General features: G+C 56.0%; 42 protein-coding genes and 2 pseudogenes. 20 read left to right on the top strand and 24 right to left on the bottom strand.

The genetic code is table 11. From position 1 onward, the window contains the following. The 3 genes and pseudogenes from rpsD to rplQ all read left to right on the top strand — a co-directional run. Positions 1 to 102: pseudogene (rpsD, locus tag B3Y70_RS14325) on the top strand (30S ribosomal protein S4); the annotation flags it as partial. 35 nt (positions 103 to 137) lie between these two features. Further along, positions 138 to 1,142 carry a DNA-directed RNA polymerase subunit alpha gene (locus B3Y70_RS14320; protein ID WP_008174911.1) on the top strand — a complete coding sequence of 335 codons (1,005 nt, stop codon included), beginning with the start codon at positions 138 to 140 and terminating at the stop codon, positions 1,140 to 1,142. A gap of 33 nt (positions 1,143 to 1,175) precedes the next feature. Then, entirely contained in the window at positions 1,176 to 1,574 is a 399-nt protein-coding gene (gene rplQ, locus B3Y70_RS14315; protein WP_011784264.1) for a 50S ribosomal protein L17, read from the top strand. Between the two features lie 72 nt (positions 1,575 to 1,646). Here rplQ and uvrA read toward each other — a convergent pair whose 3' ends face one another. Further along, positions 1,647 to 4,469, bottom strand: coding sequence for an excinuclease ABC subunit UvrA (uvrA, locus tag B3Y70_RS14310; protein WP_288589977.1), 2,823 nt, complete (start codon positions 4,467 to 4,469; stop codon positions 1,647 to 1,649). Between the two features lie 164 nt (positions 4,470 to 4,633). On the opposite strand from uvrA, the gene B3Y70_RS14305 reads away from it, so the two are divergent. The 3 genes and pseudogenes from B3Y70_RS14305 to B3Y70_RS17615 form a co-directional block, all read left to right on the top strand. Beyond that, positions 4,634 to 6,004 (top strand): MFS transporter, encoded by a 1,371-nt coding sequence (locus B3Y70_RS14305; protein ID WP_023007572.1) that lies wholly within the window; start codon positions 4,634 to 4,636, stop codon positions 6,002 to 6,004. Between the two features lie 57 nt (positions 6,005 to 6,061). Next, on the top strand, positions 6,062 to 6,586 hold the full coding sequence (gene ssb / locus B3Y70_RS14300) for a single-stranded DNA-binding protein (protein ID WP_273030136.1): 525 nt from the start codon (positions 6,062 to 6,064) through the stop codon (positions 6,584 to 6,586). Positions 6,587 to 6,631: 45 nt separating this feature from the next. Next, positions 6,632 to 6,703: pseudogene (locus B3Y70_RS17615) on the top strand (DUF6701 domain-containing protein); the annotation flags it as partial. Positions 6,704 to 6,718: 15 nt separating this feature from the next. On the opposite strand, the gene ntrC reads toward B3Y70_RS17615, so the two are convergent. The 4 genes from ntrC to glnA form a co-directional block, all read right to left on the bottom strand. Continuing rightward, a complete protein-coding gene (ntrC, locus tag B3Y70_RS14295; RefSeq protein ID WP_273030134.1) occupies positions 6,719 to 8,152 on the bottom strand; it encodes a nitrogen regulation protein NR(I) in 1,434 nt (477 codons plus the stop codon). After that, a complete protein-coding gene (glnL, locus tag B3Y70_RS14290; protein WP_286895090.1) occupies positions 8,149 to 9,249 on the bottom strand; it encodes a nitrogen regulation protein NR(II) in 1,101 nt (366 codons plus the stop codon). Before glnL ends, ntrC begins: the two co-directional genes overlap by 4 nt. Positions 9,250 to 9,492: 243 nt before the next feature. Then, the gene (locus B3Y70_RS14285; RefSeq protein WP_273030132.1) at positions 9,493 to 10,017 is read right to left on the bottom strand and encodes a DUF4124 domain-containing protein; all 525 of its coding nucleotides are present in this window, start codon (positions 10,015 to 10,017) and stop codon (positions 9,493 to 9,495) included. 196 nt (positions 10,018 to 10,213) lie between these two features. Next, a complete protein-coding gene (gene glnA / locus B3Y70_RS14280; RefSeq protein ID WP_011784288.1) occupies positions 10,214 to 11,617 on the bottom strand; it encodes a glutamate--ammonia ligase in 1,404 nt (467 codons plus the stop codon). Positions 11,618 to 12,010: 393 nt separating this feature from the next. On the opposite strand from glnA, the gene typA reads away from it, so the two are divergent. The 5 genes from typA (at position 12,011) to B3Y70_RS14255 (ending at position 17,912) form a co-directional block, all read left to right on the top strand. After that, complete coding sequence (gene typA / locus B3Y70_RS14275) at positions 12,011 to 13,822, top strand: translational GTPase TypA (protein ID WP_273030130.1); 1,812 nt, start codon at positions 12,011 to 12,013, stop codon at positions 13,820 to 13,822. 119 nt (positions 13,823 to 13,941) lie between these two features. Next, positions 13,942 to 14,904 (top strand): prolyl aminopeptidase, encoded by a 963-nt coding sequence (pip, locus tag B3Y70_RS14270; RefSeq protein ID WP_153741284.1) that lies wholly within the window; start codon positions 13,942 to 13,944, stop codon positions 14,902 to 14,904. A 107-nt stretch (positions 14,905 to 15,011) separates the two neighbouring features. Beyond that, on the top strand, positions 15,012 to 15,467 hold the full coding sequence (dtd, locus tag B3Y70_RS14265; RefSeq protein ID WP_153741285.1) for a D-aminoacyl-tRNA deacylase: 456 nt from the start codon (positions 15,012 to 15,014) through the stop codon (positions 15,465 to 15,467). A 490-nt stretch (positions 15,468 to 15,957) separates the two neighbouring features. After that, a complete protein-coding gene (locus B3Y70_RS14260; RefSeq protein ID WP_264766303.1) occupies positions 15,958 to 16,956 on the top strand; it encodes a porin in 999 nt (332 codons plus the stop codon). 95 nt (positions 16,957 to 17,051) lie between these two features. Next, complete coding sequence (locus B3Y70_RS14255; RefSeq protein ID WP_273030127.1) at positions 17,052 to 17,912, top strand: CYTH domain-containing protein; 861 nt, start codon at positions 17,052 to 17,054, stop codon at positions 17,910 to 17,912. On the opposite strand, the gene B3Y70_RS14250 is transcribed toward B3Y70_RS14255, so the two are convergent. Next, a complete protein-coding gene (locus tag B3Y70_RS14250; RefSeq protein ID WP_273030126.1) occupies positions 17,889 to 19,082 on the bottom strand; it encodes a potassium channel protein in 1,194 nt (397 codons plus the stop codon). The two genes, B3Y70_RS14255 and B3Y70_RS14250, sit on opposite strands and share 24 nt — an antisense overlap. Before the next feature lie 80 nt (positions 19,083 to 19,162). Here B3Y70_RS14250 and glnE point away from each other — a divergent pair, with 80 nt between their 5' ends. From glnE to B3Y70_RS14235, 3 genes are all read left to right on the top strand, one after another. Next, the gene (gene glnE / locus B3Y70_RS14245; RefSeq protein ID WP_286895099.1) at positions 19,163 to 22,063 is read left to right on the top strand and encodes a bifunctional [glutamate--ammonia ligase]-adenylyl-L-tyrosine phosphorylase/[glutamate--ammonia-ligase] adenylyltransferase; all 2,901 of its coding nucleotides are present in this window, start codon (positions 19,163 to 19,165) and stop codon (positions 22,061 to 22,063) included. Positions 22,064 to 22,142: 79 nt separating this feature from the next. Next, positions 22,143 to 23,066 (top strand): branched-chain amino acid transaminase, encoded by a 924-nt coding sequence (locus B3Y70_RS14240; RefSeq protein WP_273030124.1) that lies wholly within the window; start codon positions 22,143 to 22,145, stop codon positions 23,064 to 23,066. Between the two features lie 120 nt (positions 23,067 to 23,186). Further along, positions 23,187 to 23,885, top strand: a complete 699-nt coding sequence (locus B3Y70_RS14235) for a 3-deoxy-D-manno-octulosonic acid kinase (protein WP_113880424.1) — start codon at positions 23,187 to 23,189, stop codon at positions 23,883 to 23,885. Here the strand turns inward: B3Y70_RS14235 and B3Y70_RS14230 are convergent. Genes B3Y70_RS14230 through B3Y70_RS14190 form a run of 9 tightly spaced genes read right to left on the bottom strand, consistent with a single transcriptional unit; the run spans position 23,875 to position 32,856 of the window. Continuing rightward, a complete protein-coding gene (locus B3Y70_RS14230) occupies positions 23,875 to 24,981 on the bottom strand; it encodes a glycosyltransferase family 4 protein (RefSeq protein WP_153741289.1) in 1,107 nt (368 codons plus the stop codon). The genes B3Y70_RS14235 and B3Y70_RS14230 overlap by 11 nt on opposite strands. Next, the gene (locus tag B3Y70_RS14225) at positions 24,978 to 26,225 is read right to left on the bottom strand and encodes an O-antigen ligase family protein (protein WP_153741290.1); all 1,248 of its coding nucleotides are present in this window, start codon (positions 26,223 to 26,225) and stop codon (positions 24,978 to 24,980) included. The genes B3Y70_RS14230 and B3Y70_RS14225 overlap by 4 nt, the downstream gene beginning before the upstream one ends. Further along, positions 26,222 to 27,229 carry a WavE lipopolysaccharide synthesis family protein gene (locus tag B3Y70_RS14220; protein ID WP_194841924.1) on the bottom strand — a complete coding sequence of 336 codons (1,008 nt, stop codon included), beginning with the start codon at positions 27,227 to 27,229 and terminating at the stop codon, positions 26,222 to 26,224. The genes B3Y70_RS14225 and B3Y70_RS14220 overlap by 4 nt, the downstream gene beginning before the upstream one ends. 20 nt (positions 27,230 to 27,249) lie before the next feature. Then, entirely contained in the window at positions 27,250 to 28,278 is a 1,029-nt protein-coding gene (locus B3Y70_RS14215; RefSeq protein WP_228285539.1) for a hypothetical protein, read from the bottom strand. A 48-nt stretch (positions 28,279 to 28,326) separates the two neighbouring features. Continuing rightward, positions 28,327 to 29,190 (bottom strand): aminoglycoside phosphotransferase family protein, encoded by an 864-nt coding sequence (locus tag B3Y70_RS14210; protein ID WP_199452546.1) that lies wholly within the window; start codon positions 29,188 to 29,190, stop codon positions 28,327 to 28,329. Positions 29,191 to 29,230: 40 nt separating this feature from the next. After that, on the bottom strand, positions 29,231 to 29,785 hold the full coding sequence (gene gmhB / locus B3Y70_RS14205; RefSeq protein ID WP_199452545.1) for a D-glycero-beta-D-manno-heptose 1,7-bisphosphate 7-phosphatase: 555 nt from the start codon (positions 29,783 to 29,785) through the stop codon (positions 29,231 to 29,233). Next, positions 29,782 to 30,825 (bottom strand): glycosyltransferase family 9 protein, encoded by a 1,044-nt coding sequence (locus tag B3Y70_RS14200; RefSeq protein ID WP_199452544.1) that lies wholly within the window; start codon positions 30,823 to 30,825, stop codon positions 29,782 to 29,784. The genes gmhB and B3Y70_RS14200 overlap by 4 nt, the downstream gene beginning before the upstream one ends. A 1-nt stretch (position 30,826) precedes the next feature. Beyond that, the gene (hldE, locus tag B3Y70_RS14195) at positions 30,827 to 32,275 is read right to left on the bottom strand and encodes a bifunctional D-glycero-beta-D-manno-heptose-7-phosphate kinase/D-glycero-beta-D-manno-heptose 1-phosphate adenylyltransferase HldE (protein WP_379945200.1); all 1,449 of its coding nucleotides are present in this window, start codon (positions 32,273 to 32,275) and stop codon (positions 30,827 to 30,829) included. Continuing rightward, positions 32,272 to 32,856, bottom strand: a complete 585-nt coding sequence (locus tag B3Y70_RS14190; protein ID WP_153741297.1) for a D-sedoheptulose-7-phosphate isomerase — start codon at positions 32,854 to 32,856, stop codon at positions 32,272 to 32,274. Before B3Y70_RS14190 ends, hldE begins: the two co-directional genes overlap by 4 nt. Before the next feature lie 262 nt (positions 32,857 to 33,118). On the opposite strand from B3Y70_RS14190, the gene rfaD reads away from it, so the two are divergent. From rfaD to B3Y70_RS14175, 3 genes are read left to right on the top strand one after another with little or no spacing between them, the layout of a single operon-like run. Next, a complete protein-coding gene (rfaD, locus tag B3Y70_RS14185) occupies positions 33,119 to 34,060 on the top strand; it encodes an ADP-glyceromanno-heptose 6-epimerase (RefSeq protein WP_153741298.1) in 942 nt (313 codons plus the stop codon). Beyond that, entirely contained in the window at positions 34,057 to 35,064 is a 1,008-nt protein-coding gene (gene waaF / locus B3Y70_RS14180) for a lipopolysaccharide heptosyltransferase II (protein WP_273030114.1), read from the top strand. Before rfaD ends, waaF begins: the two co-directional genes overlap by 4 nt. Beyond that, positions 35,061 to 35,810, top strand: a complete 750-nt coding sequence (locus B3Y70_RS14175) for a glycosyltransferase family 2 protein (protein WP_273030112.1) — start codon at positions 35,061 to 35,063, stop codon at positions 35,808 to 35,810. Before waaF ends, B3Y70_RS14175 begins: the two co-directional genes overlap by 4 nt. On the opposite strand, the gene B3Y70_RS14170 is transcribed toward B3Y70_RS14175, so the two are convergent. Continuing rightward, positions 35,794 to 36,888 carry a glycosyltransferase family 4 protein gene (locus tag B3Y70_RS14170; RefSeq protein ID WP_273030111.1) on the bottom strand — a complete coding sequence of 365 codons (1,095 nt, stop codon included), beginning with the start codon at positions 36,886 to 36,888 and terminating at the stop codon, positions 35,794 to 35,796. The two genes, B3Y70_RS14175 and B3Y70_RS14170, sit on opposite strands and share 17 nt — an antisense overlap. Positions 36,889 to 36,958: 70 nt before the next feature. Here B3Y70_RS14170 and B3Y70_RS14165 point away from each other — a divergent pair, with 70 nt between their 5' ends. Beyond that, positions 36,959 to 37,987, top strand: coding sequence for a glycosyltransferase family 4 protein (locus B3Y70_RS14165; protein WP_273030110.1), 1,029 nt, complete (start codon positions 36,959 to 36,961; stop codon positions 37,985 to 37,987). A 23-nt stretch (positions 37,988 to 38,010) separates the two neighbouring features. Here the strand turns inward: B3Y70_RS14165 and B3Y70_RS14160 are convergent, their stop codons facing one another. The 3 genes from B3Y70_RS14160 to B3Y70_RS14150 form a co-directional block, all read right to left on the bottom strand. After that, positions 38,011 to 38,919, bottom strand: coding sequence for a lysophospholipid acyltransferase family protein (locus B3Y70_RS14160; protein WP_011784312.1), 909 nt, complete (start codon positions 38,917 to 38,919; stop codon positions 38,011 to 38,013). Continuing rightward, complete coding sequence (locus B3Y70_RS14155) at positions 38,916 to 40,334, bottom strand: mannose-1-phosphate guanylyltransferase/mannose-6-phosphate isomerase (protein ID WP_011784313.1); 1,419 nt, start codon at positions 40,332 to 40,334, stop codon at positions 38,916 to 38,918. The genes B3Y70_RS14160 and B3Y70_RS14155 overlap by 4 nt, the downstream gene beginning before the upstream one ends. 83 nt (positions 40,335 to 40,417) lie before the next feature. Continuing rightward, a complete protein-coding gene (locus B3Y70_RS14150) occupies positions 40,418 to 41,089 on the bottom strand; it encodes a YrbL family protein (RefSeq protein ID WP_011784314.1) in 672 nt (223 codons plus the stop codon). 24 nt (positions 41,090 to 41,113) lie between these two features. On the opposite strand from B3Y70_RS14150, the gene B3Y70_RS14145 reads away from it, so the two are divergent. Beyond that, positions 41,114 to 41,770 carry an SGNH/GDSL hydrolase family protein gene (locus B3Y70_RS14145; RefSeq protein ID WP_011784315.1) on the top strand — a complete coding sequence of 219 codons (657 nt, stop codon included), beginning with the start codon at positions 41,114 to 41,116 and terminating at the stop codon, positions 41,768 to 41,770. Here B3Y70_RS14145 and B3Y70_RS14140 read toward each other — a convergent pair. From B3Y70_RS14140 to lpxL, 4 genes are read right to left on the bottom strand one after another with little or no spacing between them, the layout of a single operon-like run. After that, entirely contained in the window at positions 41,748 to 42,761 is a 1,014-nt protein-coding gene (locus B3Y70_RS14140; protein ID WP_011784316.1) for a glycosyltransferase, read from the bottom strand. The two genes, B3Y70_RS14145 and B3Y70_RS14140, sit on opposite strands and share 23 nt — an antisense overlap. Next, positions 42,758 to 43,876 (bottom strand): glycosyltransferase family 4 protein, encoded by a 1,119-nt coding sequence (locus B3Y70_RS14135; protein ID WP_153741302.1) that lies wholly within the window; start codon positions 43,874 to 43,876, stop codon positions 42,758 to 42,760. The genes B3Y70_RS14140 and B3Y70_RS14135 overlap by 4 nt, the downstream gene beginning before the upstream one ends. Beyond that, positions 43,873 to 44,835: a mitochondrial fission ELM1 family protein gene (locus B3Y70_RS14130; protein ID WP_153741303.1), complete on the bottom strand. Its 963-nt coding sequence runs from the start codon at positions 44,833 to 44,835 to the stop codon at positions 43,873 to 43,875. Before B3Y70_RS14130 ends, B3Y70_RS14135 begins: the two co-directional genes overlap by 4 nt. 3 nt (positions 44,836 to 44,838) lie before the next feature. Continuing rightward, complete coding sequence (lpxL, locus tag B3Y70_RS14125) at positions 44,839 to 45,795, bottom strand: LpxL/LpxP family Kdo(2)-lipid IV(A) lauroyl/palmitoleoyl acyltransferase (protein ID WP_011784319.1); 957 nt, start codon at positions 45,793 to 45,795, stop codon at positions 44,839 to 44,841. A 102-nt stretch (positions 45,796 to 45,897) separates the two neighbouring features. Here lpxL and waaA point away from each other — a divergent pair, with 102 nt between their 5' ends. Beyond that, complete coding sequence (gene waaA / locus B3Y70_RS14120; protein ID WP_153741304.1) at positions 45,898 to 47,151, top strand: lipid IV(A) 3-deoxy-D-manno-octulosonic acid transferase; 1,254 nt, start codon at positions 45,898 to 45,900, stop codon at positions 47,149 to 47,151. Between the two features lie 47 nt (positions 47,152 to 47,198). On the opposite strand, the gene B3Y70_RS14115 is transcribed toward waaA, so the two are convergent. Next, positions 47,199 to 48,476: TolC family outer membrane protein (locus B3Y70_RS14115; protein ID WP_288589975.1), on the bottom strand; the 1,278-nt coding region annotated here is incomplete at its 5' end.

The following is a 48,476-nucleotide window of genomic DNA, read 5'->3' as shown; positions in this document are numbered from 1 at the left end:
GACGCCAACAAGATGTCCGGCGTTTACAAGTCAGTACCTGAGCGTACTGAACTGCCGGCCGACATCAACGAGAACCTCATCGTCGAGCTTTACTCCAAGTAAAGCCCAGTTAGCAACGATAGCAGATAGGGGCGTCTATGCAGCGTTCAGTACATGAGTTATTGACACCTCGTACCATTGACGTGAAAGAGTCCAGCGCTACGCGCGCCAAGGTGACCCTGGAACCGCTCGAACGCGGTTTCGGGCACACCCTGGGCAGCGCGCTGCGCCGTATTCTTCTGTCTTCGATGCCGGGCTGCGCCGTGACTGAAGCACAGATCGACGGTGTCCTGCACGAGTACAGTGCCATTGAAGGTGTCCAGGAAGACGTCATCGAGATTCTGCTGAATCTCAAGGGCGTTGCCGTAAAGATGAACGGCCGTGACGATGCTGAGCTGACCCTCAGCAAGAAAGGTCCGGGCGTGGTGACTGCCGGCGATATCAAGCTGGACCACGATGTGGAAATCGCTAACCCGGAGCACGTGATCTGTCACTTGAGCGAAAACGGCGAAGTGAACATGCGCTTGCGCGTGGCACGGGGCCGTGGCTACGAGCCGGCTGATCAGCGTGGTCTGGACGAGGACGAAACTCGTGCCATCGGACGCTTGCAGCTGGATGCAACGTTCAGCCCGGTTCGTCGTGTGGCCTATGCCGTCGAGAGCGCTCGGGTTGAGCAGCGTACAGACCTGGACAAGCTGGTTATTGATCTGGAGACCAACGGTACCATCGATCCGGAAGAAGCAATTCGCCGGGCCGCTACCATTCTCCAGCAGCAGCTGGCTGTGTTCGTCGATTTCGATCATGAGAAAGAGCCTGAGCGTGTAGAGGAAGAGGAAGAAATCGATCCGATTCTGCTGCGCCCGGTTGATGATCTGGAGTTGACTGTGCGTTCAGCTAACTGCTTGAAGGCTGAAAACATTTACTATATCGGCGATCTGATCCAGCGCACGGAAGTGGAGCTGCTGAAGACGCCTAATCTAGGCAAAAAGTCGCTGACCGAGATCAAGGACGTTCTTGCGTCCCGTGGTCTGTCTTTGGGTATGCGTCTTGATAACTGGCCGCCGGCAAGCCTTCGTGGTGATGACCGGGTTCTGGGCGGTTGATCGCCGATTAGTTTAAGGTAAGGAATCAGAGCAATGCGTCATCGTAAGAGTGGTCGTAAGTTCAACAGGACCAGTGCGCATCGCAAGGCCATGTTCCGTAACATGACTGCGTCACTGGTTGAGCACGAGCTGATCAAAACGACGCTCCCGAAAGCCAAAGAGCTGCGTCGGGTAGCTGAGCCGTTGATCACGCTCGCAAAGAATGATTCGGTAGCAAATCGTCGTCTGGCGTTCTCTCGCCTGCGTAGCGATGCTGCGGTAGCCAAGCTGTTTGATGAGCTGGGCCCCCGTTACAGCGAGCGTCCGGGTGGTTATCTTCGTATTCTGAAGTGCGGTTTCCGTGCTGGCGACAATGCCCCGATGGCATTCGTTGAGCTGGTCGGCCGTCCTCTGGACATCGAAGCTGAAGAGATGGACGACGACGAAGAGTAAGTTCTTCTGAGTCCATAAAAAAACCGGGTTCCGCAAGGTTCCCGGTTTTTTTGTGCCCGTCGTTCGGGCGGGCTATTTGGTAAGCATCGGTTTGAGGTACCGTCCGGTGTGCGACGCCGGATTGGCGGCGACTTCCTCGGGCGTTCCTTCGGCAATAATCTGTCCCCCACCGGACCCACCTTCCGGACCGAGGTCGACAATCCAGTCTGCGGTCTTGATGACGTCCAGGTTGTGCTCGATGACGACGATGGTGTTGCCGTGATCGCGCAAACGCTCCAGTACGTTCAAAAGTTGCTGGATATCGTAGAAGTGCAGGCCGGTCGTGGGCTCGTCCAGGATGTACAGGGTTTTGCCTGTGTCCCGTTTGGACAGCTCCTTGGCCAGCTTGACCCGCTGTGCTTCGCCCCCCGACAGGGTCACTGCGCTCTGGCCCAGACGAATGTAGGACAGGCCCACGTCGATTAGCGTTTGCAGTTTTCTGGCGATGAAGGGGACTGCGTCGAAAAACTCCCGGCCCTCCTCAACGGTCATTTCCAGAACCTCGTGAATGTTTTTGCCTTTATACCGGACCTCGAGGGTCTCCCGGTTGTAGCGTTTGCCCTTACAGATGTCGCAGGGCACATAGACGTCTGGCAGGAAGTGCATTTCGACTTTGATGACACCATCGCCCTGGCAGGCCTCGCACCGGCCGCCCTTCACGTTGAAGGAGAAACGGCCAGGTTTGTAGCCGCGTGAGCGTGCCTCCTGAGTGCCGGCGAAGAGTTCCCTGATGGGGGTAAACAGGCCGGTGTAAGTGGCGGGGTTAGACCTGGGTGTCCGTCCGATAGGGCTCTGGTCAATGTCGATCACCTTGTCGAGCTGATCAAGTCCTTTCAGGCTCTTGTAGGGCGCATGATTGAGGCTGGTCGCTTTGTTCAGTTTGGCGGCCGCGACCGGATAGAGGGTGCTGTTAATCAGAGTGGATTTGCCTGAGCCCGATACCCCGGTAACGCAGGTCATCACGCCTAGCGGCAGCGTGAGCGTTACGTCCCGGAGATTGTTGCCGGAGGCGCCGGTCAGTACCAGCTTCTTGCCATTGCCCTTGTTTCGCTCAGAAGGTACCGAGATCTCCTTCTCGCCACTGAGATACTGACCTGTCATTGAAGCCGGGTTGGCAATAATCTCTTTCGGGGTTCCCCGCGCGACAATCTCTCCGCCGTGGACGCCAGCGCCGGGGCCAATGTCAATAACGTAGTCGGCAGCCCGGATAGCATCTTCGTCGTGTTCCACCACAATCACCGTATTGCCAAGGTCCCGGAGGTGGGTGAGGGTGGCAAGCAGTCGGTCGTTGTCCCGCTGGTGCAGGCCAATGGACGGCTCGTCCAGAATGTACATCACGCCCACCAGGCCTGCCCCTATCTGGCTGGCCAGCCTGATGCGCTGGGCTTCGCCGCCCGAGAGGGTGTCTGCGCTGCGTTCCAGGGTGAGGTACTCGAGGCCCACGTTGACCAGAAATTGCAGGCGCTCCCGCACCTCTTTCAGGATTTTTTCTGCGATTTCACCTTTGCGCCCGGGCAATGCCAGAGTGCTGAAGTAGCGATGAGCATCACCCACGGGGAGGTGGGTAATTTCCGGGAGGTTTCGTTCTTCGATAAAGACGTGACGGGCACTGCGACGCAGGCGCGAACCGCCGCAGTCTTTACAGGGTTGTGTGCTCAGGTTGCGAGCCAGTTCCTCGCGCATGCCCTGCGATTCCGTCTCGCGGTAACGGCGTTCCAGATTCGGCAGTATGCCCTCGAACGGGTGGGCCTTTTCCATGATATGACCGCGAGAGTTCACATAACGAAAGGGAATGTCCTCGTCGCCGGAGCCATACAGGAGCACCTCCTGGAAGTTTTCAGGCAGCTCTTCCCAGGGTGTTTCCAGGTCAATGCCGTAGTGTTCGGCAACACTGGTCAGCATCTGGAAGTAGTAAACGGCGCGACGGTCCCAGCCTTTGATGGCTCCTGATGCGAGGGTCGCTTCCGGGCTCTGGATCACCTTTTCGGCATCAAAGAACTGGCGCACCCCCAGGCCGTCGCAGGTGGGGCAGGCGCCGGCCGGGTTGTTGAACGAAAACAGGCGAGGTTCCAGTTCGCTCAGGGAGTAGCCGCATTGGGTGCAGGCATAGCGCGCCGAGAAGGTGTGTTCCTCGCCTTCTCCACTCATGGGCGCCACCAGAGCAATGCCGTCGGCCAGCTCCAGGGCGGTTTCGAAGCTCTCGGCCAGTCGTTGCTCCAGCCCCTCCTTGACTTTGAATCGATCGACCACAACGTCAATCTGGTGCTTGCGCTTCTTGTCCAGGGCAGGAACGTCGTCTATGTCGCATACGGCTCCGTCCACTCTCAGGCGGATGAAGCCCTGGCTGCGCATGGTGTCGATCACCTGCAGATGCTCACCTTTGCGATCCCGGATCACCGGCGCCAATATCATCAGCTTGCTGCCTTCCGGCATGGCGAGAACCTGGTCAACCATCTGGCTCACGGTCTGGGCTTCCAGCGGCTGGCCGTGATCAGGACAGCGGGGTTCACCAGCGCGAGCGAAAAGCAGTCTCAGATAGTCATAGATCTCGGTGATGGTCCCCACGGTAGAGCGGGGGTTGTGAGACGTGGATTTCTGCTCGATGGAGATGGCTGGCGACAAGCCTTCAATGTGATCCACATCGGGCTTTTCCATCATCGAGAGGAATTGCCGTGCGTAGGTGGACAGCGACTCGACATACCGGCGCTGGCCCTCGGCATAGAGCGTATCGAACGCCAATGAGGACTTGCCGGAGCCGGACAGACCGGTAATGACGATCAGTTTGTCCCTTGGCATATCCAGGTCGATGTTTTTCAGGTTGTGGGTGCGCGCGCCCTTGATCTGGATATGGTCCATAACACCTCGCTTGGTAAAAACTGCCAGTATATCGGTTTCGGGTCGTTCCGGCTAAGTGCGGAACGACCCGCTCTGCGGGTGTCCCGTCGCCGGGGTGGTTCTGGTACAATGCGCCGCCTGCGGTTACCGGCCGCTCACCATTCATTCAAACCGCACGGGTAGGCATGAACGCGCTCGAAAAACGCTCAGTTGTGGCTCTGGCTTCGGTATACGCCATGCGTATGCTGGGCCTGTTTATGGTCATGCCCGTGTTTGTGCTGCTGGGTACGGACCTGCAGGGTGCGACGCCGGCGCTATTGGGCCTGGCGATTGGTGCTTACGGCCTGAGTCAGGCGCTGCTTCAGATCCCCTTCGGCCTGTTGTCGGATCGGGTTGGCCGCAAGAAGATGATCTACCTGGGGCTTATTCTGTTTGCCAGCGGGAGCCTGCTGGCCGCGTCGACCGACTCAATATACGTTGTGATCGCCGGTCGGATTCTTCAAGGTGCCGGTGCCATCGCCAGTGTATTGATGGCACTGCTGTCAGACCTCACCCGAGAGGAAGAGCGCACCAAGGCCATGGCCACGGTGGGCATTTCCATTGGCCTGTCGTTTTCCGTGTCGCTGGTGCTGGGCCCGTTGCTGGGCGCGGCCTGGGGCTTGTCTGGCATCTTCTACGTGACGGCAGTGATGGCCCTGTTGGCCCTTGTTGTGGTCGCCAGGGTGGTGCCTACGCCACATACCCATAAAGTCAGCGCCGATACCCATCCTGCCCGCGAAATGGTCGGGCGCGTTCTGGCCGATGGCCGCCTGCTGCGGCTCGACTTCGGAATCTTTGTGCTGCACCTGGTTCTGACGGCCCTGTTCCTGGTCTTTCCGACCATGCTTCAGGATCAGTTGGGATTGGCCAGCAGCTCCCACTGGTGGTTCTATTTGAGTGTGATGGTGCTTTCTTTCTTTGCCATGGTGCCCTTTATCATCATTGGCGAAAAGAAACGCAAAATGAAGCCGATACTGTGCATGGCCATTGCCTTGCTGACAGCGGCAACAGCAACGCTGACTCAGGTGAATGCCAGCCTCTGGGCAGCCTGGGGTGTGCTATTTTTCTTCTTTATGGCGTTCAATCTTCTGGAAGCCAGTCTGCCTTCGTTAATCAGTAAAGAGGCTCCGGCTGCCAGTAAGGGAACGGCCATGGGGGTTTATTCCACCTCCCAGTTTTTTGGTGCTTTTCTGGGTGGAGCTCTGGGAGGTTATCTGCTGCAGAGCGCTGGCGTGGAGGGAGTGCTCTGGTTGATGGCCGGGTGCCTCCTGGTGTGGCTGCTGGCAGCCTTGACCATGCCGGCCCCGAGCTACACGACCAGCCTGGTTCTGGAGCTGAGGGATGCGCTGGAAAATACCTTTGACGACGTGGACCGTCAGCTACGAAGGCTGCCGGGCGTGAAGGACGTTGTGATTGTTGAAAATGCATCGACAGCCTACCTGAAGGTGGACCGTCAGCATTTTCGGGAAGATCAGCTTGCGGACTTTGACTTTGTCCGGCAGGGTAAGAGTACTTAAACACAGGATGCTGGCATGGATGGCTGGCACTCCGCAAAACATGATCAGGAGCATACGATGGCACGAGGCGTAAACAAGGTAATTCTCATTGGTAACCTGGGGCAGGACCCGGACACTCGCTATACCCCCAACGGCAACGCTGTGGTTAACCTGAACCTCGCCACAGACGAGAGTTACAAGGATCGCCAGACCGGACAGATGGTGCCGAAGACCGAGTGGCATCGGGTTGTGCTGTTCGGCAAGGTGGCTGAAGTGGCTGGGCAATACCTGCGCAAAGGCTCCAAGGTCTACATTGAAGGCAAGCTGCAGACCCGGAAATGGCAGAACAAGGAAGGGCAAGATGTCTACACCACCGAAGTGGTTGTGGATATCAATGGCCAGATGCAGATGCTGGACAGCCGGGGCTCTGAGGGCGGTATGAATCCGGGGGCTCCCCAGGGACGGCCGCAGCAGCAGCCGCAATACAATGCGCCGCCCCAGCAGGGTGGGCAGGCTGGTGGCTACAACAACCCGTCACCCCAGCAGCAGGGTGGTGGCATGCCTGAGCCGATTGATGATTTTGATGATGATATTCCGTTCTAGGATATACCTGATATATAAAGTGTAAAGTATCAGTATTAAAGCCCTGAAGGCATCGCTACCTTCGGCGTATACCGAGGCAGTGACCGTATCATTTATTGGTGGGAAGCCACTGACTAAGGTGAAGGAGGAGTTTTAATCCTCCTCCCCCTCCGGCTGATCCATCCCCAACTCATTGATTTTCCGGGTCAGCGTATTCCGCCCCCAACCCAGCAGAATGGAGGCATCCCGGCGGCGGCCGCCGGTGTGCTTCAGCGCAGTTTCAATCATGATTTTCTCAAACTCGGGCACCGCGGTATCCAGTATGCCTTTCTTGCCGCGCTTCAGTTCCTGTTCTGCCCAGTTCCTCAGGCCTTCCTGCCAGGTCAGACCGGTAGCAGCATGCTCGTTTTCCGCTTGATGCAGCAGTTCCGGGGGCAAGTCATCAATGTGGATCTCCCGGCCACTGGCCATGACGGTCAGCCAGCGGCAGGTATTTTCCAGCTGGCGGACGTTACCGGGCCAGGGCAGGGTGGTGAGGTATTCCTCTGCGTCCGGGCGCAGGATCTTGGGTTCTACTGCCAGCTCTTTGGCTGCTCGCTTGAGGAAGTGCTGCATCAGGCGTGGAATGTCTTCGCGGCGTTCGGCCAGCTTGGGCAGGTGCACGCGAATGACATTCAGGCGGTGGAACAGATCTTCTCGGAAGTTGCCGGCCTGTACCAGATTTTCCAGGTCTTGATGGGTTGCGGCGATGATGCGGACATCCACTTTGATGGGGGTGGTGCCGCCTACCCGGTAAAACTCGCCATCGGCCAGCACCCGCAGCAGTCGAGTCTGAGTGTCGGCGGGCATGTCGCCGATTTCATCGAGAAACAGGGTGCCACCGTTGGCCTGTTCAAAGCGGCCCTGGCGGGCGGCACCGGCGCCGGTGAAGGCACCCTTTTCGTGGCCGAACAATTCGGATTCAATCAGGTCTTTGGGTATCGCCGCCATGTTCAGGGCGATGAACGGGTTTCGTGCTCTGGGGCTGTGATTGTGCAGGGCCTGGGCCACCAGTTCTTTACCGGTGCCGCTCTCACCGTTGATCAGTACCGTGATGTTGGAGTGAGACAGCCGGCCAATGGCCCGGAAAACCTCCTGCATGGCCGGGGCTTCACCGATAATTTCGGTATTGCGTGGTGTAGCATCGGCCTGGGGTTCGCTGGCGGCGCGTTTTTCATGGCTGTGGGCAACGGCCCGTTTTACCAGTGCGACTGCGTCATCCACATCAAAGGGCTTGGGCAGGTATTCGAAGGCGCCGGTCTGGTAGCTGGTCACCGCGCTTTCAAGATCCGAGTGCGCGGTCATGATGATAACCGGCACATCCTGATGCAGTTCGACGATCTGGGCGAGCAGGGTAATACCATCCACCCCTGGCATCCGGATATCGCTGATGATGGCGTCCGGTTGCTCGTGTTCCAGCCGCATCATGATGCTGTCGCCGCTGTCGAATACGCGCGGTTGCATGCCAGCCTGGCTCAGGGCGCGTTCCAGCACCCATCGAATACTTCTGTCATCGTCGATAATCCAGACGTTTGCCGGTTGGCTCATTTGCTGTCCTCCAGAGGCAGGAAGATGATGAAATCAGTTCTTCCGGGCTCACTCTCGCACTCCACCAGCCCCCGATGCTGGCCGATGATGCTTTGGGTAATGGAAAGGCCGAGTCCGGTGCCCGAGGCCCGACCACTGATCATGGGGTAAAAGATGTTCTGCAACAGCTCCGGCGGGATGCCCGGGCCGTTGTCTATAATGTCGACCCGGCACACCAGTCGGTGACGGCGATGGCCGATGGTGAACTGCCGCAAGGCCCGGCTGCGAAAGGTAATGGTGGGCGTTGCGGAACGCCCGCTTGCGGCTTCGTTTTCGAACGCCGCCTCCATGGCGTTGCGGGCGATGTTCAGGAAGGCCTGGATCAGTTGCTCTTTGTCGCCGGGAAATTCCGGGATGCTCGGGTCGTAGTCGCGTCTCAGGCGCACTCGGCCTTTGCTTTCGGCCTCAATCAGAGTACGGACCCGCTCCAGAATTTCGTGGATATTGGTGGGCGCAATCTTCAGGGCTTTGTTCGGGCCGAGCATGCGATCCACCAGGCTGCGCAGACGGTCCGCCTCGTCGATAATCACACGGGTATACTCACGCTGGTCGTCGTCTGAAAGCTCGCGGTCCAGCAGTTGCGCCGCGCCACGGATGCCGCCCAGCGGGTTCTTGATCTCGTGGGCCATGCCCCGCACCAGGATTCGCGTGGTCTCCTGTTGCGAGATGATGTCTTCTTCCCGGCTGATACGCATCAGTCGGTCTCGAGGCTGGATCTCGATCAGCAGTTCGGTCGGGTCCAGGCTGATGGGAGTCACCGAGTAATCCACCGTCAGTCTGGCACCGCTGATCAAAGCAAATTCAGCTTCCCGGCGGGTGTAGGACTGGCCGTTCTCCACTGCGGCATGCAGAGTGGTCAGGGCATCTTCGGAATCCACCAGAACCTCCTGTAAGGGGAGGCCATGGCTTCGGGTCATACTGGTTTCAAACAGGCTCTCGGCGGCGGGGTTGAGGTAACGGATAGCCAGATCATCGCCAAGTACCAGTACTGCGGTTGTCAGACTGTCCAGAATGCTCTTGTAACTGCTTCCGGATATGGTGGCTGGATGGAGTGGCATGCGTTGCTTCCGTTCTCGACTCATAGGATGTACCCCTGCGGCTGCAAAAAGCGAACCAGTTTTTTGGCATCGGGTAGCCAATGGGCAAGGATCGGGCAGAACGGGCGCGGTAGCCGGTACGCGGTGCTGTAGCTTGGTGCAGTAGTGAACGGTCTGGCGACAGGCAGCCCGGATTTTGCCCCTTGGCTGCCCAAAGTATGGTCACAACATGGTGCAATTGCACCATGGTGGTGCAGATAAGATTTAGTTGAGAACGGATGGGCGGTGAATCGTGAAGGTAATTGAATTGCCGGATTTCACGCGTACTCCGTTTTCATCGACAATATGAACACTCGCATTGTGAGTGCCCCGGTCGATATTGCTGACGGCTACTGAGCCTGAGCTGCTTTGCCCGACCGGTTGTCCATCCAGGGTCACTTCAAATTTATGGCCCCGCTTCAGCGGTGGTGTACTTTGAACCTCGAAAGTGACGTTGCCGTTGCCGCTGTGAAAGGCCTGTTCATTGGCCGGATACTGGAATGAGACAGCCTGGTAGGCTGCGCCCTCACGTTCCACCCGCTCGCGGAGTTGTTCGGGTTCCTGAACCGCTTCCGGCTTGGGCAGGGTGATGGTGGTCACGGGCTTCACCTGGACTTCTTCACCGCCTTCCATGGGTTCGTCGGAAAAGCTGACGTTGCCATAGGCGTCAACGTGGCGGTAGACCTCGCTATGTGCTGTGGTCGAAGCCAGCATCAGCAGGCCAGCGGCGAGTACGAACGGTGCTTTCATGGCGGTAACCTGTGGTAATGAACTGCTTTGATTATCGATTGCGGGCAAGGTCATTTCAATGTTGTGGCCTGCTTCCTTGGTTACATATCGTTAAGGGCGTGGGTCTTGGTTCAGAACTGGGATTGAGGCCACAAAAAAGCCCCGCGCGGGGCGGGGCTTATGGCCTGCATAGTCTGCACCGAATTGGTGCGGAGCTTTAGCAGGAGTAGTACAGATCGAACTCGACCGGGTGAGTGGTCATGTTCAGACGCTCGACTTCGCCACGCTTCAGGTCGATGTAGCCTTTGATCATGTCTTCGGTGAACACACCGCCACGGGTCAGGAACTCGTGGTCTGCTTGCAGGCAGTCCAGGGCCTCGGACAGAGTCTCGGCAACCTTCGGAATGTTCAGGGCTTCTTCCTTCGGCAGGTCATACAGATCCTTGTCCATGGCATCGCCAGGGTGGATCTTGTTCTGGATACCGTCCAGGCCGGCCATCATCAGGGCGGCAAAGGCCAGATACGGGTTAGCGGCCGGATCCGGGAAGCGCACTTCAATACGACGAGCTTTCGGGCTGTTCACGTACGGAATACGGATGGAGGCAGAACGGTTACGGGCAGAGTAGGCCAGCATAACCGGTGCTTCATAGCCCGGAACCAGGCGCTTGTAGCTGTTGGTGGCCGGGTTGGTGAAGGCGTTGATGGCCTTGGCATGCTTGATCACACCGCCGATGTAGTACAGGGCTGCTTCGCTCAGGCCCGCGTAGCTGTCGCCGGCAAACAGGTTCTTGCCGTCTTTGCTCAGGGACATATGAACGTGCATACCGGAGCCGTTGTCACCCACAACCGGCTTGGGCATGAAGGTGGCGGTCTTGCCGTAGGCGTGAGCTACGTTGTGCACGCAGTACTTCAGGATCTGAACTTCGTCTGCCTTGCGGGTCAGGGTGTTGGCGCCAACACCGATTTCACACTGGCCAGCGGTGCCCACTTCGTGGTGGTGAACTTCAATTTCCAGGCCCATGGATTCCATGGCGGCACACATGGCGCCACGCAGGTCGTGCAGGCTGTCGACCGGCGGAACCGGGAAGTAGCCGCCTTTTACGCCCGGGCGATGGCCAATGTTGTTGCGGTCGAAGTCTTCGCCGGAAACCCACGCGGCTTCTTCAGAATGGATGTGGTAAGAAGCGCCTTGCATGTCCACGTTCCATTTGACGGAATCAAACACGAAGAACTCAGGCTCCGGGCCGAACAGAGCGCCATCAGCGATGCCGGTGGACTTCAGGTATTCTTCGGCGCGACGGGCAACAGAGCGGGGGTCGCGCTCATAACCCTGCATGGTAGAAGGCTCTACAATGTTGCAGGTGATGTTGACCGTGGTTTCTTCGGTAAACGGGTCCAGAACGGCGGTTTCGTCGTCCGGCATCAGGATCATGTCGGATTCGTTGATGCCTTTCCAGCCGGCAATGGAGGAGCCGTCGAACATCTTGCCGTCAGCGAAAAAGTCTTCGTCCGCCTCGGTGGCGGGCAGGGTCACGTGCTGCTCTTTACCACGGCTGTCGGTGAAACGCAGGTCAATCCACTTGACTTCGTGTTCTTTGATCAAATCAATCGTCTTGGACATTGTGCATGCTCCGTAAGGTTTTACATGTTCGTTGTGCCGGATCGTTCAGTGTTCTGAGGCCCGATCTTTTTTCAGGTCAGGGAAGCTTACCAGAAGCTTGTGGTCCTTACCTTCACTATGCGGCTGCTTTGGCATAAGCAATCGGCTTGCCAGTTTTTGTCGGCTGCGCCAGAACAGCGCAGCGACAAGGCTTTCGGGCTAATGTGGCGCAGCTTCCTGGCCGAAGACCATGCTTATTGCACCACTGCGGTGCACCATGGTGGTGCAAGTTCTCTGATAACGCATAATTATGGTGCAAGCCCAGATTGGTTACATATTAGGCACTAATCTTCATATTATCGCCATGGACTTTTCGATATACTGCGCGCCGCTAATTTCTTCAGGATACCCGTTGTGATTGATAAGCTTAGAAACGTTGCCATTATTGCCCACGTTGACCATGGCAAGACTACCCTGGTTGACCAGCTGCTGCGCCAGTCTGGCACGCTGGACCGGAAAGAGCTCGAAAACGAGCGTGTAATGGACTCCAACGACCAGGAAAAAGAACGTGGCATTACCATTCTGGCAAAAAACACTGCTCTAAAATGGAAAGACTACGACATCAATATCGTAGACACCCCGGGCCACGCTGACTTTGGTGGTGAAGTAGAGCGTGTAATGAGTATGGTGGACAGTGTGCTGCTGGTGGTGGATTCCATCGACGGCCCCATGCCGCAAACCCGTTTCGTGACTCAGAAAGCTTTCGCAGCGGGCCTGAACCCGATTGTGGTCGTGAACAAAATTGACCGTCCGGGTGCCCGCCCGGATTGGGTGGTGGATCAGGTGTTTGACCTGTTCGACAACCTTGGTGCCACCGATGAACAGCTCGACTTCCCGATAGTCTATGCCAGTGCGCTGAACGGCATCGCCGGCATGGATCATGAGAATCTGGACGACAACATGGACGCTGTGTTCCAGGCCATTGTTGATCATGTGCCAGCGCCTTCGGTTGATCTGGATGGCCCGTTCCAGATGCAGATCTCCCAGCTGGACTACAACAGTTTCCTGGGTGTCATCGGTATCGGTCGCATTATGCGCGGTAAAGTGAAGACCAACACCCCGGTGGTGGCTATCGGTGCCGACGGCAAGAAGCGTAACGGTCGTATCCTGAAGATCATGGGCCATTCCGGCCTGCAGCGTGTGGAAGTTGAAGAAGCCCAGGCTGGCGATATTGTGTGTGTGAGTGGCCTGGACCAGCTGTATATTTCCGATACCCTGTGTGATCCCTCTAACGTTGAAGCGCTGCCGGCGCTGACCGTAGACGAGCCCACCGTATCCATGACCTTCCAGGTGAACGATTCCCCGTTCGCCGGTAAAGAAGGCAAGTATGTAACCAGCCGTAATATCAAAGAGCGCCTGGAAAAAGAGCTGCTGCACAACGTAGCGCTGCGGGTGGAAGAAGGCGACTCGGCCGACAAGTTCAAGGTATCCGGCCGGGGTGAGCTGCACCTGTCGGTTCTGATCGAGAACATGCGCCGCGAAAACTTCGAGCTGGCCGTGGGCCGGCCGGTGGTGGTAATCAAGGAAGTCGACGGCCAGAAGCAAGAGCCGTACGAAAACGTGATCATTGATATCGAAGAGCAGCACCAGGGCCCGATTATGGAGCAGATGGGGCTGCGCAAAGGTGACATGACTAACATGATCCCGGACGGCAAGGGCCGTATCCGCCTGGAATACACCATTCCGGCCCGTGGCCTGATCGGTTTCCGGAACACCTTCCTGACCATGACTTCCGGTACCGGCATCCTGACCTCCACCTTCAGCCACTACGGCCCGGTGAAGATGGGCGACGTAACCAGCCGTCAGAACGGTGTCATCGTTTCCATGGCCACCGGTACTGCGCTGACCTATTCGCTGGAAACCCTGCAGAGCCGGGGCAAGCTGTTCCTGGACCCTGGCCAGGAAATCTATGAAGGCCAGCTGTGCGGTATCCACAGCCGTGATAACGACCTGGTGGTTAACCCCACCAAGGGCAAGAAGCTGGACAACATGCGTGCCTCCGGTAAGGACGAAGTGATCGGCCTGGTGCCGCCTATCAAGTTCACTCTTGAGCAGGCGCTGGAGTTTATCGACGACGACGAACTGGTTGAGGTAACGCCCAAGTCCATTCGTCTGCGCAAAAAGCTCCTGACCGAAAACGAGCGTAAGCGCGCTAACAAGAAGTAACTCTTCCGGGGCCAGGAAATCGTTGTGAGGCAGTAAACGCTTCCGTCTGTTTTCCTGGCCCCTGTATTTTCCTCGCCCGTCTCAGCTAGACTGCCGTTATCCCCGAAACGGAGTTTTCCATGCTGACCCTCTATCCTGAAATCGAGCCCTACGCACGCCACCGACTGGCGGTGGATCATCCCCATGAGCTGTACCTCGAGGAATCCGGCAATCCGGACGGAATTCCGGTGATTGTCGTTCATGGCGGGCCGGGTGGCGGTTGTGAGGATTACCACCGGCGCTTTTTCGACGCCGAACGTTTCCGGATTATTTTGCTGGATCAGAGGGGCGCCGGACGATCGACCCCGTTGGCCGAGCTGGAGGGTAACAGCACAGACAAACTGGTTGAGGATCTTGAGGCGGTTCGGCATTTTCTCGGCATCGATCGCTGGTTGCTGTTTGGGGGAAGCTGGGGCTCCACGCTAAGCCTGGTCTATGCCGAAACCCATCCAGACCGGGTTCTGGGGTTGGTGTTGAGAGGTATCTTTCTGTGCCGGCCCCAGGATATTCACTGGTTTTATCAGGACGGCGCCAGCCGGGTATTCCCGGATTACTGGCAGGACTACCTTGCCCAGATTCCGGAGGTGGAGCGGAATGATATGGTGTCGGCCTACTACCGGCGCCTGACCAGTGCCAATGAGCTGGTGCAGATTCAGGCCGCGAAAGCCTGGTCCGTCTGGGAAGGGCGGTGCGCCACATTGCATCCCAATCCCAAAGTAGTAGAGCATTTTGGCCACCCTCATGTGGCCATCGCGCTGGCCCGGATTGAATGCCACTATTTCATGAATCATGCGTTCCTTGAGCCCGACCAGATCGTGCGTGATGCCTCGCGGCTAAAGGACATTCCGGGCGTGATTGTTCACGGCCGCTATGACATGGTTTGCCCGCTGGATAATGCCCTCGCGCTGAGTAAGGCCTGGCCGGAGGCGGAATTTCAGATTATCCGGGATGCTGGCCACTCGGCATCCGAGCCGGCAATTGTGGATGCCCTGATGCGGGGCGTTGAGAATGTGGTTGCCAGAAGTCTTCCCTCTGTTGGCTGAGAATGCGACTTTTTATTGATCTGACAGGGTTGCGGTGGTCTTGCGGGCTCTATACACTTTTCGCGTTTCAGAAATTTAACCCTCGGTGTTAACGCTCAAGGGAATGAATGAAAGGACTGATCCAGCGCGTTTCGGAAGCCAGTGTAGCCGTGGATGGTGAAACGATTGCCCGTATTGGTCCCGGGTTGCTCTTGCTCCTCGGCGTAGAAAGGAACGATACACTGAATGAGGCAAAGGAACTGTGCCGAAAAATCCTCTCCTATCGGGTTTTCCCCGATGAGCAGGGCCGGATGAACGTGAATGTTCAGGATGCCGGTGGCTCATTACTTGTAGTCCCTCAGTTTACGCTTGCTGCTGACACGTCCTCTGGCACGCGCCCGGGTTTTTCCCTGGCGGCCGCACCGGAGCTGGCGAACCGGCTTTATGGTGACTTTGTGGCTGAAGCAAGTAGCCAGCTAGGCGTCGAGCGTGTAGGTACGGGGAAGTTTGGTGCAGATATGAAAGTGGCACTGATCAATGATGGCCCGGTTACCTTTATGTTGGAGTCTGCCCGGAGAGGGTAGTGCACAAAAATGTGACGCAGTTGCCAACAGTGCCTCACGAAAGTGCGTGATTTGGGGTATTGTTTTGTGGCCTCAGAATGTGAAGGCCTCGGTTGGAAGGTAACCGGTTGTTTTGTGGATTTTTTTCGTTATCTGGCCCTGAATTTGTTGTGGAAACGGGAGAGGTTGTTAGTCCAGGCTGATCTAACGACAAAGGTTACGAATGCAAATGGGGCTAAAAAATGGCCATTAAAAATTTGCAAAAAATGGAACATTGTATTAAAGCAGGTTCATCACGCAGAGCTTTAATAAAGCTGTGTAAGTGGTTGAGATCTAAGGCAAGCGTGCTTGTCTTATAAAAAGAAGAAAAGCTGTTCCCACAGGAATGACAGGGGCAGTCAGATACCCGGCAGGCAGAGCCAAGCGTTGTGCCGGCCAATAAAAATCGGGATTTAGACCCGTCGAAAACCTGAGTTAACTCAAAAAGGAAGACGCAACATGAAAAAAAACGATTCTTGCTTCTGCTATTGCAGCTGCAACCTTCTCTGGCGCTGCGCTGGCAGAGCCTACTCTGTCTGCTTCCGAGCTGGCGGCGAAGATGGATTCCATGCCGAGCGTGTATGGTAACATTCAGTACGTTGTGACCCACGCAAACGTAGACGGCGGTGGTTCTGCTCTCGAGCACGCGGACAACGGCTCTACCCTGGGCGTTAAGCACGATCACGAAATTGCCCCGGGCGTCACGGGTTTTTTCAAGCTTGAGCTTGAGGGTATCAACGCTGACGATAAAGGCAGCAGCAGCGGTATTGATAAGCTTGACGAGGCTTACGTTGGTATTAAAGGCGACAGCTTTGGCCAGGTTTGGGTTGGTTCCGACGATTCAGTATACGAGAGCGCCATCGTAAAGATTGGCAACTTCCATGAAGTTGGTTCTGACATCTTCGGCAACTACTCCACAGGTGAAGGTGATCTGGTTCAGTATATGTCCCCGTCCTTCGGTGGTTTGACTTTGGCTGCTGCTGTACAGGTTAATGGTGACAATGATACCAAGGGCGGCAACGACAAGTCTTATCCTTACCAGTTGGTTGCAACTTACTCGGTCGATGCGCTTGAAATCTCCGCAGGTGTTGATTCAAATGACGGTGGTAGTGCGTCCGACAACAACGAAAACAGTTATGGCTTGAACGTTACTTACAATGCTGGTGACTTTAGCCTGATTGGCGAGTATCAGACCCGTAAAGACGTCAATGACATCATTGGTGTGATGGGCGTCTACACCATGGGCAAGAATCAGTTCGCCCTTTCCTACCAGATGCTTGATGACGATGCTTCTGGTGACAAGAACGACACCATCATTCTCCAGGCTTTGCACAACCTGTCTCACCACATGTATGTATACTTCGAAGGCTATCTGAGCAACGCTGACGAAGAGATCTACAGCGTTGAGAACGAGCCGGGCACTGGCGACGAGCAGTCCATCGCCGCTATCGGTGCTGTTTACTACTTCTGATCAGCTAACAAGCTAATCTAGTAGTTGTAAAAGCCGGTGACTCTGTCACCGGCTTTTCTGTTTTGGCAGGAAAAGAAATCATCAGGAGCGCTCCAGTGGCCACGGAACTTGAAGTAAAGCTGACCCTATCGGAATCCGCACAGTCCCGGGCCTTCGAGTGGCTCAAAGGTCAACCGGGTGCAAGCGAAGGTCCGGTTAAAACACTGGTCAATCGCTACTACGACACCCCGAATGCTGCGTTGAATCAGGTCCGTGCCGCGTTGCGAGTCCGTCAGGCCGGTGATCGCTACATCCAGACCTTGAAAACCCAGGGCGAGTTCGTAAACGGAGCCCATCGCCGCCAGGAGTGGGAGTGGGATCTGCCGGGGCCGGATCTGGATCTTGAGCTTCTGGAACAGACTCCGTTGAGATCTGAGGTCGACCTTGGCGAACTGGAGCTGGCATTCGAGACCAACTTCCAGAGGCGCATTATCATGCTGGAGCAAGCAGAGTCCGTCATTGAGGTCGCTCTGGACTCCGGTGAAGTGGTGGCAGGAAAGCAGGCAAGGCCCCTGCATGAAGTGGAATTTGAGCTCAAAGCGGGCGAGCCCACGGCTCTGCTTGAAAATGCCCGCGCTCTCGCACAAGCCGTTCCGGTATTTCTGAACCTTGTTAGCAAAGCCGAGCAGGGCTACTACCTTGCCGGAATCTACCGCCCGTCACTGGCATTGCCAGCTTCAGGATTCAGCTCGGTATCCTTTCTGCATTACTTGAGTCTGGCCTGGTTAACCGGTGATGCGGTGTGTCTGCCCGCAAGTGCGCTTGCGGAGATTGAGCAGCAGGCGGAAGCGGCCGGGCTATTGTCGCAGTGGAGGCCGGTAGCCAAGGCGCTGGAAGCCGGCATTGCCGTAGTGACCCTGGTTGAGCAATTTCCTGAGTTCGGTCAGTTACAGCTAGCGCTCGCTGCCGCCAGCTGAAAGGTTTTCTTCAGAGCTCTCGGTGGCGGCTTTCTGGTTTTGCTCGTGCATGGCACGCCACTGCTTGAGAAACTCCCGATACCGGTCAAGCGCTTCCTCTACCACTGACACCTCCGGCGTCTCGCTGGAGCGAACCAGAACAATCAGCCCCTTGCCCTCAACCTCGGCGTTGGTATCCGGGTGGCAGATGACTTCATTGTCGTGATCAATGTAGGCCAAGGCCGTTCCAATGCCGTGGCGGATCAGAGCACTGACAATATCCGCCCAGGTAAGGTCGTCGAGCTTGAGATCATAACGATGCGGATGATCTCGCTCGTAGTTGAACATGTCTTCCAGAACTTTTTCGGAACCAGGGGCAACCACGGAGCGAACCATGATTTCAGGGTAGGTGCGCACGGGGCGAATGGTGGTGCGAACGCCCAGTGCTTTGAATCTTGCACGGTTGTGGTCGCCGACACATTCAACGGTGGTTCTCCCGCCCAGATTGGATTCGGCCAGCCGGTGGGCAATATCGAAGGTCAGGCTGTCGGACATCGGGTCCGATTCATCCGCCGCCAGCACGATGATGTGCTTGGCGCTGCCGGCGTGCACGGACTTCAGAGCTTCCGGGTCGTTCCCTGCACCGTGGAAATGAACGACACCGCAGTCCGACAATTCTGCCGGCAGCCCTCCCGGAAATTGCCGCGTAAGCAGCATTATCGGCACCGTGTGGTACTCAGGGACCGAGCGAATCTGCGAGGCGAATCGCATGAAGTACTGCTCGCCGCCGCTTCGAGGGGTGTTGATGATGACAATGTGGTCTTTCATTTTGTAAATCCAGCGTCCAGTCAGTATGCGTTCTCTGCGGTAGAAACGGTATTCGATGTAATCACTGACGATCAGGGTCAGTAGCGTAATGGCGGAGATAAACATCAGCAGGATGGTGCTGATGCGGCCAACGGGCGTTACCGGCGAGTAGTCGCCATAGCCCACGGTAACCAGTGTCGTCATGGTGAGCCACACGGCTTCGAAGAATGAGAGCGGTTCTGCTGCCCAGAGGATCAGCGTATGTGTGACAACGAGTCCGCCGAGGATAGTAAAGAGTCGGTTTATCCGGCTTCGGATGAGCCCGCCCATAGGGAGGTGAGATTGGGTGTGCTCCGGATTCAGAGGGCGTCTATTTCGCATCATGGAGAGCGGGTGCCTGTTCAGTCCTTGGCGAGTTCGTTATACAGTACCTGAAATATATCAGAGAGACAGAGGGTTGCGTTATGTCTGAGCCATGGACTTCACTGCCGGGAGCGCTCAAGGAGGAGATTTCCGGATGCTGGCCATCGGTATTCCCGGAGGGTCTGCCCGGCTGGCTGGCCGGTGACCATGTCTCCGAGGCCGATGTGGCAGAGGCCATCGCTCGAAGCCTGTTTCTCCGGCAAACCCTTGAACGACATCCGGAGCAGATTCGGCCAGCCGTTGCTGCCCGGCCTTTGACTGAACCAACCACAGAGGCCTGGCTGGCTGATCGCTGGCGGGATTACCTCCAGAACGTTGACTCTGAACCGGCCTTGCATGCAGCACTTCGCCAGTACAGGCGGGAAGTGCAGTTCCGGATTATCTGGCGGGACCTTATGAAGTGGGCCGATTTGCATGAAACCATGGCCGCTACCAGTGCCTTTGCGGATACCGCCATTGATGGTGCCTTGAATTGGCTCTACGAGCGAGCCTGTGAAGAGTTCGGTACTCCCATGGGTGATGACCCGGTAACCGGGCAGGAGGCACCCCAGAAAATGGTGGTGCTTGGAATGGGCAAGCTCGGCGGCCGGGAGCTGAACGTTTCCTCCGATATCGACCTGATTTTTGCGTTTCCCTCAAAAGGCGAAACCCAGGGCGGCCGGCGTGCTCTGGATAATCAGCAGTTCTTTATCCGGCTTGGCCAAAGGCTGATTCAGGCGCTGGACCAGATTACTGCCGATGGCTTCGTGTTCCGGGTGGATATGCGCCTGAGGCCATACGGCCAGAGTGGCGCGCTCGCTCTTAGTTTTGCGGCCCTGGAAACCTATTACCAGGATCAGGGGCGCGATTGGGAACGTTACGCCATGGTCAAGGCCCGCGTTGTGGCTGGCGACCAGCGTGCCGGTGAGGTGCTGATGGCGAGCCTCAAGCCCTTTGTTTACCGCAAATACATTGATTTCAGTGCGTTCGAGTCGCTTCGTAGCATGAAAGAAATGATTAGCCGGGAAGTTCGCCGGAAGGGGCTGGAGAACAACATCAAGCTCGGCAGTGGCGGCATTCGGGAAATAGAGTTTGTGGTGCAGGCGTTCCAGTTAATCCGTGGCGGGCGTGATCGGGAGCTGCAACAGCGTGAGTTGCTCCAGATCTTGAAGGAGCTCGAGGAACTGGAGTTGCTTCCGTCCCGGGTGGTCAGCGAGCTGCGAGACGCTTATGTGTTTCTGCGCAATCTCGAACATGCCCTTCAGGGTATGGAAGACAAGCAGACCCAGATTCTGCCTGAGGATGCGCTCTCCTGCGCTCGGGTTGCTCGGATTATGGGCTTCGATAGCTGGGAAGACTGCCTGTCTGCGCTGGATGAACACCGAAGCCGGGTGGCTCGTCATTTTGCGGATATTATTGCTACGGAAGATCAGGATGAAGCTGATGAGAGCAGCGTAGACGACGGCTGCTACGAGTTGTGGTTATCGGAAATGGACGAAGCCGCTGCCGTGGGGTGGCTGGAGCAAAGCGGGTTTGAGGACCCGGAGGGCAGCTACAAGCGACTGGCCAGCCTGCGTGATAGCCGAACCGTGCAGACCCTGCAGACTCAGGGGCGCAAAAGGCTGAACCAGTTTGTGCCGCTCCTGATTAACGCCCTGATGGATGTGGAGAATCCTTCGGAAACGCTGGACCGTGTGCTGCAACTGGTTGAAGCCATTCTGCGCAGAACCGCCTATATGGTTCTGTTGATGGAAAATCCCGGAGCCATGACGCAGTTGGTGCGGCTGTGTAGTGAAAGCCCCTGGATTGCTCGCCTGCTGGCGGATACGCCCTTGCTCCTGGACGAACTTTTGAATGCGGAGAGCCTATACAGTCCGCCGGCCAAGGAAGAGTTGCAGGATGATTTGCGTCAGCAAATGCTGCGGATTCCGTATGAAGATCTGGAAGAGCAGATGGAGGCTCTGCGTTACTTCAAGAAGGCCCATGTGTTGAGGGTGGCGGCCTCAGAGTTAAAGGGCACGCTGCCGCTGATGAAAGTGAGTGATTACCTGACCTGGATTGCCGAGGTGGTGCTGGATCATGTGGTGGATGTGGCGTTCTCGAATCTGGTCAGCCGGCACGGTTACCCGCGGTGCGCCGATGGCTCCGCCTGTGATACCGATTTCGCCATCATCGGTTACGGCAAGCTCGGCGGTATCGAGCTGGGCTACACCTCAGATCTGGATCTGGTGTTTGTGCACCAGGCTGATCCTCAACTGGCCACCGATGGCGACAAGCCTATTGATAACGCCGTGTTCTATACCCGGCTCGGCCAGCGAATCGTGCACATTCTCAGTACCCAGACACCCTCCGGGCAGCTCTACGAAGTGGATATGCGATTGCGCCCCTCGGGTAACTCCGGCTTGCTGGTGAGTACCTTGCAGGCGTTCGAGAAATACCAGCAGGAGGATGCCTGGACCTGGGAGCATCAGGCGCTGGCCCGCGCCAGGGGAGTGGCAGGCTGCGACGATACGCTCAAAGCGTTCGAGGATATTCGCCACCAGATACTGTGCCGACAACGGGACAAGGCGTCGCTTCGGCAGGAGGTGGTCGATATGCGTGAGAAAATGCGCAGCAACCTCGGGACACCCGCAGCCCGGCAGAATGACGTTTTCCACATCAAGCATGACAACGGTGGCATCGTAGATGTCGAGTTCATGGTGCAGTACCTGATGCTGGCTTGGTGTCCGGAACACCCGGAGCTGACCCAGTGGAGTGATAACATCCGCCAACTGGAAGAATTAGGCCGCGCAGGCGTTTTGCCAGTTGACGACACTGAGCGGCTACGGGAGGTGTTCATCACACTGCGCTCCACCATCCACCGCAGAGCTTTGCAGAACCTTAACAGCCAGGTCGAGGGCGGAGCCTTCACGGAAGAGCGTGACTACATCCAAAGTATGTGGAAAAAAGTCATGGTTGAGTAGCAAGCTAAATTTATTTCGGGCAGCGTTTGCTGCTAGAATGCCAGTTCCCCGAAAACCGCTTACTCAGGAGCAGAACAGAATGTCGATGGCTGATCGCGATGGCCTTATCTGGCTGGATGGTGAAATGGTTCCCTGGCGGGAAGCCAAAACCCACGTCCTCACCCACACCCTGCACTATGGCCTGGGTTGCTTTGAAGGTGTGCGTGCCTACAACACCGCGAATGGCCCGGCGATTTTCCGCCTTAAAGAACATACCGATCGGCTGTTCCGCTCAGCGCACATCCTGAACATGAAGATGCCGTTCTCCAAGGACGAGATCAACGAGGCCCAGCGAGCAGCGGTGCGGGAAAACAATCTCGATGAGGCTTATCTGCGCCCGATGGCATTTCTGGGCTCTGAGGGCATGGGTCTGCGTGCCGACAATCTGAAGGTGCATGTGATGGTTGCGGCCTGGAGTTGGCCGTCTTACATGTCTCCGGAAGCGAAGGAGCTGGGCATCAAGGTGCGCACCTCGTCCTACACTCGCCACCATGTAAACATCACCATGTGCAAGGCGAAGGCCAACGGTAATTACATCAATTCCATGCTGGCCCTGAATGAAGCCATCTCCGGTGGTGCCGAGGAAGCGCTGCTGCTGGATAACGAGGGCTACGTGGCGGAAGGTTCCGGTGAGAACATCTTTATCGTGCGTGATGGTGTATTGCACACCCCCGAGCTGACTTCCTGCCTGGAAGGTATCACCCGTGCCACTATCATTGACTTCGCCAAAGACCTGGGCCTGGTGGTGAAAGAACGCCGCATCACCCGCGACGAAGTGTACATTGCCGAAGAAGCCTTCTTCACCGGTACCGCCGCAGAAGTACTGCCCATCCGCGAACTGGACGGCCGCCAGATTGGCGAAGGCAAGCGTGGGCCGATTACCGAAAAGTTGCAGAGTATGTATTTTGATGCGGTGAAGGGGAAGCTGGCTGCGCATCAGGAGTGGCTGACGGCAGTTCGCTAACCGGGTAATCGTGCTCGATCAGTGTAGAAGCCGCCCCAAGTTTTCCGTGGGGCGGCTTTTTTATTAAAGTTGTTGGTGAATGGCCTTGTGAGAGGTTCAGTGGTGGGCTCAGATACGGAAGTGCACATAAAACGCGATGGCATCAACGCACTGGTGGTGCCTGAGTGGGCAGAGCAGTTCGACCCTGATTGGTTTGACCCTGATTATTGGGGTGAGCGCGCGGTGCCGGTTTCTTCGGGGGGGCGTGGGAGCGCCTGGTTTATTGAGCGCAGCCCGGAACATTGGGTGCTTCGCCATTACCGTCGGGGAGGATTGGTCGGAAAGCTGATACGTGATCGGTACCTATACGCAGGCGAGGTGCGCGTGCGCGCGTTCGTTGAATTCCGACTGTTAGTCCAGCTCCGTGTTTTGGGGCTTCCTGTTCCTAAGCCCGTGGCTGTTGTGTACCAGCGCAAGGGGGTACTTTACTCCTCGGCCATTATCATCGAACGCTTGCAAGGTGTTCGCCCATTAGGGGATGTTGCTCTGTCCCTGGACGCAACCCGTTGGCGCGAAATCGGGCAAGTGATTCGTCAATTCCATGATGCGGGTTTGTATCACGCGGATTTGAACTGTTTCAACATCCTGGTCGGAGAGACTTCAACCCACCTGATAGACTTTGATAAAGGTGAGCTGCGCTCCCGAACCCCTTATCGGACTTCCTGGAAAGGTAATACGCTAGATCGGTTGAAGCGTTCCCTGAATAAGGCTTATGGCGAAGAGCTGGAGCGTGAATGGCAGTTTTTCCTTGAGGGGTACAACGCCTCCACTAACGTTTGATGAGAGAGCTCAATAGATCCGCCATAGCCTGTTTTTGGTTTACCATTGAATACTGTTGGGCAAGACTTGCCGCCGCCTGACTAGCTCGCTTTCCTGCGTCAGGGTCTGTCAGCATGTTCTGCGCGGCTTTACCCCACTCCTCCAGGTTGTAGCCACTGATTACCTCTGGCACTGAGTGATCCTGCATCAACTCAGCGACGCCGACGTTGTCACTTGCGATTGTAGGCACTCCACAGGCCAGCCCCTCCAGAACTACACGGCCATATTCTTCCAGTAAGGCGGGGAATATGTGCAAATCCAAGGCATGAAACAGTTCGTGGACGTTTGGTACCGGGTCGATAAATCGAATCCGGGACTGCAGGCCGTTTACTGATATCTGGTCGGCAAAACGAGTACTGTTGGATTTCCCCACGACAAGGAATTCAATCGGAAAGGATGTGTTTGCTGCAAGAAATCCGGCGACCTCCAGAAAGAAACGAACGTTTCGTTTGGTAAAGTCTCCGGAGGTGATCAGTCCAACAACCTTGGATGTTTCAGGGAGCTGCAGTTCTCGGCGAGCTTTACACCGGAGTGCTTCTTTGTCAGACACGTTGAACAGACTGGTGTCAACGCCCTGATAGAAAACTCGTAGTTTGTCGTTGGGCACTGAATATCGCTGCTGGAAATCATCGGCCATAAGCTTGGAGTTGGTGATGAGCGCCCGATAATCTCCTGCCGAGATGACGGAGTCATGGAATGCTGCAACATCAAGTTCAGGTGTGCCGCATGTTTCTTCATGCAATCTGACACAGTTGTGCATCACCAGGATGTCATTGCTGTGGCTGTCACCATGACTGAAAAAGAGGTCGTAGGGGTTTGCTCTCAGCCAGTGTTGTACACGCTTATCAAACCAGGTTCGGCGATAGGCGCCTTTGATGGGCCACCGCATGATGCGAACAAAATCCGCTCCACACTCATCCAGGATTTCCCGGTTATAGCGTTCTGCAATAATCGTAATGTCATAGCCCATAGCCTTGAGGTACTTGCAATGTTCAATCACGCACCTAACCGCACCGGTGTGTCTTTGGATTTGTCTGATAGCGATGATGGCTCTCAATGTGGACGCTCCCTATAGGTGTTACAGATGAACCAGGCTGCGACAGCATAATACAACCCAAAGTTCTGAAGAATTCTCCTCTGATCAAACAGAGTGATGGTAAGTCCAAAGAAGATGAACGATAGAAAAATCACAGCCAGCGTAACACGCAGAATATGGTGGTTCAGATGGCTGCCAGGGCGAGGTGTGGCCAAGTAGAACAAGGGAAGGGTCAGAATCAAAAGTAGAAGAAACAGACCTATCAGGCCGTGAGAGGCAAGCTGATACAGGTATTGATTGTGTGGCTCGGAAGAGAAATCTGACATGAGTGGTTTTAGTTGCCCTTCGGAAATCCGGGTCAGGATTTCCGTTCGGTATCCCGAGAAACCTGAGCCAATAAAAGGGGCCTCGGTGACAACGTTCATCGCGGCATCCCACATGAGTAGGCGCATTCCCATGGAGGTATACATCTGACCTTCTGAGAACTTATCAATCTCATTCAGGGTTAACTCGTATCGTTCGGATATTGGGTCAACAAATTTGACTGAGACGATGGCAACCGAAGCGACGAGAGCGAGTGTAATGACAAAGTAACGGATTTGGTTTCGGGTAACACTGAACCAGAATCCAATGGCGAGAAGTGCCAGAAACAAAGCAACCAGGCCGCCCCGGGATCCGGACTCCATAAAGGCTATCAGTGCGCCAACACTTCCCATCGCGGCTATCACATACCAGTGACGCTTGCTCTGGGTGAGTAATCCTCCAACGCAGAGTATCAAGGTAATAAGGGCGATATTGCCAAAATGGATGGCATGAACCAGTCCGTCTAACCTGCCCTCGCCGTCGTGCACAATCCAATACGCCAGAAACACCAGACCGCTCAGCGAAAAACTCAGTAACAGATCCTTTGCCCGGAACCGCGCGTGAAACAGGAGTGCGATGACAGGAATGCTGATCAAGAGCAGGGCGTGTCGCTCCACACGGGATTTTGCGAAATCGCTGGGATCAACGAGCCAGTAAATAATGATTGACCACATAAAGAAGAGAAAAGGTGCGGCAACGAATAGCAGGGCCTTTGGTTCAAAGCAAAGTCTCCTGCGAACGTTGGCGCTGATCGCAAATGAGACGATTCCGGCGAGCCCCAAAAGATACCAAAGGGCACTGCCGTATCCATCAACGATGACGCTGAGTGCAGGGAAGGTGCCAATGACGATAAGCAGTAAATACTTGAGGGCGGATGCCAGGCCATGTTGTGCTGGGGTCATTTGATGCCGCCTGACTCACTGCTGCGTCTGTTTTTGTAGAGCTTGACGATGGTCTCCAGCTTGACAGGATGCACATGGACCAAGCGTTTCAGAAACAGGTTTGCCTTCACTGAAGCCGGTGCTTTAGGGAAATCCGGGTCGCAGTAACGGCGATAAATCTCTTGCCACTCCCAGTGTTGCCACTGGGCGCATTGCCCTTTGGTACGTGAGATTCGGGCGGTTCCGAGAAACTTCTGGCAAAGCCCCAAGCCGAGGTCGGCAGGGGAGGCTATTACCAGGTTGTTGGCGAAACAAAGGTCAGACTGCTCCAGCCGGCTGGCTGATCGATCAAGTAACTCGTTGACATGTATTGAAGTGTCAAATTTCTGCAGGGCCTTTATCCAGAACATCTGAGTGCAATCGGGCGGATAACTTTTGTACAGGGCACCTTCATTATCGTGAATAGGGTCTTGGGCATCCTCAAAAAGATCGAGATCCCAAAGGGTTCTCAGGTCTTCGGTTAAGCCAAAATAGAAAAAGTCAGAGAGATGGAAGGGTACCCGGAATCCTTTAGCGTACTGTCTGGTGAATACGTTTGAGACGACAACTCTCTCTTTCAGAAAGCAATGCGTTGAGGTTCTTTTGGGGTATTCACGTTGCAGAGCTACGAAGTTGTTTCCCGTCAGATAGTTGTCACTACGTAATTTGACCGCGTATTTCGTGGTGACCTCTCTCAAGCCCTCACGTGTTGATACTATCTGCCTGTTATTGTTGAAGCGATGTGGCGCGCCGTCCCTTCCAAAAAACCTGACATTAGACCCGGGATCTTCAGATATGACGAGCCGATCGTAATCGAGCCCAGCGAGTTCCTGGCCGGGCCATGTTGAGAGAATCAGCGTGCTACCAGGAAGGTGCTGCCGAACTGACTCCAGGCATTTCTGGGTAATGCCTGGTTCTTGTTCACGGTCCTGAAAGCTCTGCACAGGGCCTTGGACAACCACGCTAATGTCAGAAAAGTCGCTCATTCGAATGCTCGTATCAGGTTTTATATGCCAATATCAAAGCCAATAGACTCTTCAAGCATTTCTTTTAGGTCGTCGCTATTACGTTTGATATTTATCGCGTCGCAGCTCTTGAAAGGGTTTGTTCGGGCGTAATCGTTGATTACGATTCTTCGGCCATGCACCAGGCCAAAAATAATATCGTCGTAAGGAATATTTAGGCGCTCAAGTTGCTTGATGGTTGCTTCCCGAAAGCTTTCCTTCCGCGATGTAGTGATAATTATCTGGACCTTTCCAGATTTGTGAAGTTTGTTCAGGACCTGAATGTTCTTTGTTATGCCATCGGTTTCACCCCAATACGGTGAGTTGTATTGAGCCGAATTCTCTACCAAGGTTCCATCAAGGTCTACGAAGAGCGTAGAGTATTGAGCCTTATATTGATTCCATTCGCGAATCGTTCCCCAGTCACAATAATCTTCACTATGCAGGGCGTTGAACGTATGGCCGTCCAGGAGCATCTGATAGATAATATTAGATATGTAAAGGTCGGGCGAGTCGCTGCTCAGCTTTTCATAAGTGTCCATAAAGGTTTGGGCTGACTCAAAAACGTAGCCTCCCACACAGAATGTTGAGCTAACGATCTTTTTCTCAACAATATTTTGCACAAAGCCATACTCATCAATGTCTATATAGCTTTTGTTTCGTGCATTAACGGTTTCTAGCTCGTGGAGGTCCAGACAGCAGACGTGGTTTCCCTCCTTAACGGGAGCAGAAAACTGGTTGTCAGAGTCTTTAATGAATATTGGACCGTTGATGCCCGCAGCCTTGAGTCCTTGATAAACCGTCTCGGGCTGGTTCCGTGTGCGTTCTTCCAGCATGATAAAACGAAGTTTGTCTCTGTGGCCAATTTCATCAAACTGAGTCTCAATCGCGACTCTTACGGAATGTTTGTCTTCATGCTCCTGTAAGCAGATCAAGTTGATACTTTCAAATTTATCCAGATCCAGTTTTTTGATTGCTTCAACAATCATCATGTGGCCCCTTGGGTGAGTAAGGAGCCATTTGGGTTTCATGTCTGGGAACCGTGATGAGCTTCCAGCAACTGGTAGAATTAGATGCATTTAGTCCTCCAGAGTCTTCAGGGATGTTTGAATGAAATTTAAAGTGGTTGTGTCGTTGGCGTATGGCAAAATTCTTAGAACGTTGACAGATTGGAGTATGTTGTACTCTTTCCCGGAGATTCCGAGAGCTGATAGCTTACGTTTTGCGAATATATCCAACTGCCGAAGCCCTTGGCAGACTCGAAGATGAGAGATCGGTTTTTTGGACTTGGTGAGAGACCAGTGAAGGTGCGTATCCTGCCGGAGCTTGACTAGGTCCATGATTGGGGAGTCGATATAGCTGTCCAGGAAATCGAATAGGCCGATGCAATTACCATTGGCAGAAAAAACGATGTTGGACAGGGTAAAATCGCCGTGACACCAACCATTCGGAATATTAATTTCTTTTTTTGTTAATCGGTCTCGCAATTTATTCCCGAAGAGCTGGTCGATCTCTTGTTTTTGAGGCTCCCCTGAAATGTTGCGAGAGATTTCATCCAGCTTTAACAAAGCCGACGTATTAACTGTTTGGTAGTCGGTTCGCAGGTTGTGATCGATGAAGCCTTCGATTGCTTTGATACTTTGCATTAACGCAGGTACGGAACAAACGCCAAGGAAGTCGATGAAGTTCAGGTAGGGTAGAAATTCCATTCGTGCGGAATAGAGGCCGGGATTATCCGCTTCATCATAGAGTTCTGGGACTATTATGGCAGGGTTCGTAAGTGCGTGTCGGAAGTCGTTTTGTTTGCGAATTTGTGCCTGGAGACGCGGAATATACGACGGGAGTGCGCATTCTTTTTCAACCATGATTCGCTGGTCATGAGTAAGCAGCCTTACGGTGCATCCCGAATTGCCAGAAATCTCAATTGAAGGCTGATGTAGCATTCCCGCTCCTTAGCTTTCTATTTGGTCTTATGTAATCACACTAGACCGATGATCTATCGTGGATAATCTGGTCAACATGCGTTAGCAGAGATAGTGAGGCCTCGTTGTTCGGCAACGTCACAAAGAGGCTGCCGGTCAACACCCTTACCTTTGTGCCGATACCGGCTCGTTCCGCTGCTGCAACGTCACTTGGTTTATCCCCGACCATAATGCACTCCGCCGGGTCCAGCTCAAACTCCTCAATCCCCCTCAATATCATCCCCGGCTTCGGCTTCCTACAGTCACAGTCTCGTTCACCTGCAGGTTCGAAATCCGGATGATGCGGACAATGATAAACCTTGGAGATGGTCACGCCCTGTTCCTTGAAGCGTTCCACCATCCAATCTGTGAGTTCCTGGAATTGGGCTTCGGAGTACATACCTCGGGCAATGCCGGATTGATTGGTGACGACAATCAACAGGTAGCCCCTTTCCTGAAAATGCCGGCAGGCTTCAAAAATCCCGTCTACAAACTCGAAATCTTCTTTGCGATAAACATAGCCGTGATCCACGTTGATCACGCCATCGCGGTCCAGAAATACGGCTTTGTTGGTCATAGGTTCTGTTCCTGAATACAGCGGTCCAACATGTCGATAACCTGTTCTGTCGTGATGTTTTCCATCAACTCTGCGCCCTTGAGCCTCTGGCCCCAGCGGCTTTGTTCCGGCGTTTCCCCTCGCATCTGCTTCAGTGCGGAGGTATAGGCATCTACCACGTATTCCTGCCACAGGTAGGGGCCGGTGCGTTTCGGGTTGCTGTGGGCATAGAGGCCAATAACCGGCGTGCCGGCGGCAACGGCCATGTGTGCGGGGCCGGTGTCTGGTGCCAGTACAAGGCTTGCTTCGCCAATCAGGGCGAACAGCTGCTTCAGGCTCGACAGGCCAACCATGTTGCGTATGGGGTGTTTGGCGTGGGCCTGAATGTTGGCAGCCAATTCCTTCTCACGCTCTCCCGGGCCGCCACAAAGATAAACCGAAAAGCCCAGGCTGGCGGCGTGGTCGGCAACGGCCGCGTAGCGCTCAGGCAGCCAGTTCCGCTCGGCGTTCGAGGCGGCGGGGGTGATGATCAGGTGTTTGCGGGTACCGGGGTCGAGCTGGGTTTTGGCCCAGTCCCGGTCTTTCGCATTCACCGGAATGTTCCAGGCGGGGGCTTCAAGAGGAATGCCCAGCGATTTCTGGAACTGTCGAAAATTATCTAACACATGCACCTTGTCGGTCGGCTCAACCCGTTCGTTGATAAACAGGCTGTGCAGCTCTTTGCTTTTGGCTTTGTCGTAGCCGATTCGTCGCTTGGCGGAAATACACAAGCTGGCGAGATTCGCTCTCAGGGCGACTTGCATGAGTAGAAGGGCGTCAAATTGTTTGCCCTGGAGCTGGCGTCGAAGGTTGCGGTACGCGGCCATGCCCTGCTTCTTGTCAAACACGACAAAGTTGACGCCGTCCATGCCCGCCATCAGTGCGGCTTCAGCCTTGCCGATCACCCAAGTGATCTCAGCTTCCGGGTAATGCTGCCGGATAGCATGAACTACTGCAGCGGCGTTGCAGGTGTCACCAATGGCCGACAGGCGCAGCAGGCAGATGGAGCGTGGCGCAGACAAATCAGCCTCGAACTTTCTTGATCAGCCCGGTGGTGGAACGGCCTTCAACCGTGGGCAGAATGGCAACCTCACCGCCGTTTTCCTGAACAAAGTCCGCGCCGACGATGGTGTCGATTGAGTAGTCGCCGCCTTTGGCGAGCACCTGCGGGTTCACCCGTTTGATGAGTTGCTCCGGGGTGTCGTTCTCCTCAGTGTTGTCACCGAAGGGGATGACCCAGTCCACACAGGCCAGGGCGGATAGCACTTCCATCCGGTCTTCCAGCGAGTTCACCGGGCGCTCCTCGCCCTTCAGGCGACGCACGGAGGCATCGGAGTTCAGCCCGACAACCAGTCTGTCACCGAGCGCCCGGGCCTGGGCCAGGTAGCGCACATGGCCGGCGTGCAGGATGTCGAAGCAGCCGTTGGTAAAGACAATCCGTTCGCCCTGTTGTCGGGCGTAATCAATGTGCAGCAGGCTCTGCTCGACGCTGGGGTGGTAGCCGCTGGTCTTGGCCGACCACTGGTGGCTGGCGCGGGCAGCCAGTTCCTCCGGGGAAACGGTTGCGGCGCCTAGTTTGGCGACCACAATGCCAGCCGCAAGGTTGGACAGCCAGGCGGCGTCTTTCAGATCAAACCCGGCGCTCAGCAGGGTGCCCAGTGTAGCAATCACAGTGTCACCGGCGCCGGTGACATCGCTTACTTCCAGGACTTCCGCCGGGAAATGGTGGTGCTCCGTCGGGGTGATCAGACTCATGCCTTGCTCGCTGCGGGTCAGCAGCATGGTATCGATGCCCGCGTCGGCCAGCATGGCGCGGGCCGAACTCAGCATGGCGTCATCTGAGGAGGCATCTCCGCCGGCGGCCTTGAATTCACTCAGATTCGGGGTAATGACGGTTGCGCCACGATACAGGGAGAAGTCTTTGCTTTTCGGGTCCACCAGAACTTGCTTGCCGGCCTTTCGCGCAGCCTTAATCAAGTCGCCAACACAGGCGAGGGTGCCTTTGGCGTAGTCGCTGATGATGACGGTATTGTATTGCTCAACCAGTTCGCCGTAACGCTGCTTAATGCTTTCGGCCTGGGCGACGGGGAAGGTGTCTTCCATGTCGAGCCGAACCATCTGTTGATGGCGGGAGATGATTCTCGTTTTGGAAATGGTGCGTGCGTCGTCCAGTTCCAGGAGCTCGGAATGGACCTTTTCTTTGACCAGAAGATCTTTCAGCAAACGACCGTCTGTGTCGTTGCCGATGATGCCTAGAATGGCGGCCTGGCCGTCAAGGTGGGCAATGTTTCTGGCAACGTTGGCGGCACCGCCGGCCCGGTCTTCTGTGTGTGCGACGCGTACCACCGGCACCGGTGCTTCCGGTGAAATGCGGTTGGTGTCGCCAATGAAATAGCGGTCGAGCATGACATCGCCAATCACCAGCACAGAGGCGTTCTGAAGCTGGTCCAGCCGGGCCAGATCAAGCATCAGTCAAGGCCTCCGGACAGCACCACCTCATCCATCGCTTCACACAGCCAGTGGCCGATGAACATATGGGCCTCCTGGATGCGGGCGGTTTCGTCACTGTTGATGATGATGGACAGCCTGGCGATGTCTTTTACCTTGCCGCCATCCCGGCCGGTCAGAGCAACGGTTGCGGCGCCCATGTCGTTGGCAGCTTTCAGGGCCCGGTTGATGTTCTCACTCTGGCCGGAGGTGGTCAGGCCGATCACCAGGTCTTCAGGCTTTCCCAGGCCCAGAACTTGTCGCTCAAATACGGTCTCGAATTCGTAGTCGTTCGGGTGTGCTGTCAGAATGGACGTGTCTGTGGTCAGGGCGATGGAGGCCAGGGGGCCGCGCTCTTTTTTATAGCGGACCATGAACTCGGCCGCCAAATGCTGCGAATCTGCAGCACTGCCGCCGTTGCCCAAGAAAATGATCTTGCCGCCCCGTTTCAGGCTTTGGCGCGTCAGCTCCAACAGTTGCTCGACGGCTTCCTGGTGTTCTTCCATCACTGCAAAGGTTTTGCGGTGCCGTTCCAGGGTGGCGAGGTAACTGCTTGGCTGGGACATGTGAGCCTCCGGTATGAACAATCCCAAAGTCGACCCGGTGCGGCAGCACCAGTTCCAAACGCGAAGTGTACCATGGCCGCAACAGGCGTCCCATATGCTTTTTCACAGACTAACCGCCCGTTAATCCAGTGTTCATCATGGTTCTGGCCGATGGAGACTCGGGCTCTGGTTGTTTTAGGCAGGTACAAAAGAGGTTAGTATTACGGCTGAACACAGCGGCCATCTTCTGGCCTGTCCGCACAGAAATTTCAGGAGCCTTACCATGATTGTCGTCACTGGCGGTGCCGGTTTCATTGGAGCCAACATTATTCACGCCCTTAACTCGCGTGGCGAAACCGATATTCTGGTGGTGGACGATCTGACCGACGGTACCCGTTTCCGGAACCTGGCGGAGCTGGATGTCACGGATTACATGGACAAAGGTGAGTTCCTGGAGCGGGTCAAAGCGAATGACCTGCCGGTGGGTATAAGGGCCATCTTCCACGAGGGGGCCTGTTCAGACACCACCGAGTGGGATGGCAAGTTCATGATGGAGAACAACTACACCTACTCCAAGGTGTTGTTGCACTGGTGCCTTGATCGCAAGGTGCCGTTCCTCTATGCGTCCAGTGCCGCCGTCTACGGAGCCAGTGATGAATTTCGGGAAGAGCGCGAGTGCGAGCGACCGCTTAATGTTTACGGTTATTCCAAGTGGCAGTTTGACCAGTACGTGCGCAAGATTCTGCCCTCCGCCCGCAGCCAGGTTGTTGGTTTCCGCTACTTCAACGTGTACGGCCCGAGGGAGCAGCACAAGGGCAAGATGGCGTCCGTGGCCTATCACCTGCACGAACAGATCAAAGCTGGCCAGAATCCCAAGCTGTTCCAAGGTTGGGATGGCTATTCTGACGGTGGGCAACAGCGTGACTTTGTATATGTAGACGACGTGTGCAAGGTGAACCTGTGGTTCTATGATAATCCGGACCAGTCCGGCATTTTCAACCTGGGCACCGGCCGTGCCCAGTCGTTCCTGGAGGTGGCGGAGGCAGTCATTCAGTACCACGGTAAGGGCAAGGTGGAGTTCATCCCTTTCCCGGATGAGCTGAAAGGCCGTTATCAGAGCTTTACCCAGGCGGATGTCAGTGCGTTGCGTGATGCGGGCTATACCGATTCGTTCACCGACGTTGCCAATGGTGTAGCGGCCTACCTGGCTTGGCTGGATCGATGAAATATCTGGTGGTTGGCCCGTCTTGGGTGGGTGACATGGTTATGGCTCAGGCGCTGTTCATGTCCCTCAAACAACAGGACCCGCAAGCAAAAATCGACGTGCTGGCTCCCGGGTGGTCGCTCCCGATCATCGCTCGGATGCCAGAGGTAAACAAAGGTATCGCGGCACCCTGGAAAAGTGGTGAGCTGGCCCTGAAGGCCCAGTGGCGATTGGCCCGAACGCTGAAAGGATACGATAAAGCGATTGTCCTGCCGCGTTCGTTTAAGTCCGCTTTGATTCCTTTCTTTGCAGGCATTCCCAAGCGGGTTGGTTTCAGTGGGGAGGGGCGCTCGATTCTGCTTACCGATGCCCGGCGCAGACACCCAACCCGAGACGGCTCTACCATTACCGACAAAACCGTGTGGCGTTACATGGGGCTTGGGGCCAGCAAGGCGGATTACGAGAACTATCAGTTTGATGTGCCACAACCGTCACTGACGATTGACAAAGCGAACCTGAACGACGTGATGGGTAAACTGGGCCTGAACCCGGAACGCCCCGCCATTGCCATCTGCCCCGGTGCGGAGTTCGGCCCAGCAAAGCAGTGGCCTCTTGAAAACCACCGGGCGCTCGCTGAAAAACTGGTGCAGCAGGGCTTTCAGGTCTGGGTTATGGGTGGCCCGAAAGATGTGGAGCCGGGTGAGCAGATTGCCAATGGTCAGGAGGGCGTGTTCAATCTTTGTGGCAAAACCCGCCTGGAAGATACCGTGGACCTGTTCAGTCATTGCCGCAAAGTGGTCAGTCACGATTCCGGTTTGATGCATGTGGCTGCGGCCTCGGGTGCTGAAGTGGTTGCCATCTACGGTTCCACCAGCCCCGATTTCACTCCGCCGCTGACGGATAAGGCGACGATTGTCCGGCATCCGGTGGAGTGCAGCCCCTGCTTTGAGCGCACCTGCCGTTTCGGCCATTACAACTGTCTGACGGGCATTTCGGTGCAGCGGGTTATGGAGGCCTGTCAGTGAAACTCAGCGCGGTACTTATCACAAAAAACGCAGGAACAGAGTTTGCCAAGTGCCTGGAAAGCCTGGCGTTTGCCGATGAGATTGTGATTCTGGATTCCGGTTCGACAGACGATACGTTGTCTGTCGCCGAGAGATTCGGCGCGCGCATTTTCCAATCGGACGACTGGCCAGGCTTTGGTCCGCAGCGTCAGAGGGCCCAAAGCCACGCGCAGGGCGAGTGGTTGTTCTGGATCGATACCGACGAAGTGGTCACCCCGGAACTGGCCTCCTCCATTCAGCGCGCCATCGAACAGGCTCCGGCGAAGAAGGTGTTTCAGGTAAAGCGGTTGTCGTGGTTTTTTGGTCGTTTCATCCGGCACTCTGGCTGGTATCCCGACAAAGTGGTCCGGTTGTACCGCCGTGAAGAATACGGGTATGACAATGCTCTGGTGCATGAAAAGGTGCACTGTCCCGATGCCAGCGTAGAAACGCTTGACGGGGATTTGTTGCACTATACCGCGACCAATTTCCCGGATTACATGGCGAAATCCGTCCGCTATGCGGAGGATTGGGCCGAGGGGCGGGCCCGCCGTGGCAAGAAAGCCTCACTGTTTTCCGCCTGCACCCACAGTTTAGGCGCATTTGTCCGGAAGTATCTGCTTCAAAGGGGTTTTCTGGACGGCCGGCATGGGTTTTTGCTGGCCGTCACCACCGCCATTTATGCCTTCAACAAATACGCAGCACTCTGGATTAAAACTCGCCGTTGACGGTTTCCCTCAGCACCTTCAAAAGGGCTTCAGACGAATGCTGTACGTGAAAGTGCGAGGCGATTCTATCTCGAGCGCTTTGGCCCATATTTGCGCATAGTTCTGGGGATTCATGCAGCCGCTGAATGCCTGCAGCAATTTCTTCAGCGCTACCGGGCGTTACGCGTATGCCGGAAACGCCATCTTCAATGAGCTCCGCACTTCCTCCGGTATCGCTGACGATTGGTGCAACGCCATAGGCCATAGCTTCAATCACCGTTTTTGGAAGCCCCTCGCGTTTGGTCGAAGCCAGCACGGATACCTGGCAGGACGCAATGATGGCTGGCGCGTCTTTTCTGAATCCAGTCAGGTGAATTCTGTCGGCCATCGGGCTGGCCTGGATTAGAGCCTGAACCTCTGGATTGTCCATTCCCCGGCCCACGAGCAATAGGTGGATGTTGCTGTCCGCGGGTAAAAGGTGTGTGGCTTTCAGCAGAATTGGCAGTCCTTTTCTGGGGCGGATATTTGCCACCGCCCCAACCACAAAGGCGCCATCCGGTACGCCGAATTGTTTGAGGTCTACCGGAGTATCCTGGTACCAGTCGAGATCGTGGCCTTTATAGACCGTACAAACTTTGTCTTTGTTGCCCCAGACGTGCTTTTGTAGGTCATCGCGGGTTGCTTTGGAAACGCAGATAATTCGATCCACCCGTGGGCTTAAGTGGGTCAGGTAGCCACTTGGGTCCCAGCGGCTGATATTGCCGGTTTGGCCTCGATAGGTCATAACTTTGACTGGCAGGCCGATTGCCGCAAGGTTGGTGTTAGCGATGGCTTTGTTGTTAAAGCAGTACACGGCGTCAAACTTGCCTTCGATCAGGAGGTGACGAATTCGACGAATGGCTTCAGGCTCTATTTTCTTTCGGGGATGGAAACCGTGTACCTTGATGCCGTTTTCTTCAAATCGGGAGCGGTACTCCGCATCCGGTTGTGTCATCAGCTCAACTTCGACACCCAATTTTGCCAGCCCGATCAGCATTTCGGCTTCTGGCCGAACAGAGTTCCAGGTATCTACATAGGAGCTGATTACAAGTAGCTTCACAGTGTTATGTCCTTTTCATGGTCGATCTCTTACACTGCCGCCATTAAAACATCGACGGGGCCGAGTTGGTATGCACATTTGCCACGTAAATCTGGCCGGAGGTTTTTCCGGTGGTGAGCGACAGACCGTAAACCTGATTCGGGAGCTGGCGAAGCGTGGCATTCAGCAATCGCTGGTGGCCCGGCCGGGGAGTCGTCTATGGGCTGAGCTGGAAAGCATCCAATCGCTCGGTAGGCGAGAGACTGGACATTTTCTGCTGGGCCACGGCAAGGGGGATTGGGACCTCGTTCATTGCCACGACGGTAAATCAGTCTACTGGGCCTGGATCGAGTCCCGCCTGCGTAGAACGCCTTACGTCGTCACACGGCGAGTCGATAATCCCATCGGAACCGGGCGCCTGACGTCTGCGGCCTATGGCGGAGCCGCGACCGTCGTCTGCCTGAGTTCGGCCATTGAATCAGTTGTACAACAGCGACTGGGCCGCGTGGACACTGTCATCATTCCCTCGAGTTTCTCAGGCTTTCCCGCCGCACCAGACGCCGTCGAAGCTATCCGGCAGCAGTATCCCGCCAAACGCCTGGTTGGCCAAGTGGGGCGCCTCCTGAAGCACAAGGGTTATCACATCACGATTGAGGCAGCGCGTTTGCTGGGCAGCCTCAGGCCAGACGTGCAGTTCATTTTCCTGGGAGAAGGGCCAGATGAACAGTGGCTCAAGTCCCAGGCACAGGGTTTGCCCAACGTCAGTTTTCTGGGGCATAAAGATAACGTCGGGGATTGGTTGGCAGCTCTGGATGTCTTCGTGTTCCCCTCACTCTCCGAGGGGCTTGGCTCAACGATTCTTGAGGCCATGCAACATCGTGTGCCGGTGGTTGGGGCCAAAGCCGGAGGCATTCCTGATCTGATCTCCGATAAAGCGAATGGTCTTCTGGTATCTCCGGGTGACCCGGAGGCTTTGGCTTCGGCGATTCAGTTTATCCTCGATAGCCCTGAGCAGGCCGCCGCTTTCGCAGACGCTGCCCAGGCTGGATTAACAGCGTTCAGCCCTGCGTCGGTAGCGGAGCGTTACCTGGGACTCTACTCCGCAACCTTGCAATCCTAAGGTAGTTCCTGGCAGCCGGGCGGTTAGTCGCAAATCTGCCCGGGCTTATAAGGATTCGGGTTCCCCGGCGGCCGGTGCCGCATACGTTTGTACTCCCACTGGTACTGTTCAGGGGCCATTCGTACCACCTTTTCCACGGATTGATTCAATGCGGTGGCGCCGGCCACTGCATCATCGGCACCAATGCCAGGCTCCGCCGGAGTGACCAGAATCTTGAAGCCTTCGCCGTTGGGCAGGCGCTCGGCGTAGGTCACCAGAACATTGGCCCCGGTTTTCTGTACCAACTTGCCGACCAGGGTCATGGTCATCACGTCCATGCCAAAAAAGGGCGCGTAGGCGTTGGTTTTGCCCCGGGGAGACTGGTCGGGAAGAATGCCGGCTACGCCACCTTCCTTCAAAATGCCCATCAGGCGCATCAGGCCTTTACGGTCGCCGCGTACCAGTTCGGAGCCCAGGCGCCCCCTCACCCGAATCATGTAATCTTCGAATTCCTTGATGTGCGGAGGGCTATATAGCGCGGCCATCTTATAGCGGGAAGAGAAAAACAGGCCGGCCAGCTCCCAGTTGCCAAGGTGGGGCGCGAGCAAGATCAATCCTTTGCCGGTCGCCAGGGCCTCATCAACCAGCTCCAGGCCTTCCGTTTCCTTGATCAACCCAAGGCACTTATCTACGGGCCACTCCCACATCAGCGGAATTTCCAGGGCCGTCATGCCGGTGTGGGCCAGGGAGTCTCTGGAAAGGTCCCTGCGCTGCTCTTCGGTGAGTTCCGGCAGGCAGATGTCCAGATTGATGTCGGTGATCTTCTTTGGCCTGCCGCCCAGTTTCCAGGCCAGGAGCCCCAGCCATTTGCCGATGAACTGTGCGGCTCCCAGGGGTAAATAGCTAACCATCCGCAACAGGCCGGCAATCAGGTAATACTTGAATTTGCTCATGATCTGCCGTACCGGTCCTCGAATCGTACAATATCGTCTTCGCCCAGATAGGATCCGGACTGCACTTCAATCAGTTCCAGATCAATAACGCCGGGGTTTTCAAGGCAATGGATCTGGCCGACCGGTATGTAAGTGGACTGGTTCTCGGTCACCAGGTACGACTCCTCGCCATTGGTTACCTTTGCGGTGCCGCTGACGACAATCCAGTGTTCTGCCCGGTGGTGGTGCATCTGGACAGACAGCTTGGCGCCGGGCTTCACGGTGATGCGTTTCACCTGGTAGCGGTGGCCATTATCGATGGAATCATATACACCCCAGGGCCGGTAGACTTCCCGGTGATTCATGTGCTCGTGTCGACCATCATTCTTGATGCGTTCAACCACCTTTTTGACATCCTGGACCTGATCTTTATGGGCGACCAGCAAGGCGTCTTTGGTTTCAATGATCACCAGATCTTTCACGCCAACCGTGGCCACAAGGCGGCTGTCTGCCCGGACCAGAGTGCTCTCTGTGTTATGGGCAATGACATCACCGCTGAATGCGTTTCCGCAGCTGTCTTTCTCGGAAACTTCCCACAAGGCGGACCAGGAGCCGATATCGCTCCAGCCGGCATCGAGCGCTACCACGGCGGCGTTATCGGTCTTTTCCATCACGGCGTAATCGATGGAATCTTCCGGGCACTCGGCGAATACGCTTTCATTCACGCGGGTGAAGTGCAGATCCTCGCTGGCGTCGTCCAGCGCTGCCTGGCAGATCGCAAGAATGTCCGGGCGGTGTTTCTGCAGTTCCTGAAGGTAGGTGCGGGCGCCGAACAGGAACATGCCACTGTTCCAGAGGTAATCACCGGATGCGAGGTATTCTTCCGCGGTAGTCTGGTCGGGCTTCTCTACAAACCGGCTAACGCTGAAGCTGTCGTCCGCCAATTTCGGGCCTTGCTGGATGTAGCCGTAACCGGTTTCCGCATGGCCGGGTACTATGCCGAAGGTCACCAGCTTGTCCTGCTGAGCCAGGGGTATGGCTTTCTGGATGCCGCTCTGGAACGCAGCGATATCTTTGATCAGGTGGTCTGCGGCCAGAACCAGCATCAGCGGGTTCTGGTTTTCATCGATGTTCTTGACCAGTTGCAGGGCTGCCAGAGCGATGGCCGGTGCCGTGTTGCGTCCACAAGGCTCCAGAATAATTCGGGCATCTTTGTAGCCCGCCTGGCGCATTTGCTCAGCCGCCAGAAAACGGTGGTCTTCATTGCAGATCAGGAGTGGATCGGCGGATTCCATACCATCCAGCCGCGCCACGGTCAGCTGCAGCATGGATAGATGTTGGTCCGTCAGTTTCAGGAACTGCTTGGGGTTCAGTTGCCTGGATAACGGCCAAAGGCGAGAGCCGGTGCCTCCGGCCATAATGACGGGGTGAATCATGTGCGCGCTCCAGGGTGTTGAATTGTTGCCAATTCGGCTAAGAATCACTGACACTATATGTTAACACGCAGATCTTAACGGTTTTATCTTAGGCGTTGGAAATCTTCCCAGGATAGACCTTCGCCGTTTTGTTCCCAGGCCAGTCGTTTTCTGAACCTGTCGATCTTTCTATCTATGTAATGTGAACTCCAGCCCGGTAGCGGCGCCAGCGCCTGGGGGATCGTTGGCGCCCCGAGACCATCCACCAGAAACAATTGAGTGCGGCCAATCCGATCCGTGACGACCAGGTTATGAGGGAGCAGGTTTCTGGTGAGTATTCGGGTTTGTTTCAGCCAGTCGAGAAATTCTCTGATGCCTGTTTCCAGTTCCGGTGTCAGGCCATGGTCTTGCATCAGTGTTTCGAGCGTTGGCGCAACATTGCCATCAGCACAACGAATCAGTTCGCTTTCATTGGCCTCGCCAAGGGAAGTTTGCACGCTTCCATAGAACCTTGGCAGATGCGACCAGACAAGATCTTCGCGACCTTTAGCGAGCAGTTCTCGTATGGCACGCTGATTGTGCGCGATGATCTCCTGGGTGTTATCGTTGAGCCGATTGGTTCCTAAAAGCTGCTTGAGGCGTGATTGCCTTTGGGTGCGGGCTGCAATATTTTCGGGGCGAACGATCTTCAGGCAGCGGGCTGAATCTAACGGGTGTTCGTAACACAGGCGATTGTAGCCCTGCGCGAACGGCAACTTGTCAGACAGGTCTAGCATGGTTTCATTAGTTGAGGCGAGAGAGTGAATCGGGCAATAGCATACGGGGATTGCAACACAGAAGGGCTTAAAGGTGAATGTTTCCCTTTATGGCCACAGATTGTTTGTGAGTCGGAAGCGCTTGAGCTGACCAATTGCGGACACACTATGAGCACGACTCGTGAACTGCTTGAGTACAATCGTGCTTTCCCCGCGTCACAGTACGCTGTTGCTTTTGTCCAGTATGGTCTGGTGGACTCCTGGCTAACGTTTCGCGGGGCACCCTATGTGCTTTATTACCCTGATTTCCCCTTGCGTAAACTGGCCAGAAAGCTGGTTAAGAAGCTCAAGAAACTGGCGCGTGTATGGCAGCTGCAAAAGCGTTTGGGGGCTGTTGAACAGGTACCGTTATCAGAATACGTGGATAACCTTCATCAGGTGATTGTATCGGCGCCCAAGACCCGTTTTATTCTTGTTGCAACGGCGCCCAACCTGGATGAGCCACGCAACCCAAGGATCAAAGTCTACAACGAAGCATTAGCGAGGATTGCGGAATCCCACGATAATGTGATGTACGTGGATGTTTATGAGGATATCTGGGCGCATCGCGACCTCACTCTCATGGAGGACGGTACTCACCTGACAGCCGCAGGGCATGAACGGATTGCGGCGAAGATTATTAGTGTATTGAAACAAGGTTAGCGATAGCTCTCTGATAGACATTCAGCGTTTGGCTAGCCATGCTGGAAAGCGATAGTTGATCAGCAGCAAATGCTTGTGCTTCTGCCTGCTCGGCGACCAATGTTGAAGTGTCTTGGCTTAGATAAGCAGCAAACCGCTTTGGGTCTTCACCACGAAAGATGTGTTTTTCAGGCAAGATTTCGTTGGCTATCGGTACGTCGGTTGAAATGACGGGCTTACCGAGCAAGAGCGCTTCTGCACACACATAAGAAAACCCTTCTCTTTCAGAGCTGATCACCACCCCATCTGCCGCAGCCATCAGTGCGGGAACGTCTGAGCGGAAGCCAAGCAACTTCACCGTCTCAGACTGATGGGTTGAGCTGATGAGATCCGCAAGTCGCTGCCGCTCAGGCCCGTCACCCGCTATGAGCAGGGTTCCCGGGCAATACTGAAAGGTTCTGATGAGAAAGTCGAAGCCTTTGACCGACACCAATCTGCCCACGGCCAGCCAAACCGGCCGTTCTGTTTCCTTGGGAAGCAGGGCTGGCGCCTGAGGAATAACCGATACGCCATTGTAGATGACCGTAACGCCCGGTTGGGCGATGTCCGTTGCAAGGGCCTGACTGACGGCGATCAGTTGGTGAAACGCAGCGGCTTTAGGGTAGCGCGACTTGAAGCCGTGAATGGTCGCTACTCGCATCAGGCTTCTCGTAAAAGGTGTCAGCCGCTGAAGAACGAAGGCCGCTTTCGTGCCCTGTGCATGAATAACATCGAAACCGTTGGCTCTGATTAGACGAAGGACGGTGAGCAGTAAAAAGGGAGAGTTGCGTGAGCCACCTGTATCCAATGCTCGCGTTTTTACCGCTGGTTCAAGGTCCGAGAGATGCTGTGATGCAGCCGCCAACGTCACCGTGTGCCCCAGTCGTGCCAGTTCGCTGGAGAGTTCACGGGCGTGTTTTTCCATGCCGCCGGTATCTGGATTGTCCGAGAGCATCAGCATCAGAATATTCACGGGGTGAGATCCTGCCGCGCTGCCATCAGTTTTTGATAGATGGCGAGCGTGGCCTCCGTCTGCGCCCGCAACAAAAACCGCTCTGGCAACTCAATCTCTGGCCGGGGCTTATCCAGCAGCCCCAACACCGCACTGGCGAATGCCCCGGTATCATCCGGAGTCACCAGTCCGTCCCGAAAGCATGCCTGCAGCGTTTCCGCCGCACCGCCCCGGTTGTAGGCAACCACTGGCGTGCCGGACGCCAATGCTTCGGTCACTGTGCGGCCAAACGGCTCAGGCTTGGTGGACATGTGGCAAACCACATCGGCGAACAGGTACAGGTTGGTCATGTCGTTGCGCTGGCCGAGGAATGTGACTTTATCGGTCAGGCCCAGCCGGCTGCGCTCTTTTTCAAGCTCCTGCAGGAATCGTTCTTTTCCCGGTTCGGCCCCGCCTACGATGATACCGTGACAATCCGGCCGCTGGCGGACAATGCGGGCCATGGCTTCAAGGTAGTCCAGTTGGCCTTTCCAGCGGGAGATGCGGCCGGGCATCATAATGATTTTCTTGCCGGCCAGTTGGGGGAAGCGGGACAGGAGAATGTCCAGCCACTGATCATTTATGGCGCGGTTGCGGAAGGCGTCGATGTCGACGCCGCGCTGGATCACCGTCAGCTTGTTTTCCGCTACCTCGAAATTCTTCAACACGTAATCCCGCACGCAATTGGAGACGGCAATGATCTGGTCCGCCCTGGTCATGATGGCGCTGTAGGGATTGACGGAATACATACCGTGAAAGGTTGAGACAACGGCGGGCTGTTGGTCGGCAGGCAGGGTCTTCAGGGCCAGGTGGATAATCCAGGCGGGCATGCGGGAGCGGACATGAACAATGTCAGGCCGCAGCTCCTGTAACAGCTTTCGCATGGGCAGGATCTGTCCGAAAGACGCGGGCGTTTTCCGGTGAATGGGCATGTGGATATGAGTCGAGCCCTGGCCGCGAACTTGTTCGGCCATTGGGCCTCCGTTGGAGACCACGAATGACTGGTGGCCGCGCTTGACCAGCTCGGCGGCGAATTCCACCGTGCCTCTTTCCACGCCACCGCTATAGAGCGCAGGAAGAGCCTGGAGAATCTTCATTGTCTGGCCTCCTTTCCTGATTTTTGAAAAGCAGCCAAATAGTTAGCCGCCACCCATCGGGCAGCCCGGTCGGCTTCCCAGAGTCGTTCATGCCTTTCTGCTTGTTCGGCCATCACGCTGGCATGGTCTGCCCAGTGGGCAATCAGCCCCCGCTTTGTCAGGCGTTTTACTCCGTTCGCAACGCGGCTGTTGGCACGCGCATTCAGGTTCAGCAGGCCGGTGGGCACGCCGGAAGTGGCGGCTTCGCACACCATGGAAATGCTGTCCGGCGTTACCCAGACGGCGCGGGAAGCAGCGAGCTGGTGGCTGAGCCAGTCGTCGTGGGTACGGGTGTGATGCACTACGGAGATTTTCGGGCTCTGCAATTCGGCCAGTCGCTCGCTGGTCATTTCCGGCGTGCGACGGGAATCGGTGATGGTCCAGCGCCACTGAGGGTAGCGGGCTATCAGGTCGCTTATCTGATTCAGAATGGCATCTTCGTCCCAATCGAAATGTTCCGAACGCCCACCCACCAGGATCAGGGCTTCCGGTTTGCTGGTCAGCCGGGCGAGGGGTGTGATGGTGTTGATCACGCCTTCGGTGTGCAGGATATTGTTAGCAGGCTTTACCTCATCATGGGCCGGGATAATCGCGCCATCTACCCAGCCCAGTGGGAAGGCCGGTTTCATCAATATCAGGGTTTTGGCCTTGCCCAGGCGCCGAAGTGCCAGCAATAAACGGTGAGTACCGGTGCCTGCGGCCACGATCAGGGCCGGTTTGGGCAGTGCTGTATCCATGGCTGGGGCCACACCCAGCAGGGCTCGCCACAGAGGTACCGGGTATTCTTCGGCACTGATCCAGTAGAGCGCCGCGCCGGTCAGCACCCGCAGGCGATTGCCCAGCCCCTTGAGTTGGTTTTTGTGGCCGGGCTTGTTGTCTGTCAGCAGCCAGACAACCGGTGCTTGCGAGTGATTGCTCACGAGTTAGTCCTTGCGCTTTCGCCCGTAGAAACCAGGGTCATCCCTGTCTGGGCGGGTCTTGAAGCGGCGGTGCATCCAGAGGTACTGATCTGGGGCCTTTCGGATTTCCCTTTCAATGATGGCATTGATGCGGGTGGCATCTTCCTGATCGTCGCCGCTCGGAAAGTTATCCAAAGCCGGATGAAAGTATATGTCGTAACCAGGTTTGCCATCCCGGCGGAAATGGCTGAACGGAACAACTTTGCAGCCGCTGCGTTCGGCGATTCGCGACGTGGCGGTAATGGTGCCGGCGGGGATGCCGAAAAACGGCGCGAACACGATATCCTTACGGCCGTAATCCTGATCGGTAGCATACCAGACCGCCCGGTTTTTCTTCAGACTGCGAAACAGGCCCCGGAGGTCCCGGGCGCCCAGCACGGTGCCGTAGCGGCGCTCCCTGGCTCTTGTCATTACCGCGTTCATCAGCGGGTTGTTATGATCCCGCTGCATGACATCTGCTTCGATGAACTGTGTAACCAGGCTGCCGCCCAGGTCCAGGGTGCTGTAATGCCCTCCCAGTAATAAGACGCCTTTGCCGCCAGCCAGGGCCTGTTCGAAATGCTCAAGGCCATGGACTTGTGTGATGCCCGTGAGCCTGGCTGGGTCACGAAACCAGGCAATACCTATCTCCAGCAAACCAATACCGTTGGCGATAAAGGCATTGCGAACCAGCGCAGCCTGTTGCTGCTGGTTCAGCTCCGGAAAACACAGGCGAATGTTCACTTCGGCAATATGGCGTCGGCTTTTCGCCAGCCGCCAGGCCAGTAGGCCAGCAATTTTGCCCAGCCACCATTGCAGGCGCAGGGGCAACTGGGCCACCAGCCACATCGCCGCTATGCCAAGCCAGGTTGGCCACCACCGAGGATGGCGATAGGCTGAATAGTCTGTGTTTCGCGGTAGTTTGCGGTACTTCTTCTTCAAAATCGTGAATCCTGCATCGACAAACGGTTTTCCGGGGGGCAAGATGCCCGTCCACAACAAATTTATCCCTATGATAACGCACTGTTTTGCCGGGAGTCCTGCGTGTTCCAGTTTATCTATTCCCTGCTGATCCGGCTCGCCCTGCCGTTTATCCTTGTCCGGCTCTGGTGGCAGGGCCGCAAGGCGCCGGCCTTGAGGCAGAACTGGCAGCACCGGCTGGGACTGGTGCCCGAGATGCACGGGCCGGTTATCTGGGTTCACGCAGTTTCCGTGGGTGAAACCATTGCCGCCGGCCCCATGGTCCGGCGCCTGCTGGCCCGTAACCTGGGTGCGACCATCCTGATGACTGCCATGACTGATACCGGGCTGGCCCAGGCCCGGAAGATGTTTGGTGACAGGGTAGCCTATGCCTACGCCCCTTACGACACGCCCGGGGCTATTCGGCGCTTCCTGAATCGGGTTAACCCCCGCATCCTGGTGATCATGGAAACGGAAATCTGGCCCAATATGATTCGCCAGTGCCGACACCGTCATGTGCCTGTTTTTCTGATCAATGCCCGTCTGTCTGAACGATCTGCCCGGGGGTATGAACGGGTTCGGGGCGTGGCAGCACCTATTATCAAAAGCATCAGCTGGGTGGCTGCGCAAGCCGAAAAAGACGCAGAGCGGTTTCGCCGCATCGGAGTGGCTCCGGGTAATGTTGAGGTCACCGGCAGCGTAAAATTCGATGCGGATATTCCTGATGATGTCCGTGCGGCCTCTGTCAGCTTCCGAAAATCCCTGGGTGAGCGCCCCGTTTGGATTGCCGGCAGCACCCACACCGGAGAAGACGAGCAATTGCTGGCGGCTCATCGCCAGATTCTGGCTCAGCACGCCGATGCCTTACTCATCATTGTGCCCCGGCATCCGGAGCGGTTTGATTCGGTAGCTGAGATGGCTCAAGGCGAGGGCTTTTCCGTGGTTCGCCGGTCAACAGGAGCATCTCCCGCTGGTGCGGAGGTGTATCTTGGCGACACCATGGGAGAGCTGATGATGCTTTACGGAGCCAGTGACCTCGCCTTCGTGGGCGGCTCACTGATCGAGCGGGGAGGGCACAATCCGCTGGAGCCTGCGGCCTGGGGCATTCCGGTATTCTCCGGCACTCATGTGTTTAATTTCGAGACAATCTATCAGCGCTTACTGGATGATCAGGGTGTCCAGCTGGTCGAAAATGCGGATGAGCTGGCGCGGGCGATCTGTTCACTGATAGACGACCCGGAGGCGCTGAAGGCATACGGTGAGCGGGCTCTGGCGGTGGTCAACAAGAACCGGGGTGCGCTGGATAAGGTCGTGGAGGGTATTACGGAGCGGTTGTAACTCCGGGTGCCGCACTGGCACCCGGAATATTCTGCAAGCTGCCCGACTTACTGCACCGGATCGTCCAGTGTCTTTCCTTCTTCGGCCAGGGCTTCAATGCCCCGTGCGCCTTCGCTGAGCCAGTTGTTCAGGTCAATCAGATCCTGCGGGCTCAGGGTGCCTGCCGCCTGCTTCAGTTTCAGGGTGTTGATCACGTAGTCATAGCGGGCGTTGGCGTAATCCCGCAGCGCCACGTAGTACGCACGTTCTGCATCCAGCACTTCCACAATGTTCCGGGTACCTACATCATAGCCGGCGCGGGTTGCATCCAGTGCACTGCGGCGGGAGATGATGGTTTGCTCAAGGGCAGAGGCTGTCTCCACGTTGTTGTTCACGGTCAGGAACAGGCTGCGGGTGTTCACCTGTACATCCCGGCGCACCGTATTCAGGTCCTGTTCGGCGGCGGTGACCAGCGAACGCTGTTCCCGGGCGCCGGCCTGGGTGCCGCCGCCCGTGTAGAGCGGGATGGTCAGTGACAGTGAGGCAACGGACTGGCTGCGCTCCTGCTGGGTAAAAAGGGCGTTCTCCAGACTGGTTTCCTGGTAGGAGGCGCTCAGCTCAAGGGTTGGCAAATGACCGGACTTTGCCGCTTTCAGGCTGGCTTCGCTGGCATTGAGTTGCCTCAGGGCCGCCTGAATAGACCAGTTTTGCTCCACCGCGGTTGCTTCCCACGAAGTCGGATCCATGGGCTCCGGGCGCCCGAGCGGAAAATTCTGCCTGAGATTTTCCATGGCGTCCGGATATTCTCCGGTTAACCGGGCCAGTTGTTCCCTGGCCACATTCAGGTCGTTGTCGGCGGCGATGCGCTGGCTCCTGGCATCGTCGTAGCTGGCACGCGCTTCATAGACTTCGGTGACGGCAATGAGCCCCACGTCAAACCGTTCCCGGGCCTGTTCGTACTGGCGCTGGATGGCCGTTTCAGTCGCTTTTGCGGTTGTGACGGTGTCCTTGGCGCGCAGGACATCGAAGTAGGCGGTTGCCACATCCAGAATCAGTTGTTGCTGGGCCAGGTTGTACTGGGCCTCGGCCGCCTCGGCCTGGAATTGGCTGGCTTCGTAGCTGAACCAGTCTTGAGCCCGGAACAGTGGCTGGGTCAGCTCGACGCCGTAGCGGTAGGTTCGATAACTGTCTCCCGAGAAGAGTTGCCGCGTCAGCTCATCGGCGTTTGCCCCCCCGGGTATATTCCTGGGCTCGAAACGTGTGTAGCTTGCTGACCCAACCGCCGAGATTTTGGGCAGCAGGGCGCTCTTGCTGACATCGCTGGTTGCCTGCTGTGCCTGGAACTG

The organism is Marinobacter sp. UBA5687, from assembly GCF_002420325.1.
Taxonomy (GTDB): Bacteria; Pseudomonadota; Gammaproteobacteria; order Pseudomonadales; family Oleiphilaceae; genus Marinobacter; species Marinobacter nauticus.
Note: the sequence above shows the minus strand (reverse complement) of the source record. Positions and strands in the feature narration are given on the sequence as shown.

Coding starts and splice junctions, on each gene's coding strand:
- pip (WP_153741284.1), top strand. CDS start 13,942: ATGCTGACCCTCTATCCTGAAATCGAGCCCTACGCACGCCACCGACTG.
- rplQ (WP_011784264.1), top strand. CDS start 1,176: ATGCGTCATCGTAAGAGTGGTCGTAAGTTCAACAGGACCAGTGCGCAT.
- B3Y70_RS14225 (WP_153741290.1), bottom strand. CDS start 26,225: ATGACCCCAGCACAACATGGCCTGGCATCCGCCCTCAAGTATTTACTG.
- B3Y70_RS14285 (WP_273030132.1), bottom strand. CDS start 10,017: ATGAAAGCACCGTTCGTACTCGCCGCTGGCCTGCTGATGCTGGCTTCG.
- ntrC (WP_273030134.1), bottom strand. CDS start 8,152: ATGAGCCAACCGGCAAACGTCTGGATTATCGACGATGACAGAAGTATT.
- B3Y70_RS14190 (WP_153741297.1), bottom strand. CDS start 32,856: ATGTCCCAGCCAAGCAGTTACCTCGCCACCCTGGAACGGCACCGCAAA.
- glnL (WP_286895090.1), bottom strand. CDS start 9,249: ATGCCACTCCATCCAGCCACCATATCCGGAAGCAGTTACAAGAGCATT.
- rfaD (WP_153741298.1), top strand. CDS start 33,119: ATGATTGTCGTCACTGGCGGTGCCGGTTTCATTGGAGCCAACATTATT.
- gmhB (WP_199452545.1), bottom strand. CDS start 29,785: ATGACCAACAAAGCCGTATTTCTGGACCGCGATGGCGTGATCAACGTG.
- waaF (WP_273030114.1), top strand. CDS start 34,057: ATGAAATATCTGGTGGTTGGCCCGTCTTGGGTGGGTGACATGGTTATG.
- glnA (WP_011784288.1), bottom strand. CDS start 11,617: ATGTCCAAGACGATTGATTTGATCAAAGAACACGAAGTCAAGTGGATT.
- dtd (WP_153741285.1), top strand. CDS start 15,012: ATGAAAGGACTGATCCAGCGCGTTTCGGAAGCCAGTGTAGCCGTGGAT.
- B3Y70_RS14250 (WP_273030126.1), bottom strand. CDS start 19,082: ATGATGCGAAATAGACGCCCTCTGAATCCGGAGCACACCCAATCTCAC.
- B3Y70_RS14305 (WP_023007572.1), top strand. CDS start 4,634: ATGAACGCGCTCGAAAAACGCTCAGTTGTGGCTCTGGCTTCGGTATAC.
- ssb (WP_273030136.1), top strand. CDS start 6,062: ATGGCACGAGGCGTAAACAAGGTAATTCTCATTGGTAACCTGGGGCAG.
- glnE (WP_286895099.1), top strand. CDS start 19,163: ATGTCTGAGCCATGGACTTCACTGCCGGGAGCGCTCAAGGAGGAGATT.
- uvrA (WP_288589977.1), bottom strand. CDS start 4,469: ATGGACCATATCCAGATCAAGGGCGCGCGCACCCACAACCTGAAAAAC.
- B3Y70_RS14150 (WP_011784314.1), bottom strand. CDS start 41,089: ATGCTAGACCTGTCTGACAAGTTGCCGTTCGCGCAGGGCTACAATCGC.
- B3Y70_RS14220 (WP_194841924.1), bottom strand. CDS start 27,229: ATGAGCGACTTTTCTGACATTAGCGTGGTTGTCCAAGGCCCTGTGCAG.
- B3Y70_RS14165 (WP_273030110.1), top strand. CDS start 36,959: ATGCACATTTGCCACGTAAATCTGGCCGGAGGTTTTTCCGGTGGTGAG.
- B3Y70_RS14210 (WP_199452546.1), bottom strand. CDS start 29,190: ATGCTACATCAGCCTTCAATTGAGATTTCTGGCAATTCGGGATGCACC.
- B3Y70_RS14160 (WP_011784312.1), bottom strand. CDS start 38,919: ATGAGCAAATTCAAGTATTACCTGATTGCCGGCCTGTTGCGGATGGTT.
- B3Y70_RS14240 (WP_273030124.1), top strand. CDS start 22,143: ATGTCGATGGCTGATCGCGATGGCCTTATCTGGCTGGATGGTGAAATG.
- B3Y70_RS14135 (WP_153741302.1), bottom strand. CDS start 43,876: ATGAAGATTCTCCAGGCTCTTCCTGCGCTCTATAGCGGTGGCGTGGAA.
- B3Y70_RS14215 (WP_228285539.1), bottom strand. CDS start 28,278: ATGAAACCCAAATGGCTCCTTACTCACCCAAGGGGCCACATGATGATT.
- B3Y70_RS14320 (WP_008174911.1), top strand. CDS start 138: ATGCAGCGTTCAGTACATGAGTTATTGACACCTCGTACCATTGACGTG.
- B3Y70_RS14155 (WP_011784313.1), bottom strand. CDS start 40,334: ATGATTCACCCCGTCATTATGGCCGGAGGCACCGGCTCTCGCCTTTGG.